We start from the raw sequence: 54,320 nt of genomic DNA on the forward strand, positions 1-54,320 counted from the left end.
CCGTTGACGTTGGCGAGGACCGGGTACGATGCCGGGCTGCTGCGATCTCGAGCGAGGTGGGCGCGGTACCGCGCAGCGGCACCTCGAGGGAGAAGTCCTTCTGCTGACCGGGCTCGAGCTCGTCGGCGATGTCGGTGAACTTGGGCTGCACGGCCTCGGCCGCCGCCGGCTCCCGCAGCGCCTTGCGCAGGTCGTCCTCGGTGCCGAGCGAGTCGCCGCGCTCCAGGCGCAGCACGATGTCGGAGACCTTGCGGTCACCGACGTTGACGATCTTGCCGGTGATCTTGACCGCGGCCGGGGAGTCGCTGGTCACGAACCGGGGCGTGAGCTGGGCGATGTCGAGCCGCAGGAACTGCGGCTGCTGCTGGCCCGGCTGGGCGGAGAGTGTTCTGGTCGCCCACACCTGGGTGGCGGGAGCGGGCATGAACGGCAGCGCGTCGACCTCGTTCGGCTGCGACTGCTCGACAGCGCCCGCGGGCGGCGTCGCGGTCACCATGAACGCGACGGCCGCGGCTGTGCAGACGAGCTTCCTCATGCTCACGCCGACTCAGCCCCGTTCCGGCAGCGGTCGGCGAGCAGTTCGGCGGCTCGGCGGACCAGACGGCGCTCATCGGCATACGCGAGTCGCTCGTCCAGCTCGCCGAGTGGCACCCACGCCACCTCGGTGACCTCCACGTCTTCGTCGGAAAGCTCTCCCCCCAGCGCTTCGAGGAGGAAGTGGTGAACCGTCTTGTGCACCCGGCGGTCGTCAGCGACGAACCAGTAGTCGATCGACCCCAACGGGCGCAGCACCCTGCTATGAATACCGGTCTCCTCGGCGACCTCGCGCACCGCGGTCTGTTCCGCGGTCTCGCCTGCCTCGATGTGACCCTTCGGCAAAGACCACAGCAACCGGCCTCGCCGGTCAAGTCTGCCGATCACCGCGGCCCGTTGCTCTGCGTCGAGCACCAGGCCACCCGCCGACGTCTCGTCGACTGTCTTCAGCCTCCTGCCCCGGCGCCTCTTGCGGCGCCCCGGCTTGGAACCTCCGGAACGTGCGGGCGACGGGGGCATACGGCCGATCGTACTTACGAACGTTAAGTACGCTGGTTTCTCGTGTCTCGATCGCTCCAGCAGAATGCGGTGGTGGAAGAGCCCGCCATCACACCAGTCGTCGCTGAGCTCGCCGCTCGGTTCGCAGCCGGGGGCAAGCGCCTCTACCTCGTAGGCGGGAGCGTGCGAGACGCCGTGCTGGGGCGTCCGACGAACGACTTCGACTTCACCACGGACGCGCGACCTGGAGAGATCCAGAAGCTGCTGAGCGGCTGGGCCGACGCCCAGTGGGACACCGGCATCGCGTTCGGCACGGTCGGTGCCTCGAAGCAGGGCGAGATCATCGAGATCACGACCTTCCGCGCGGACGCCTACGACGGCGTCACCCGCAACCCCGAGGTGACCTTCGGCGACACCATCGACGGCGACCTGGTCCGCCGTGACTTCACGGTCAACGCCATGGCGTTCGACGTCGCCGCCCGTGAGTTCGTGGACCCGACCGGTGGCCTTCAAGCGGCCCGCGACGGGGTGCTGGACACACCGGCGACCCCGCAGGAGTCGTTCGGCGACGACCCGTTGCGGATGTTGCGCGCCGCCCGGTTCGTCTCCCAGCTCGGCTTCACCGCGGCGCCGCGGGTGGTCGAGGCGATGCGGTCGATGGCAGGCGAGCTCACCCGCATCACGCCGGAGCGCGTGCAGGTGGAGCTCTCGAAGCTCCTGTGCGGCGCGCACCCGCGCCGCGGCATCGAGCTCATGGTCGAGACCGGCCTGGCGGACGTCGTGTTGCCAGAGCTCACGGCCATGAAGCTGGAGATCGACGAACATCATCAGCACAAGGACGTCTTCGACCACTCGCTGGTTGTGCTCGAACAGGCAATTGATCTTGAAGATGTTGATCAATCACCCGATCTGGTGTTGAGGATCGCCGCGCTCCTGCACGACATCGGCAAACCGGCCACCCGCAGGTTCGAGCCTGGTGGCGGCGTCTCGTTCCACCACCACGAGGTGGTCGGCGCGAAGATGGTCCGCAAGCGCTTGCGAGCGTTGCGGTACTCGAAGGAGATCACCGAGGACGTCGCGAAGCTCGTCTACCTGCACCTTCGCTTCCACGGCTACGGCAGCGGCGAGTGGACCGACTCGGCAGTGCGCCGGTACGTGACGGACGCGGGCGACCTGCTGACGCGGCTGCACAAGCTCGTCCGTGCCGACTGCACGACACGGAACAAGCGCAAGGCGAACCTGCTGAAGCGGACCTACGACTCTCTCGAGGAACGCATCGCGCGCATCGCGGCCGAGGAAGACCTCGCGCGCGTGCGGCCGGACCTCGACGGCAACGAGATCATGAAGCTGCTCGGGCTGCCGCCGGGCCCGCAGGTCGGTGCCGCGTGGAAGTTCCTCAAGGAGCTCCGGCTCGACAAGGGACCGCTGGATCGCGACGAGGCCGAGGCGGCGTTGCTCGACTGGGCGCGCGAACAGGGGATCACGCCGCCCGCTCCGTAACGCATCGTGAGCGAATGAAATCCCCGCGTTAGCGATCTGTCAGCGCGGGGATGCACCATGGAGGTGCGCTAGGGGAGCGCATGGGGGTGGTGCAGATGTTCTCTTGGGGACTTTCCGCAGGTCCGCAGGTATATGACCTGGACGTGCTGACCAACGACCAACGAGCCGTGCTGAGGTGTCTGGCGCGCGGTCACGCCGACCACGAGATCGCGCGCGTGCTCGGCATCGAGCAGCAGAGGGTGGCCGACGAGGTCGCCGACATCCTGCGGCGCCTGGATCTACCCGATCGGGTGGCTGCTGTCGTTTTCGCGCACGAGGCCGGGATGCTGCACCTGCCGTTTCCGCGCTAGCAGGAGCAGGTAGGCGCCCAGACCGATCAGGTAGAGGCTCGCGGCGGTGATGATGAGGCCGGGCGAACGCCCGTCCAGGGGGATCACCATCGCCGTGATGGACACCGCGGTGACCTGTGTGACGTTGAAGAGGGTGTCGTACAGGGCGAACACCCGGCCGCGCACTTCGTCGCCGACGTCGTGCTGCACCGCGGTGTCCACGCAGAGCTTGACGATCTGACCGGCGAAGATGATCACAAAGCTGGCCGCGAGAATCGTCGGCAGCGTCATCGGCAACCCGAGCCCGATCTGCGCGGCGGCCGTGAGCAGCAGTGCACCGATGATCGTGGTCTTGACGCCGAACCTGTCGACGATCCGGTCGGTGAGGATGCCGGCGAGCAGAATGCCGGCGCCGCCCGCGACGGCGACCTCACCCAGTCCGCCGATGCCCGCCTTGAGGATGCCGACGTCTTCCAGGCTGTAGCGCATCAGCAGCAGCGTGACCATCAGGCTCACGCCGAACGCGGCCCTGTGCGCGAGCAGCGCGGCGAGCGCGGCCGTGACGCTCGGGGTGTGCCAGGTGGCCTTTGCCCCGTCCACGAGACCGCGGGCCACCGCCGTGATGGCGTTGTGCGGCTCGTCGACCTCGTCCGGCCCGAGCACGCCGGCCTTGAACCTGCTGGCGATGAACGCGCTGGCCAGCATGCCGACGACGGCGATGCTCGTGGTCCACCCCGACCCGCCGTCCCCGGCGCCGAGGATCGTGCGGAACCCGATCGCGCACGCCGCACCGAACACGGCCGTGATCGCGCCCGCCGTCGTGGCCAGGGCGTTCGCCTCGACGAGGTGGTCCTCGTCGACGACGTGCGGGAGGGAGGCGGAGAGTCCGGAGCCGACGAACCGGCCGATGCCCATGACGACGAGAGCGAAGATGTAGAGCGGAAGCCCGCTCAGCCCTGCCACGACGGCAAATGCGGTGAGCAGAACGAATGCGGCCCGCGTGACGTTCGCCACGACGATGACCTTCTTGCGGTCCCATCGATCGAGCAGTGCGCCCGTGAACGGCCCGACGATCGAGTACGGCAACAGCAGCACCGCGAACCCGGCCGCGATGGCCGCCGGATCGGCCTGTCGTTCGGGGTTGAAGAGCACAGCGCCGGCGAGCCCGGCCTGGAAGAGTCCGTCACCCCACTGCGAGGCGAGCCGGGTGGCGAGGAGCCTGCGGTATTCGGGGATGCCGAGGAACCGGCGTGATCCCCAGTGGTGCTTCTCCACCGCAAGCGTTGTCACCGTTGCACTCTATGCGCGCTGCCGTGAAAACCACGAAAGCCGGACCTCTCGGTCCGGCTCCCCTGGATCGGATGCCAGGTCGCCTCACGGCGCGGTGCACTACGCGGCTCCAGCCGTACGGTATTCCGCGAAGGCGGTTGTCTGTTGAGCCCGGGGGACACAAAGACATCCGACACCTGAGTCTAACGGGGCGCGGCCCTGAGTTGTTCCAGCGATCACGGATGATTTCATGGTGACGTGCGTCCCGATGCCGAGGTCGAGCCAGGCTCCCTGTTGGTTGCCGCTCCGAGCCTGAACGACCCGAACTTCACGCGCACCGTCGTCTACATCATCGATCAACGTCCAGAGGGGACCCTCGGCGTCGTCCTGAACCGCCCCTCCGAGGTGGCCGTGCACGACGTGCTGCCGCCGTGGGGACCGCACGTCACAAAGCCGCAGTGCATCTACATCGGCGGCCCGGTCGAGCAGAAGACGGCGCTGTGCCTGGCCGCGCTGAAGGCGGGCACCGATCCGTCCGAGGCGGAGGGTCTGGTCGGCGTGCAGGGCCCGGTGGCGTTGATCGACCTGGACGCCGAACCGGACGACCTGATGCCGCTGGTGCGCGGCCTGCGGGTGTTCGCGGGCTATGCGGGATGGGGCGAGGGACAGCTCGCGGCCGAGATCGATCGCGGCGACTGGATCGTCGTGACCGGACTGGCCGATGACGTGCTGGTGGGCGCGAACGTCGACCTGTGGGGGCGGGTGCTGCGCCGGCAGGGCATGCCGCTGGCGCTGCTGTCGACCTACCCGACGGACGTCCGCAACAACTGATTCACGTGAAACTTCGGGTTACAGCCCGGCGAGCGGGGAGCAACCGCCACCGCCGCACGCGCAGCCACCGCAGCCCTTCGGCTTGACCGGCTCCAGCAGCGCCTCGGCCGCGCGGTGCGCCACGAGCCCACCGGCGGCGGCGATCGCGAGCGAGCCGACCAGTCCGATGATCCCAGCGGTGACGGCCAGGTCGGCCATGACGAACGACATCGCGCCCGACACGATCGCCACGACACCGGCCGCGACGTTCGGCACGCCGGCGACGCGGTTGGCCAGCGCGAACGTCTCTTCGTCACGCAGTGCCGCCGCCGTGCGCACGCCGACGAAGCGGTTGCGCCGCAGCTTGCCCTGCAGACCCAGCAGACCGACCGCGCCGAGAGCGACGCCGAGCACACCCAGGACGACCGACAGCACGATGTTCACTCCATGAGGGTAAGGCGGATCCGCAGTTCACCTTGCGGTCACCCCGGTCAGGTGTGCTGTGCGCCATGCTCAGGCGACTCCTGCTCGTCCCAGTGCTGCTCGGTCTGTGCGTGACTCCCGCGCAGGCGCACAACCCCGAAGTCCGGTTCCTCTCCGAGCACGTCCTGCCGAAAGGCCTGGTAGTGGGCGGTACGACGGTCGGTGGCATCTCCGGCCTCGACCACGACCGCCGCACCGGCAAATGGATCCTGATCAGCGACGACCGCGTGGCGCCCCGGTTCTACGAGGGCAAGCTCTCGCGCAAGGGCGTCGAGTTCACGGACGTCCACTCTCTCGTCGGCCCCAACGGTCCGTACCAGCCCGGCACGGTCGACCCGGAGGACGTCCGCGTCGACAAGTGGACCGGTGACCTGCTGTGGAGCCAGGAGGGCGACCGCACTCCGACCACGCTCATCGATCCGTCGGTGCAGTTCAGCCGCAAGGACGGCTCGTTCAAGCGCGGTCTTCCCACGCCGGAAGACCTGAAGATGAAGCCGGAGTCCGGTCCGCGGCAGAACCAGGCGCTGGAAGGTCTCACGTTCGCGCTCGGTGGCACCCTCGTCGTCACCGCTGTCGAAGGCCCGCTGCTGCAGGACGGCCCGCCGGCCGACGAGAACACGGGCGCGGTCAGCAGGGTGATCGTCCAGACGAGGTCCGGCCAGGTCGTCGCCCAGTACCGCTACCAGCAGGAACCGCTGTTCGCGGCGGGCGGGTCGACCGGCGTCACGGCGATTCTGGAGAAGTCTCCCGGCGTCTACCTGGTGCTCGAACGGTCCTTCCACTCGTCGTTCGGCAACAAGGTCCGGCTGTTCGAGGCCAGGCCGCACGGCACGACGTTGAAGAAGCGCCTGCTCGCCGACATCGGCACGTTCCCGGTGAGCAAGGTCGACAACCTGGAAGGCATGGCCTGGGGCCCGGACGGCACGTTGTGGCTGGTCTCGGACGACAACTTCAGCGCGAGCCAGGTCACCCAGTTCATCGCGCTTGCGATGCGCTGATACCGTTGACGACATGAGCACGGCCCGCCTGCTCCTTAGTTAGCCGCGACGACTGATCGGAAGACGGTCGGCGCGGCAGCCCTCCATGCCCATCTGGGCTGGGGGGTTTCGTCATGTCAGGGGCAGGATCGATGGAGAGGGACTCATCAAGATGAGCACGGACGCGGCGGAGATCCCCGCCTACCGCTACACCGCCGAGCTGGCGAACCAGATCGAGGCGCGGTGGCAGCAGTACTGGGAGAACCACGGCACCTACCACGCGCCGAACCCCGTCGGCGCGCTCAAGGGTGACGTCCCTGACGACAAGCTGTTCGTGCAGGACATGTTCCCGTACCCGAGCGGTGCCGGCCTGCACGTCGGGCACCCGCTGGGCTTCATCGGCACGGACGTGTTCGCGCGCTACCACCGCATGAACGGCCGCAACGTCCTGCACACCATGGGCTTCGACGCGTTCGGCCTGCCCGCCGAGCAGTACGCGGTGCAGACCGGCCAGCACCCGCGCAAGACCACCGAAGACAACATCAACACGTACCTGCGCCAGATCCGCAGGCTGGGGCTGGGCCACGACGAGCGTCGCCGCATCTCGACGATCGACCCCGAGTACTACAAGTGGACCCAGTGGATCTTCCTGCAGATCTTCAACTCCTGGTACGACCCGGACGCCCGCAAGGCCCGTCCGATCGCCGAGTTGATCTCACAGTTCGAGTCTGGCGAGCGCGACATCGCAGACGGTCGCAAGTGGTCTGAGCTGTCTTTTGCCGACCAGCAAAGGATCTTGGGCGATTTCCGGCTGGCCTACTTGTCGGAGGCGCCCGTCAACTGGTGTCCCGGACTGGGTACTGTGCTGGCGAACGAAGAGGTCACCGCGGACGGTCGCAGTGAGCGTGGCAACTTCCCGGTGTTCAGGAAAAACCTGCGCCAGTGGATGATGCGCATCACCGCGTACTCGGACCGGCTGATCGACGACTTGGACCGGCTGGACTGGCCGGACAAGGTCAAGGCCATGCAGCGCAACTGGATCGGGCGCTCGCACGGCGCCCGAGTCCGATTCGCGGTGGGAGACGAGAACATTGAGGTCTTCACGACCCGGCCGGACACGTTGTTCGGCGCGACCTACATGGTCCTGGCACCGGAACACGAGCTGGTGGACCAGATTGCGACGCCCGATCGCGTGGCAGACATCGCCGCGTACCGGCGCGCCGCGTCCCTGAAGTCCGAACTGGACCGTCAGGAGAACAAGGAGAAGACCGGCGTCTTCACCGGCGCGTACGCGACGAACCCGGTGAACGGCCAGCAGATCCCCGTCTACATCGCCGACTACGTGCTGATGGGCTACGGCACCGGCGCGATCATGGCCGTGCCCGGCCAGGACCAGCGGGACTGGGACTTCGCGAAGAAGTTCGACCTGCCGATCATCCGCACGGTCCAGCCTTCGGAAGGCTTCGAGGGCGAGGCGTTCACCGGTGAGGGCCCGGCGATCAACTCCGGGTTCCTGGACGGAATGCTGATCGACGACGCCAAGAAGACGATCATCGGCTGGCTGGAGGAGAACGGCCACGGCCACGGCACGGTCCAGTTCAAGCTGCGCGACTGGCTGTTCAGCCGCCAGCGCTACTGGGGCGAGCCGTTCCCGATCGTCTACGACGAGAACGGCACCCCGATCGCGGTGCCCGAGTCGATGCTGCCGATCGAACTGCCCGAGGTCGACGACTACTCACCGCGCACGTTCGACCCGGACGACGCGGACACCGAGCCGTCGCCGCCGCTGTCGCGCGCGTCCGAGTGGATGACCGTCGAGCTGGACCTGGGCGATGGCCTGAAGACGTACCGCCGCGACACGAACACCATGCCGAACTGGGCGGGTTCGTGCTGGTACCAGCTGCGTTACGTCGACCCGGTCGAGACCGAGCGGTTCGTCAACCCGGAGAACGAGAAGTACTGGCTGGGCCCGCGCACGGCCGAGCACGGCCCGACCGACCCCGGCGGCGTCGACCTGTACATCGGCGGTGTCGAACATGCAGTTCTGCACCTGCTGTACTCGCGCTTCTGGCAGAAGGTCCTGTTCGACCTGGGCCACCTGACCGGCGACGAGCCGTACCGCCGCCTGTTCAACCAGGGCTACATCCAGGCGTACGCGTACGTCGACCCGCGCGGCGTGTACGTGCCGGCGGACGAGGTCGTCGAAGAGGACGGCAAGTACTTCTACAACGGCGAAGAAGTCCGTCGTGAGTACGGAAAGATGGGCAAGAGCCTGAAGAACGTCGTCACGCCGGACCAGATGTGCGAGACGTACGGCGCCGACACCTTCCGGTTCTACGAGATGTCCATGGGCCCGATGGACGTGTCGCGTCCGTGGGCGACCAAGGACGTCGTCGGCGCGCAACGGTTCCTGCAGCGCCTGTGGCGCAACCTGGTGGACGAGACCGACGGCTCGCTGCGAGTCACGTCAGAGGAGCCTTCGCCCGAGGCGCTGCGGTTGCTGCACAAGACCATCGCCGGCGTCCACGACGACTACGCGAACCTGCGCTACAACACGGCGGGCGCGAAGCTGATCGAGCTGAACAACTTCGTGACCAAGCACTACGCCGCCGGCACGCCCCGCGCGCTGGCCGAGCCCATGGTGCTGATGCTGGCTCCGCAGGCCCCGCACGTGGCCGAGGAGCTGTGGGCGAAGCTGGGCAACGACGGCACGCTGGCGCACGGCCCGTTCCCCAAGGCCGACGAGCATTACCTGGTCGAGGACACCATCGAGTACCCGATCCAGGTCAACGGCAAGGTCCGCTCGCGCGTCGTCGTCGCGGCGTCCGCGTCGCAGGACGAGATCAAGGCCGCGGCGCTGGCCGAGGAGAAGATCGCCGAGCTGGTCGCCGGTGGCGAGCCGCGCAAGGTGATCGTCGTTCCCGGCCGCCTGGTGAACGTCGTCCTGTAGTCACCGCTCGACGAGGGGGCGCTGCGCTTCGGTGCGGCGCCCCTAGTCGTCCGCGAACCCGATCTCCGAAAGCATGTGGTCGAGCATGCTGTCGAACATCGGCTCCGGGTTGCTCACCGCGAACGGGAACCGCCCGAACACCTCCAGCGCCACGTGCCCGTACAGCCGAACCCACGACTGCACCACGTGGTAGATCTTCCCGAGATTGAGGACGTCGTCCTCGATCGTGACGCCGTGCACCGACACCGCGTCGATCAGGACCTGTTGGAACCTGGCCAGGTCCTCGTGCAGCACCTCGGGCACCTCGTCGTCCGCGTGCTTGACGACCAGGTTCGAGGCGATCAGCCGTCCGGCCAGCTGCAGGAACACCGACCCGAACTGGTCGGTGTCCAGTGGGTCGCGCGGCGAGGCGAAGACCAGCGCGAACTCCTGCGGGTGGGCCAGCGCCCAGCGGCGGAAGCTGCGGCACACCGCCCTGACCTGGCATCCGACGTGCCCTGACGTGTCCGCGGCGAGGTCGGCGTAGAGCACAGCGGCCATGTCCGCGCAGATGTCGTCGCAGAGCTGTCGCAATAGCGCGTCGTGCGAGTCGTAGTAGCGGTACAAGGCGGGTGCGGTGATGCCCAGCTCGCGTGCGATCGCACGCAGGGTCACTGCGTCGCGGCCGCGTTCCACCAAAAGGGCGCGGGCCGCCTGCCGAATCTCACGCTCGGTTTCTGCGCGGAGTCGTTCTCGGCGAGTGGCCTCGGTCATATGTCACTCCATCGGGTTGTAGACCCCGTCCACGGCCCCGTACGGTTTTAGTGAACGGTGTTTACAAGAGTTCACGGGATTAACAGCACGGTAACCCAGGAGGCCGTCGTCGATGTTCGCGAAGTGGGGATCAATCGCATATCGCCGCCGGTGGGTGGTCTTGGTCGCGACCGTACTGCTCGCCGTTCTCGGCGGTGTGTGGGGCATGGGCGTGTTCGACAAGCTCAGCCAGGGTGGCTACGAGGCTCCTTCCAGCGAAGCGGCGCGGGCCGACAAAGTAGCCGAGGAGGCGTTCGGGCGGCAGAACGGTGACGTGATCGTCATTTACCGCGGCGATTTCGCGAACCCGCTCGAGCTCAAGAAGGTCGCCGACCACATCAGCGGCTTTCCCAAGGACGACGTGCTGCGGGTCAACGGGCCGGTTCCGTCCGACGACAAGCAGCAGGCTCTGGTCGCGATCACGCTGACGAGCGGTGACTCGAACGAGCAGATCAAGTTGTTCGAGGACATCGAGAAGCAGCTCCCCGTCGAGGGCTTCACCCAACAGGTCGGTGGGCTCGTGCCCACCCAGAAGGCCATCAACGACATGTCGCAGGCGGACCTGACGCGCGCCGAGATGTTCTCGTTGCCGCTGGTCCTGTTGCTGCTTGTGATCATCTTCGGCGGACTGGTCGCAGCGTCGCTCCCGGTCGTCGTCGGTGGTCTCTCGATCATGGGTGCGCTCGGCGTGCTGCATGGCGTCGCGATCTTCACCGAGGTCAACTCGTTCGCCGTCAACGTCGCGTCGCTGCTCGGCCTGGGCATGGCGATCGACTACGGACTGTTCATGGTCGGCCGGTTCCGCGAGGAGCTCGCCACGGGTCGCACGACCGAGCAGGCTGTCGGCCGCACGGTCGCGAGCGCCGGCCGCACCGTCATGTTCAGCGCGACGCTGCTGGTCATCGCGCTGGCCGGTCTGCTGCTCTTCCCCCACGGCTTCCTGAAGTCCCTCGCGTACGGCGGCATGGCGTCGGTCGCGATTGCGGCGCTGGTGTCGTTGACGCTGCTGCCCGCGTTGCTCGGCGCGCTCGGCCACCGGGTCGACAAGCTCGCCATGCCGTGGCGCAAGAAGGAGCCGAGCGAGCGCGGCTGGCGCCGGCTCAGCGGCAAGGTCATGAAGCGGCCGCTGCTGTTCGCCCTCCCGCTGATCGCCGTGCTGGTCGCCCTCGGCACGCCCTTCCTGAACGTCCAGTTCGGGCAGGTCACCGAGAAGGTGCTGCCGGAGGGCAACGCCGTGCGCGTGGCCACCGAGAACATCAACCAGAACTTCTCCGCGCTCTCCAACACCGGTTTCAAGATCGTCGTCAAGGGTGGTGACCAGGCCGCTGTCCAGGACTACCTGGGCAAGGTCAAGGACGTCACCGGCGTCGGCGAGGTCCAGCCGATGGGCTCGGACAAGGGTGTCACGGCCGCGGCCGCCGGTCTGGAGCACGACGCGCTCAGCGACGAGTCGAAGCAGGCGCTCAAGGACGTCCGCGCGCTCACGCCTCCGCCGAACTCCGAAGTCCTCGTCGGCGGCAACACCGCCATCGTCAGCGACTCGCTGGACGCCATCGCGGACGGTCTGCCGTTGATGATCGCTCTGCTGGTCGGTGCCACGCTGATCCTGATGTTCCTGGCCTTCGGCTCGGTCGTGCTGCCGATCAAGGCCGTGCTGATGAGCGCGCTGTCGCTGTCGGCGACGTTCGGTGTGCTGGTGTGGGTGTTCCAGGAGGGCCACTTCGCCGACCTGCTCGGCGTCACGCCGGGGCCGCTCGAGTCCGGCATCGTCGTGCTGATGGCGGCCATCGTGTTCGGTCTGTCGACGGACTACGAGGTGTTCCTGCTCTCGCGGATGGTCGAGGCTCGCAGTCATGGCGCGACCACCGAGGAGGCGGTGACCACCGGCCTGGCCAAGACCGGCAGGGTGATCACCTCGGCCGCGCTGCTGCTGATCGTGGTGACGGGTGCCTTCGCGTTCTCGCAGGTCGCGATGATGCGGTTCGTCGGCGTCGGCATGATCCTCGCGCTGGCGCTCGACGCCACGGTCGTCCGCATGCTGCTCGTCCCGGCCGTGCTCAAGTTGCTCGGCAACGCCGCGTGGTGGTCACCTGGCCCGCTCAAGCGGATCCAGGAGCGCCTCGCGCTTCACGACGAGCCGGTGGACGACTGGGACGACGACCTCGACGACGAGCTCCGCAAGCCCGTCGCGGTCGGCTGACCGGGAGGGAAGGCGATCATGGCCGCGTCGAACTGGCGCGGCCTCGCCTCCTCCAGCTCGCCCGACCTCATCAGGTAGGTGGCGAGCACCGCGTTCGAACTGTCCAGCACCGTCGTCGTCGTGCCGGTCGCGAGGAAGACCCTCGGGTCACCCGGCGCGATGGCGACGCTCGGTGCGTTGATGGGCAAGCGTTCGCGCAACGTCATTGTCGCCGCGTCGACGACTGCGACCGAACTCTCCTTCGGCAGCGTCACGTAGACGGTGGCGCCGTCCGGCGTGACGGCGATGCTGCCCGCTCCCCTGCCGACGCTCATCGTGCCGACGACCTGGTTCGTGGTCGTGTCGATCACCGACAGCGTGCCGGGAGTCTTCTCGCCGAGGCGCATGCTGCTCACGTAGAGGCGCTGGCCGTCCGGTGAGATCGCCAGGTGCTGCGGCAGACCGCCGACCTGCACCGTCGAGGTCTGGAACGCCGTCGCCGTGTCGATCAGACCGACCGTGCCGTCCTGGGCGTTGGCCACGTAGAGGATCTTGTTGTCCGGGTGGACGGCGAGGCCCTGCGGCTGGCCGGGCACCCTGACCGCGGCGACCAGGCGGAAGTTCTCCGGGTCCACCACCGCCACGCTGCCGCTGGCCGAGACGTAGAGGCGCTGGCCGTCCGGGCGCATCGCCGCGTGCGAGAGCTGGACCTGGGTGAAGAGCCTGTCGATGACCGCGCCGGTGTTCGGGTCGACCTCGGTGATCACGCCGGTCCAGCCGTTGACCACGTAGACACGCCGCCCGTCCGGCGACACGGCGACACCCGTCGCGCGACCCGCCGTGTCTGCGTGCGCGAGCACCGTGCCGTTCGTGGTGTCGACAACCTGGACGAGACCTGTCTGTCCCACCACGTACGCGCGCGGGGCCACCGATGCGGAAGAGGTGGTCGTGTAGTCGTGCCGTTGCTCGACACCCATCGCCGCGATGACCGCTGAGAGCGTTAGAACCGCGGCCACGAGGCGTGGCTTTGCCATACGCCCGATGGGACCACTTCTGGGTGCTTTCGATCTACTTCCGTCACCCTTCAGAGGGAAATCTTTGCCCGGTCGTAGTACATCAGTGGGATGGAGGTGCGGCTGGTTTGGATTCATATGAATCCGGGGTCTTGGCACTTGCCACCAATTTGGCGTAACGGGTGCCAGCGGTCAGCAAGACCAGACCGGCGCCGAGGAACGCCAGCACACGGGCGACGCCGTCGAGCGCGGCCAGGTCGAACGTCACCAGCTTCACGACCGCGGCACCGACCAGGATCAGCCCGGAGATCCGCAGCGCCTTGTTGTTGATTCCCTTGACCAGCAAGAACAACGCGGCGATCGTCCACGACACGGTGACCACCGAGTGTCCGAAGAGGAATCCGCTCTCGTCCGGCGACACGAGCAACGCCGCGCACAGCACCGCACCCGCCGCGCCGTAGAGCAGCACGAGTCCGGCGAGAATCCACGGGAACGGGTGCTTCGCCGGCTCGCGCAGCACCTGCATCTTCAGCGCGGCCCACGGCGCGGTGGCCGCGAAGACACCCAACACGAGAGCCGTGACCAGGCCCGCCGCGTAATCGCCAGAGCCGACGACGATGTACCGCGGCTCCTCCAGCAGCCACGTGAGCGGCACGGCCTGACCGATCGTCATCAGGAACCCGACGGCGCCGAACACGATCGACCCGACCAGAGCGCTCTTCTTGTTGAGCCGTGCCGCGAGGAACGCCAGCAGCACCGCCTCTGCCAGCACGATCGCGGTGCGCACGTTGCCGTCGAGCGCGATCACCGTGGTCTGGAACAACGCGAGCATGCCCGTCGCACCGGCTGCCGTCGTGAACGCCTTCGGCAGGTCGGGGACCATCCAGATCGCCAGCAGCACCGCGGCCACCGCACCGGCGAGCGCGGACGCGGCAGGCTTCTCCAGCAGCGTGGTCGCGAACATCGCCGCCAGCGGTGAGCCCGCGACCAGTGCGATCGCGACGATGTCGTCCGGCCGCTTCCTGATCGTCAGCAGTGCGACCGCGATGCCGACGACGGTCGTGGCCGCGGCGACCCCGACCACGGTCCACTCGTAGTCGCGCGGGATCGCGTTGGCGGTCGTGAGCAGTGAGGCGAAGATCGGCGGGAAGCCGCCGGCGATCGCGAGACCCGGCCAGTTGCGCTGGATCTGGACCGGCGTGCTGGCCATCTTCAGCACCAGCAGGAACCCGACCAGCAGGACGGTGAAGCCCTCGGTCAACACTGGCGAGCAGATGGCGCACGCTGCGACAACGCCGACCGCGAGCGTTTGCGAGTCCCACCGCAGCGCGAGCACGACACCGGTCGCCGCGACCCCGAGACCGACGACAAGCCCGACGCCAGGAGGCAGGTACTCGTAGAGGCTGGTCGCGGCGATGACGTCGAGGTAGAGACCCGCGAAACCGGTGGCGGCCAGTGCGAACGCCCCCGTGCGCCGGCCGGGTTGCGGTGCAGCCAGATGCCGATGCCGACCAGCGCGCCGCTGAAGACCGCGCCGCCGATGACGCGCGGCATCGGGCCGAGCCAGCCGCGCTGGATGGCGAGGATCAGCAGCAGCACGAAGCCGAGCACGGTGATCGCGCCACCGACCCAGGCCAGCAGCTTCGAACCGGCGCCGTCCTTGCCGAGCTTCTCGAACAGGGTCTCGCGCGGTTGCGGCGCCGGCGCCGGCCACGGCTGCGGTGCCTGCGGCCACTGCTGCTGGTGCTGCTGCGGTGGCGGTTGGGGGAACGGCTGCTGAGGGGCCTGCTGCGACCAGGGGTTGGGTGCCGGGACCGGCACCGAGACCGGCGCGTGAGGAGCCGGCGGCGGCACGACGACCTCGGCCGTCGCCACGGAGGCCGACTGCTGCTCCCGCATCTCCGAGCTGATCGTGACCAGCCGTTGCCCGATGGCCGCGAGCTCCAGCGCGAGGCGCTGGTCGTACCCGAGGCGGTCCTGTCCGTTCATGACATCAGGGTGAGGCAGGACACGCCCGGTGACATCCGTACACCTACTCAGTCGGCTTGACTACATAGGCGTGTAATCGATTAACTTCTGCCCCGTGACGACCATGAAGGACGTCGCGCAGCACGCCGGCGTCTCCACGGCCACCGTGTCGCGCGTGCTCAACGGCCATGCCGCGCCGACTCCCGAGACCCGCGAGCGGGTGCTCGCCGCGATCGACGAGCTCGGCTACCGGCCCAACGCCCTGGCGCGATCCCTCAGGACCACCAGCACTCAGACCCTCGGTCTGGTCATCAGCGATCTGCTGAACCCGTTCTTCGCCGAGATCGCCAGAGCGGTCGAGGACGAAGCCCGGTCACACGGCTACTGCGTCGTGATCGGGAACGCCGACGAGAGCGCCGAGCAGGAGGCGACGTACGTGCGCACCCTGCTCGACCGCCGGGTGGACGGCCTCCTGCTGTGCCCCGCGACCGACGACCCGAGCCTGGTTCGCGAAGTGAGCGCAGGCGGCGTTCCGCTCGTCCTGCTCGACCGGACGGTCAGGGGCGCCACATGCCCCGTCGTCCGCGCCGACGGCAGCGAGGCATTGACCGACGCTCGCCCGGCGGCTCGTCGGCGCCGGCCACACCCGCATCGGCGTGATCGCGGGCCCGCCGGACACCTCCACCGGGAGAGAACGCAGCGACGTGTTCACCGCGGCCCTCGGCGACCGCGCGCAGGTCGTGCACGGCGACTTCCGGCAGGAGAGCGGCAGTCAGGCCGCCGCCAAGCTGATCGACGACGGCGCCACCGCGCTGGTCGCGATGGACAACCTGATGGGCCTCGGGGCGCTGGGCGAGATCAAGGCACGTGGCCTGCAGATTCCGCACGACATCGCGCTCGCGGTGTTCGACGACCAGCCGTGGTTCCCGCTGCTCGACCCGCCGATCACCGTCATCGCGCAGCCGACCGTGGAGATGGGGCGTGCGGCCGCGCGCAGCCTGCTGGCCCTCATCAACGGTCAGCAGCCCGAGGACGTGCAGCTGGCCGCGAAGCTCGTTCTTCGTGGCTCGTGCGGGGAGGCCGAGCTGTGAGTGCCCTCATCACCGCTCGTGGGATCACCAAGCACTTCGGCGCCACCAAGGCGTTGGACGGTGTCGACCTCGACATCAACGCGGGCGAGGTCCACGTCCTGCTCGGCGAGAACGGCGCGGGCAAGTCCACATTGGTCAAGGTCCTCGCGGGCATCCACAGCCACGACGCGGGCACGATCGAGGGCAAGGCGAGCCTCGCCGTCATCCACCAGGAACTTGCGCTCGTCCCCGAGCTGAGCGTCGCGGAGAACCTGTTCCTGAACCGGTTGCCGCGCAGGTACGGCTTCGTCGACCGCGCCGCGATGCGCCGCCGTGCCCCGAAGCTGCTCGAACGGGTCGGTCTCCACGTCGACCCGAACGCCAAGGTCAAGGACCTCGGCATCGCCCAGCAGCAGATGATCGAGATCGCTCGCGCGCTCGACAAGAACGCGGGCGTGCTGATCCTCGACGAGCCGACCGCTGTCCTCACCGACACCGAGACAAACCGGCTGCTGCAGATCATGGCTCAGCTGCGCAAGAACGGCGTCGGCCTGGTCTTCATCACCCACCACCTGGACGAGATCCAGCGCATCGCCGACCGCATCACGGTCCTGCGCGACGGGCGGAGCGTCGGCGTCCTCGGGCCTGGCGTCACGACCCAGCACATGATCGAGCTGATGGTCGGCCGCTCGATCGAGGAGCAGTACCCGCGTGACCGGAAACGCCGCGGCAAGCCGTTGCTCCAGATCCGCAACCTCACTCGGCGCGGTGTGTTCCGCGACATCAGCATCGACGTGCGCGCAGGCGAGGTGGTCGGCATCGCCGGTCTGGTCGGCGCTGGCCGCACCGAGCTCGCACGGGCGGCGTTCGGTGTGGACGGCTACGACCACGGCACGGTCGAGGTCGACGGGAAACCGTTGCCTCGCAACAACGTCCAGGCCGCCATCAGGGCAGGGCTCGGCCTGGTCCCCGAAGACCGCAAGGGCCAGGGCCTGGTGCTGACCGCGACCGTCGGGGAGAACCTCGAACTGGTGACGCTGCAGAACCGCGACCGGAAGCGCCTGCACGACATCGCGGGCAAGCTCCGGATCAAGGGCCGCGTCGAGCAGCCGGTGAAGGAGCTGTCCGGCGGCAACCAGCAGAAGGTCGTCATCGGCAAGTGGCTGCTGGCCGACCCGAAGGTGCTGATCCTCGACGAGCCCACGCGCGGCGTCGACGTCGGCGCCAAGGTCGAGATCTACGAGCTCATCAACCGCATGACCGCGCAGGGCAGGGCCGTGCTGCTCGTGTCCAGCGACCTGCCCGAGGTGATCGGGATGAGCGACCGCGTCGTCGTGATGGCGCACGGCCGTGTGGCCGGTGAGCTGCCCAAGGGCGCGACCCAAGACCAGGTGATGGCACTCGCCGTGCAGGAGATCTCCGCATGACCACGATCAGCATCCGCAAGTACGCGAGTGAGAACGGAGCGCTGGCAGGGCTTCTCGTTCTCGCCCTGGTGCTCGCGCTCGCGAACCCGGCGTTCCTCACCGCGCAGAACCTGCTCAACGTCGGCGTGCAGGCCGCGGTCATCGCGATCATGGCGTCGGCATGACGTTCGTGATCATCACCGGTGGCATCGACCTGTCGGTGGGCAGCATCGCCGCGCTGGCCGCCATGGTCGGTGCGCTGACCGCCGGGCCGGTCGGCCTCGTCGTCGGTGCCGTTTGCGGTCTCGTCAACGGCGCGTTGGTCAGCTACGGCAAGCTGCCTGCGTTCATCGCGACGCTCGCCATGCTGAGCGTCGCCCGCGGTCTCACGCTGGTGATCTCGGAAGGTCAGCCGCACGAGACCGACGCCGCCGTCACGTTCCTCGGCTCGAACCTCGCGCCGATGGTTCCGTTGCCGCTGCTGCTGATGCTGGCGTTCTTCGGCATCACCGGCCTGATCCTCACCCGCACCAACCTCGGCCGCCGCATGTACGCGATCGGCGGCAACGAGGAGGCGGCGAAGCTCAGCGGCATCGACGTCCGGAAGCAGAAGCTCTGGATTTATGCGCTAAGTGGCCTGTTCGCCGCCGCCGCGGGCCTCGTGCTCGCGGGACGGCTCGGGTCAGCCGGTCCGCAGGCAGCGGCCGGCTACGAGCTCGACGCCATCGCCGCGGTCGTCATCGGCGGTGCGTCGTTGTCCGGTGGCGTTGGCCGCGCCACCGGGACGTTGGTCGGCGCACTTGTGCTCGCCGTCCTGCGCAACGGCCTCAACCTGCTGCAAGTGCCGCCGTTCTGGCAGCAGGTCGTCATCGGCGCGGTGATCGCTCTTGCCGCGTTGCTCGACTCACTTCGCCGTCGCTGAGAAAACCCGCAACAGGTAAAGGAAGACACCAATGAAGGTGACCCGACGGATCGCGCTGACGCTCGGTGCTGCAGCTTTGCTGGCGACCGGGTGCAGCGGAACTGGGGCGTCCGGAGGAAGCGGCCTCACCATCGGCCTCGCGGTGTCCACTTTGAACAACCCGTTCTTCGTGGAGCTGCAGCAGGGCGCGCAGGCGATGGCGGACCAGCTCGGCGCCAAGCTGACCGTGGTCGACGCGCAGAACGACGCGACGAACCAGGTCAACCAGGTGCAGGCGCTGGTGACCCAGGGCGTCAAGGCGATCATCCTGAACCCGGTCGACTCCAAGCAGTCCGCGCCCGCGGCGAAGGCCGCCGAGATGGCGAACATCCCGCTGATCTCGGTCGACCGCTCGGTCGAGGGCAAGGTCGCCGCCGAGGTCGCCTCGAACAACGTGTCGGGCGGCAGCCTCGCGGCCATCGAGCTGGGCCGTGCCACGTCCGGTGACGTCGCGCACCTCAAGGGCATCTCCGGCGCGTCGGCGTCCCGTGACCGCGGCCAGGGCTTCGAGCAGGGCCTGAACAGCGGCAACATCAAGGTCGTCGCCACCGCCGTCGCGGACTTCGACCGCGCCAAGGCCCTCAACGAGACCACGAACCTGCTGCAGGGCCGCCCGAACATCAAGGGCATCTTCGCCGAGAACGACGAGATGGCGCTCGGTGCGATCAAGGCCCTCGGCGCGCGTGCGGGCAAGGACGTCATGGTCGTCGGCTTCGACGGCACGCCGGACGGCCTGAAGGCGATCCAGGACGGCACGCTCGTCGCCACCATCGCGCAGCAGCCGAAGCTGCTCGGCTCGAAGGCCGTCGAGCAGGCGGTCAAGGCGTCGAAGGGCGAGGCCGTTCAGCAGGTCGTGGACGTCGAGGTCAAGGTCATCACGAAGCAGAACGTGGCAGAGTTCATCAAGTGACGAAGACTCTGCTTGTCCTCGGGTCCGCCAACGCCGACCTCGTGGTCGAGGTCGGCAGGCGGCCCGCCGGCGGTGAGACGGTGCTCGGCGGTGACACCGTCGTGCTGCCCGGTGGCAAGGGCGCGAACACCGCCGTTGCCGCCGCTCGCGTCGGTGCTTCCGTTGCACTCGTTGGTGCTGTTGGAAGTGACGGGTACGGCTCGCTGCTGCGGGAGTCGCTGGAGTCGTCCGGTGTCGACACGTCGCTGGTGAAGACTTCCGCGCGGCCGACCGGGATCGCGTACATCACCGTGACGCCGGACGGCGAGAACTCCATCGTCGTTTCCCCTGGCGCCAACGCGGACGTGTCACCGTCCGATGTGGACGCCATCTCGTTCGACGGCGCCGACGTGCTGACGTGCTCGCTGGAAGTGCCGCTGGAGACGGTGATCCACGCGATCGACGTCGCTTCGAAGGCGGGTGTCCGGCCGGTGCTGAACCTGTCACCGGTCGCCGACCTGCCCGCGGCGACTTTGAAGCAGCTCAACGTGCTCATCGTGAACGAGCACGAAGCCGCGCAGCTCGTCGGTTCTGACTGGCGTGATCTGCTCAAGCTCGGCCCGGCCTCGGCGATCGTCACCTTGGGTTCGCGTGGCGCGGCTGTCGTGGCACAGGCCGGTGTCGTCGAGGTGCCGTCGATCGAGGTCGACGAGGTCGTCGACACGACAGGTGCCGGTGACGCGTTCGCCGGTGCGTTGGCTGCGCGGCTGACCGAGGGCGACAACATCGTCAAGGCAGCCAGGTACGCCGTGAAGGTCGCCGCCCTGTCCGTCACGAAGGCGGGCGCGCAGCCGTCCTACCCGACCGCAGCCGAGGTCAGCTCGCCAGCGGTGGGGTGACCTGCACCGGTTCGGTCGAGCCGGTGAAGTCGAAGACGGCGAGCTCCTCCTGGTTGCCCAGCTTGGCTTCCAGCCTGCGGAGCTTGCCGTCCTGGTCGAGCCAATAGCGCAGGCGGGCGTCCGCAGCGTCCTTCTGCTTCGGGCCTTCGACCACGTCGACAGTCGTGTCGCCGATCTTGTCCTAACGCAGCCAGCGCGCCGAACTCTGCAGCAGCAGCTGGGAGTTCTCCGGCCGGTCCGAGCCGAGGTTCACCAGCAGCCGGAGCGCGCCGTCCAGCTCGGAGCCCCGTTCCTGCAGGTCGCGGACCTGCCAGTCGGCCGGCGGCACCGGATCGACTGGCGTGGTGGACGGCGTCGTCGCGAACGCGATCCTGCCGAGGTTCCACTGCACCATGCCCTGGGAGAACTGGTCGTCGCGGCCGTCGGTGCGCATGCCCGCGTAGCCGAGGTGGTTCACGAAGTCGACGCGGCCGTTGAGCTGGAGCTTCCCGCCGGGTGACGGCACGGACGCGGTGAACGCGCTGACTCCGGTCGTGTAGTTCGAGAACCGGACCAGCGCAAGGCGTTCCGCCTCGGGGATCGACAGCGGCCGCGGGTCTGGCGTCGAGCTGCAGGCGGTCAGCAGCAACAACAGTGCGATCGCGGGCTTCTTCACGACCGCACCGCCGCGCGGTCCAGGAACAGGTCCTCGGTCGGCACCGCGTACTTGTCGACGTTCGGGGCCTTGTCCGGCAGCGGGTCGTCCGGCATCTCCGGCTGGGCCGGCGGTGCGGCGACCTGGCTGAACGGAATTCCGCGCGGTGCGGCGGGTTTCGGCAGCGGCTCGCCGATGCCGTCGTAGCAACGGCCGTCGAAGCAGTTGTTCCTGCCCGGCGCGCGTTTGGTGGCCACGTACAGCACGTCCTGGCCGTTGCGGGTGATCACGTTGCCTTCGAAGCGGTTGTCCAGCGGTGGCAGGTCTTCGCTCGACCCGAGTGCGACACCGCTGCCGGGGTTGCCGGTGATCAGGTTGCGGGACAGCAGGTTCTTCGTGCCGCCTGCGATGCCCACGCCGAGCCCGAACGCGCCGTCGGCCTGCGCGGGCGAGAGGGCCTCGGAGTTGTCGGAGACGAGGTTGCCGACGAACGTGGCGTCCTCCTGCGGCAGGAACGCCTCCTGGTGGTCGGAGTTCGAGGTCATGCCGACGCGGTTGCCGCTGAACCTGTTGCCCAGCACGTACATCTGGCCGGACGCGTTCGTGCCCTCGTAGCCGACGGCGTTGCGCTCGGCGACGTTGCCGCGCACGACGATGTCGCACGGCTTGCACTGGCCGACGTAGAACCCGGAGTCCGCGCTGCCGCTCGCGTAGCTCTGCTCGATCACGCCGTGCTGGGCGTCGAACGCGTAGATGCCGTACAGCGCGTTGTTGCTGGCCGTCACGTACGAGATGCGGAACCCCTGCAGTGGAGGGAACTTCTGCGTGTCGAGCTTGGTGTAGCCGTTGCTGCCGCGGCCCATTCCGCCGTTCTCGGACAGCCCGGTGACGAGCACGCCGTTCAGCGTGTGGTTGCGGACCGTCAGGTTCTGGACCGACACGTCCGGTGCGGTGACCACGATCCCGTTGGCACGCTTGACCTCGCCATCAATGATCACGCTGCCGCGCTGGGCGCCCCTGATCGTGAGGCCCTTGGTCCTGACCTGCACCGTCTCCTTGTAGACGCCGGGCGAGACGACGATCGTCGCGCCTTCTGCCGCCTCGTCCACGGCAGCCTGAATGGTGCTCAGCTGCGCCGGGACGTTGATCTCGGGACCGAGCTTCGGTTGCGCCGCCGACGAGCATCCGGCGACCAGGACCACTGCTGCGAAGGCGTACGGAGCGTGCACAGCCGGTCACCGTACTGCTCCGTTCGGACTACTGTCACACTGCCCCTGTGGTCCTCATCTCACGACGCCGTCTGCTGTACGGCGCTGCTGCCATTGGGCTACTCGGCGGCTGTGGTGATCCGGAACGACAGTCCGGCGTCACCACGCCACAGCAGCTGCACGCGGACATCTCCGTGTGGGACGCGTCCTCGGTGCCCTCTGTGCAGGTCAGCTCCTCGGTGACGGTCACGTACGGGCACGGGATCGACGGTCTGCCGGAGTTCCCCGGTGACGCGGTCCAGCCGCAGGACCTGGGCGGGAAGCTGTTCCTGCAGATCTGCGGCGATGATGCCGACGCGGTCCGCGACGCGGCTGCCCGGCTGCGGCCCGATGGCCGGTTGCGGTGGCGTGAGCAGGGGTTCTGCAACTCTGATCGCACGAACGTGCTGGGCTTCAAGGACGGCATCGTCGTGCCGAAGACGCCGGACGAGTTCGAGCAGGAGGTCTGGCTGCCGGACGGGTCGACCATCGCGGTCGTGCGCCGGATGAAGCTCGACGTGGCCGGGTTCGCCTCGCTGCCCCTCTCCGATCAGGAGCGGGTGTTCGGGCGGCGCAAGCACGGCGCGGTGCCGTTGTCCGGCGGTGACGAGGTCGATTTGTCGGCAAAGACCCCCGATGGCGAGTACGTGATCCCGGCCGATGCGCACGTCCGGCGGGCGCATCCGATGACGGCGGGCGCGGGCCTGATGCTGCGCCGCTCGTACAACTACGCCGAGGGCCTGCTCTTCATCTCGTATCAGTGCGAACTGAAGACGTTTGTGAACACGATGTATCGGATGGCCGATGGAGATGCCCTGTTGCGTTACGCCACGACGACCAGCTCCGCAGCTTTCCGCGTTCCGCCTCTCGATTAGTCACACTGAGCTGTCGTCGGTTCCCGGTGGAAGGGTATGGTCTAGACCATGTCGAGCACGCGGCTGAGCGGTGTCGGTGTCAGCAGCGGCCGGGCTTCCGGCCCCGTGGTGAGGGTCGCGGAGGCCCTGCCTGAACCTCCGCTGGGCCCGCGACCTGCGGACACAGCCGTTGAGGCTGCCCGTGTCCGCCCTGCGACGGAGATCGTGGCGCAGCGCCTGATGGAGCGCGCGAAGACCGTCGAGGGCGAGGCCCGCGCCGTTCTGGAGACCACGGCGGCGATGGCAGGCGACCCTTCTTTGATCAAGTCCGCCGAGAAGCTCGTCGTCGACGAGTCGTTGCCCGCCGCCCGCGCGGTGCACCAGGCCGCCCAGAAGTTCGTCACGGCGCTGCAGGCCGCCGGTGGCTACATGGCCGAACGCGCCCGCGACGTCCAGGACGTCCGCGACCGGGTGGTCGCCGAGCTCCTGGGCCTTCCCTCTCCCGGCGTTCCGGACCTGACCTCGCCGTCTGTGCTGGTGGCGCGTGATCTCGCCCCCGCAGACACGGCAGGCCTGAACCCGTCGAAGGTCCTCGCCCTCGTCACCGAGGAGGGCGGTCCGACCTCGCACACGGCGATCCTCGCGCGGTCGCTGGGCATCCCGGCCGTCGTCGCGTGCCGCGGCGTACTGGCGTTGAACGCTGCTGCTCTGGAGGTCGACGGCGACACCGGCCAGGTCCGTGAGTCCGACGGCAAGGTCCGTGCGGCCGGCACCGGCAAGAAGGCCACGTGGAACGGCGTGGGCGTGCTGAAGGACGGCCACCGCGTCAAGGTCCTCGGCAACGTCGGCTCCCCCGCGGACGCCGCGGCGGCTGCGGCTGCCGGCGCCGAGGGGGTAGGTCTCTTCCGGACGGAGTTCTGCTTCCTCGACGCCGCGGAGGAACCGACCGTTGCTGAGCAGACTGCTGCTTATGAGGCTGTGCTGGCGCCGTTCAAGGGCAAGCCGGTTGTGGTGCGCACCCTCGACGCGGGTGCGGACAAGCCGCTGGCGTTTCTGAGCCCGGACCCCGAGCCCAACCCGGCACTGGGCGTCCGCGGCCTGCGCGTCGCCTTCGACCGCCCCGAGGTGCTCGACCGCCAGCTCCAGGCCATCGCCGCCGCGGCTGTTGCTTCTGGCGCCGAGGTCTCCGTCATGGCCCCGATGGTCGCCACTGCCGCCGAGGCCTCGTGGTTCGTGGCCCGCGCCCGCCAGGCAGGCATCGCACGCGCCGGCGTGATGGTCGAGGTTCCGTCGGCTGCCTTGTCGGCCCGCGAGATCCTTCAGGTCGTCGACTTCATCTCCATCGGCACCAACGACCTGGCCCAGTACGTCTTCGCCGCCGACCGTCAGCTCGGTGGCGTGGCCGCGCTGAACGACCCGTGGCAGCCCGCGTTGTTGCGCCTGATCTCCATGGTCGGAGAGGCGGCCACCGCTTCCGGCAAGCCCATCGGTGTCTGCGGTGAGGCCGCGGCCGACCCGCTGCTCGCGTGCGTGTTGATCGGCATGGGCGTGACGTCGCTGTCGATGAACCACACGGCTCTCGCCGATGTCGGGGCGAAGCTCGCGACGTCCAGCATGGACATCTGCCAGCTCGCCGCTCGTGGTGCGCTGGCGGCGTCCGATCCGGCGACGGCCAAGCTCGCCGCACGCGCACCGCACTAACCTCGACCAGGTGCAGAGTCACACCAAGCGCCGCCTGTCTCCGGAGGAACTCGACGCCTTGGTCGGATGTCGGCTGGAAGCGGAGTTGACCGACGGCTGGTTCAACACGGCCTACCGCGTCGTGCTCGACGACGGCCGGGCCGCCGTCGTCAAACTCGCGCCACCGGCCGACGTCCAGGTCCTGCGTTACGAGCGCGGCATCATGGCGACGGAGGCCATGGTCTACCGGCGGATCGCGGCGCTACCGGACGTTCCGGCGCCCGAGCTCCTCCGCGCAGGCCCGGAGTTCCTCGCGATCTCCCTGCTGGAGGGCACTCCGTGGGACAAGGCCATTGACCTGCCCGAGGACACCCAACGGGCGTTGCGCCGCGAACTCGGCGCGGTCACCGCACGTCTGCACACCCTGACCTCGGAGGAGTTCGGCTATCCGGCTGCGGAGTCGGCGCTGTCCGCACCGGACTGGAAGACGGCCTTCATCGCCATGGTCGACGCGCTCCTCGACGACGCCGAACGGTGGCATTCCGACCTGAGTGCGACGCCCGCCGAGATCCGCGGCCTGGTCCTCAAGGGCGGTGACGCTCTCGACGAGGTCACCACACCTGCCCTGATCCACTTCGATCTGTGGCCGGGCAACATCTTCATCGACGGCTCGCGCATCGTCGGACTCATCGACCACGAGCGGGCGTTCTGGGGTGACCCGGCCGCCGAACTGGTCTCACTGGCGTTCGGCGGCGACACCGGCCCCGACAGTGATCTCGTCCGCGGGTACGTCGAGGCGGGCGGTGTCCTCGACTTCACGCCCGCGTTCCGGCACCGCCTGGCCCTGTACCAGCTCTACCTGAGCCTGTTGCTCATCATCGAGTGCGGCCCGCGCGGCTACGACGACGCGAACCACCTCGCGTTCTGCCGTGACTTCCACGCCGACGCCCTCGCCCGGCTACGGGAACTCGGGTAGATCCTTCACCGCACCGAGGAACGCCGACCACGCCTTGGCCGACACCGGCAGGTGCGTGGCCGGCGCCTTGCTGTCCCGGACGCCGACGCCACGACCGATCTCGACGCAGTCGCTCGAGTCTTCGCTGTAGGAGCTCTTGCGCCAGGCCGACATGCGGAACGCCTCCTCAGATCAGGATGCTGGTGATCAGCGCATTCGATTCTTCCGGATCCAAGGCTTGATCGTCGAGCAGCTTCAGCACGGAGGAGTAGACCGCGAGCGATCTCGTGTCTTCGAGAAAGAGACCGGAGGTCTTGCCCTCCAGGAAGATGACCGGGTCGAACTTCTCGTAGCCGAGCTGAAGGAACGATCCGGATGTACCCGCGTGCGCGCCGATGGCGGTGGGCACGACTCGCAGGGTGATGTAGGAACGCTGTGCCATCGTCAAAAGGTGGATGTACTGATCCTTCATCACCTCCGGCCCACCTACCGGTAGGCGCAGAGCCTGTTCGTGGATGTAGAACACGAACGTGCGGCTCCAGTGGAAAAGCTTGCGGCGTTCGAGCTTCGCAGCGATGACTTTCTCGTAGTCGATCGACTTGCGGGCCGCTCCGTCAATGACGGCACGCATGTAGTCAGTGGTCTGGAGATGGCCCGGGATGAGATTCGCGGACCAAACAGTGATCTCGTTGGCGAGACGCTCCTGGTTGAGGAGAAGGGGAACCTGGTCCGGCGGCCCGTCCTCGGGAATCTTCAGATAGCCGCTTTCGCGCGTCTCGCGGTACAGGGCGAGCAGGTGCTGGACCTCTGGTGGCTTGACGCGGCAGAAGCCGAGCAGCAGCGTCAGTTCGGCATCGGTGACGCCGCCCTTGCCTCGCACCAGGTCGGAGAGCTTGGCTTCGTCCCAGCCGAGTTCCTCGGCAAGCTTGCGGTGGGTCAGCTTGGTCTGCTCGATGGCTTTGCGGAGGCCTTCGCCGAACTCGCGTCCCACCACACTGGACTTTCGTCGTGGCATGGCAAAGAAGCTAGAAGTCCGATTCCCCTTCGCTCCATCGTTTCCGCCCGAATCTCCCTGAAGGAAGTAGTTTTTGGAGCCGGTACAAGTCCTACCTTTGTGCCACTAAGTGCAGCTCATCAAGCACGATGCGAATCAACGGATGGTCTTCTGAGCCTCGGCGCACAGCCGCCACCACTCGTCGCAACGGCGCCACACCGGTCACCGGAATGCCAGGCACCGCGTTCCGGGGCGCCAACGCCACCCCTGCACCCGCTGCGACCAAGGCCTCGATCGCGCGGAAGTCGTCAGACGTGTGCCGGATCCGTGGCGTGAACCCGGCCTGAGCGCACGCCATCTCCACGACGTCCCGCAGCGGGTTGCCGGGCAGCGTCACCACCCAGTCCTCGTCCGCCAGCGCGGCCAGCTCGACCGGCCCGCCGCTCAGCGCGTGTCCTGGCGGCAGCACGACGTCAAAAGGCTCGGTGTAGAGCGGGAATCGCGTGAAGCGGTCCGTGGTCCGGTGTTCCTCGGTGATCGCCACGTCGATCTCGCCGTCCAGCAACAACCGCACGCTCTCGTGCCCCTCGGCGTCGCGCACGGACAGCTCGATCGACCGCTCCTTCAACGCCGCCAGTGCGGGAGCCACGACCTGTGTGATCGCCGACGCGAACGCCGCCACCGCCACCCGGCCCGCCGAACCGGAGGCGAGAGCGTCCAAAGTGGCCTGTGCGCGCTCCAGTTCCGCCGCAACGACATGGGCGTGTGCGACGAGCAGTTCACCGGCAGGGGTCAGCGAGACCCGGCGGCCCTTGCGCAGCAGCAACGGATGTCCTGCCTCGGACTCCAGAGCAACTAGCTGCTGCGACACCGCTGACGGCGTGAGGTGCAGCGCGGCGGCCGCGGCCGTCACCGTGCCGTGGTCGGCGAGCGCGCGTAGCACCCGGAGTCGTCGTGGGTCGATCACCGCTCAATGATGGGGGATTCCACTTCGCCGTTCACGGCGACATCGGGCGGCAGGATCGGATCGATGGTCGTCTTCTCCAGAAGGAGGTACTCCTCCTCCGAGATGGACATGTTCGCGGACAGGCCGTGCTGCGGTGTCGTGAGGACGTCCCGTTTGACGATCGGCATGCCGGTCTCCGGGTTGATCACCAGCTGGGTCTCGACGCCCGAGAACTGGAACGTCGACGGCGCGGAGATCGCCACGCCGATGCCAGAGCGGCCGTTGCGCAGGTTCACCTGGCCGAGGAACCGCACCCCGTCGAGTTGCTCGAGCAGGTCGAACAGCGCCTGCCGTCGTTCCCAGCTCCCGTTCGAGAGCATCATCCCCATCGCGAGCATCGCGGTCTGGTAGGTGTCCTTCCCGGCGATGGTCTCCAGCACTTTCTTCAGTTCCACCGGGTCTGCGGGCAGTGTGTCGATCGAGTCGAAACGCACCTTGCTGTGGGCGGACATCTGGAACCCGGCGATGTTGGTCTTCTGCACCGCAGGCTTCATCGGGCCAATGCGCACCGAGTAGTTTCCACCGACTTGAGGCGCCGTCGTCGGCTTGCCCGCTGCGGTCCACTTGTTGTCGTCGTCCAGCGAAAAGGGCGCCACGTCGCCGTCCTTCTGCACGACGCTGATCTGGCTGTCGGCGGCCACCCACTGGTCGGTCGTGGAGTTGAACCGCACGACGTAAGGGTTCGCCGGTTCGCCGACGACCATCAGCGACCAGTGCTGTGTCAGCACGCGCCACCACTGCGGAGGCGCGGCGGGGCGCACGGGCTGGCTGGGCGAGGGCAGCGCGATGACCGCGACCACGATCACCGCAGCCACGACCAGCAAGGGCGCGAATCGCCTGAGGAACTGCGACCTGGCGGGCCGTAGCCGTGGCGTCGAGAGGATGCGCGCCAGGTCGCGTTCCATCCGGTCGTGGTCGACCTCGGGCGTGGGTGGCTTGGCCTGAGCCAGGTCCTTCAAGAGGTCTTCCATGACTCCCTCGCACGGTCGAAGTTCGGTGTCGAGAGAGCGGCGCGCAACCGTCGTCGAGCGCGGTGCAGTCGCACGAAGAACGTCGCCGTGGTGCAGCCGAGCACCTGTGCGGCCTCGACCGGCGTCAGCCCGTGCCACGCGACCAGCGTGAGCACTTCCTGATCGGCTTCCGACAGACTCGCCAGCGCCGCTCGCAACTCCACCACCTGCGCGAAGTCGTCTGTGGCCGGCACGTCGGCGAGCTCGTCGTGCCACACCTGCCGACGGGCCGTGCGCACGAGATTGCGCGTGATGCCGAGCAGCCAGGGCAGGGCGTTCGACGGCATCTGGTCGAGCTTGCGCCAGGCGATCGTGAAGGTCTCGCTGGTGATGTCCTCCGCTCGTTGCGCACCGGCGTGGCTCGCGGCATAGGCGAGCACGCGCGGGTAGCACTCCCGGTAGACAGCCGAGAAGTCCTCCACGATCGCCCCCTCCCTCTTCACGAGGTAGTGCGCCGACCGTGCCGATTCTTACTGTGGCGTGATGCGGGTCACATCTTGGCGCGAGCGGCGACGAACGCGTCGACCGCCCGGTTCACGTCCTCCGTGGTGTGCGCGGCCGACATCTGTGTGCGGATCCGCGCCTTGCCGTGCGGCACCACCGGGTACGAGAAGCCGATCACGTAGATGCCCTGCTCCAGCAGCAGATCGGCCAGCCTGGCCGCCTCGGCCGCGTCGCCGATCATCACCGGGATGATCGGGTGCTCGCCGGGCAGCAGGTCGAAGCCCTCCTCCGTCATGCGCCGGCGGAACAGCTCGGTGTTCTCCCTGAGCTGGGTCAGCAGCTCGGAGGAGCTCGACAGCATGTCCAGCGTGGCGATCGCGGCGGCGGTGATCGACGGCGCGAGGGAGTTCGAGAACAGGTACGGCCGGGACCGCTGACGTAGCAGCTCGACGATCTCCGCGCGACCGGACGTGTAACCGCCGGACGCACCGCCCAGCGCCTTACCGAGCGTGCCGGTCACGATGTCGACGCGGTCCTGCACGCCGAAGAGCTCGGGCGTGCCGCGTCCGGTCGAGCCGGTGAAGCCGACCGCGTGCGAGTCGTCGACCATGACCAGCGCGTTGTAGCGCTCGGCCAGGTTGCAGATCTCGTCCAGCGGCGCGAGGTAGCCGTCCATCGAGAACACGCCGTCGGTCGCGATGAGCCGGTAGCGCGCGTCTGCGGAGTCCTTGAGCTGGCGCTCGAGGTCGTCCATGTCGCGGTTCTTGTAGCGGTAGCGCCGGGCCTTCGACAGGCGCACGCCGTCGATGATCGACGCGTGGTTCAGCTCGTCGGAGATGATCGCGTCCTCTGCGCCGAGCAGCGTCTCGAACAGGCCGCCGTTCGCGTCGAAGCACGAGCTGTAGAGGATCGTGTCCTCGGTGCCGAGGAACTCGCTCAGCTTGCGTTCGAGTTCCTTGTGCGGCTCCTGGGTGCCGCAGATGAACCGCACGGAGGCCATGCCGAAGCCCCACTGGTCGAGGGCGTTCTTGGCGGCCTCGATCAGGCGCGGGTGGTCGGCGAGCCCCAGGTAGTTGTTGGCGCAGAAGTTCAGCACCTCGTCGCCCTGGCCGACCCGGACGGCGGCGTTCTGCGGGGTGCCGATCACGCGTTCGGCCTTGTAGAGCCCGGCCTCCCTGATCTCCTCGATCGTCTTGCGGAGATCGTTCTTGAGCTCGCCGTACATCAGGCTCCCGTCCAGTCGAGGATGACCTTGCCGCACTTGCCTTCGCGCGCGGTGGCGAACGCCTCCGCGTGCTGCGTGTGGTCGTACCGGTGCGTGATCACCGGTGCGAGGTCGAGGCCGCGCTGCAGCAGCACGGTCATCGAGTACCAGGTCTCGAACATCTCGCGGCCGTAGATCCCCTTGATGTGCAGCATCTTCAGCACGACGCTGCTCCAGTCGACGGGGAACTCCTCCGCGGGCAGTCCCAGCATCGCGATGCGACCGCCGTGCGCCATGTTCGTGATCATGTCCCGCAGCGCGACCGGCTTGCCGGACATCTCCATGCCGACGTCGAAGCCCTCGGCCATGCCGAGCTCTTCCTGCGCCTGGGCGATCGTCTTCTCGGCGACGTTGACGGCGAGGTCGACGCCGACCTTGCGCGCCAGGTCCAGCCGGTGCTCAGAGATGTCGGTGATCACGACGTTGCGCGCGCCCGCGTGCTTCGCGACGGCGGCGGCCATGATCCCGATCGGCCCGGCACCCGTGATGATCACGTCCTCGCCGATGACCGGGAAGCTCAGCGCGGTGTGCACGGCGTTGCCGAACGGGTCGAAGATCGCGGCCACGTCGAGGTCGACGGGTGCGCGGTGCACCCACGCGTTCTGCTCGGGCAGCACGACGTACTGCGCGAACGCGCCGTTGGAGTGCACGCCGAGACCACGCGTGTTGGCGCACAGGTGGCGGCGCCCCGCCTTGCAGTTGCGGCACGTCCCGCACACGAGGTGGCCCTCGCCGCTGACCAGGTCGCCGGTTTTGACGCCGGTCACCGAGCCGCCGACCTCGACGACCTCGCCGACGAACTCGTGGCCCAGTACCAGCGGCGCCTTGATGTTCTGCGCGGCCCAGTCGTCCCACGAGTCGATGTGCAGATCGGTGCCGCAGATGCCGGTGCGCAGCACTTTCACCACGACGTCGGTCGGACCCGGCGTGGGGTCGGGGACGTCGGTCAGTTCGAGGCCAGGCCCAGCGGCGACCTTGACGAGAGCCTTCATGCGGGAAGTGTCACCCCACCCGCTTGTGCAGTCCATCGGGACTTTCTGAAGTCCTTGTGCAGTTCAGCTGTATTGGTGAACGTACCGCGATCAGCGCTTCCGCTTGATCACCACAGATCCGCCGCGCACCGCGCCCTTGAGCTGGAAGTGCGGGCGGCCGACCGCGTTGTGGACCTTGTCCTTCAGCTCGCCTGCGGTGATCTCCACGGCGTCGATGTTGACCGACGAACCAGGGGGCAGCAGGAGTTTCACCGAACCCAGCGACACGTCGAGATCGATGTCGACGACCGGCGGCACGTCGGCGGCGGTGAAGTCGAGGTTGGTCGAGCCGAGCGTGTTGCGGATGACCAGCTCGCGCGGCACGACCCAGTTGCCCTTGCGGACGGTGGTGCCCATCGTGTTCTTCAGCTCGGTGCGCGCGTGGGCCAGCTCGTTGTTGATCATGCCCGGCAGGTCGACCAGCACGCCGTTCAGATCAGACCTGGTCACGGCGGCCAACGCGGTGTCAGTGCGGGCGGTGAACTCGTCGAGCGTGATCATGCCGCGGCCGACCGCCTTGTTCAGCAGGCTGACGACGTGCTCACGTTCCGCGTCGGACACGCGTAACTCTCTGGGGTCTGTCATTTCCCTGCCTCCGGTTCGCTGTCGAGACCGTGCTCGATGGCATAACGCGCTAGCTCCACCCGGTTGTGCAGTTGCAGTTTGCGCAATGTCGATTGGACGTGGTTCTCGACCGTGCGGTGGGAGATCACCAGGCGGTTCGCGATCTGGCGTGCGGTCAGGCCCTTCGCCACCAGCCGCAGCACCTCGGTCTCCCGATCGGTGAGCTGAGGCTTCTCGTCCGAGTCGTCGGGCGCGGCGGCCATCCGCCGGTACTCGCCCAGGACCAGACCCGCGAGGCCCGCGGTGAACACGGCGTCACCGGCCGCGGTCCTGGACACGGCCTCGACCAGCTCGTCCGCGGACGCCGACTTCACCAGGTAGCCCGACGCGCCCGCCTTCACGGCCTGCAGCACGTCGTCGTGCTCGCCGGACGCGGACAGCACCAGCACGCGCGTCTCGGGCAGCTCGCCGGTGATCATCAGGGTGGCGTCGACACCGGAGAGCTCGCCCAGGTTGAGGTCCATCAGCACCACGTTGGGGCGCACGGCCTTCGCGATGCGCACGGCAGAGGCGGCATCACCGGCCGTCGCCACGATCTCGAAGCCGCGCTCCGCCAAGTCACGTGCGACGCCCTCGCGCCACATCGGATGGTCGTCCACGACCATCACCGAGACCGTCATCTTGCCGCCCCCTTCCTGAACACCCGAACCTCCCATTCCGTGCCCTCCCCCGGCCCGGTCTGGAGCTCCAGCGTGCCGCCCAGCGATTCCACCCGGCCTTTGATCGACTTCTCGATGCCCATCCTGCCTTCCGCGGCAGCGGACTCCATCCGTCCTTCCGGGATGCCGGGACCATCGTCCCGGACACTCAACACGATTTCTTCCCCGAGGTCTTCGAGCAGCACCCAGGCCCGCGCGTCCTCGCCGGCGTGCTTGTCCACGTTGGACAGTGCTTCGCGGACGAGCGACGTGAGCTCGCCCGCGGCCGGTGCGGCGAGCATGACCTGGGTGGCCGGTGTGGACACCTGGATCCTCGGCGTGGCGAGGAGCTGCAGGCCGGGTCGCAGGTCGATCTCTCCATCCACAGTGGAGTCGGTGGGTGCGGCGGCCACGAGGTTCCGCAGCGCGACCTCCTGCTCGCCTGCGAGCTTCGCCAGTTCCGCTGCCTCGCCGCCGACCTCCATGCCGCGCTTGCGCACGCGGGCGAGGACCTGCAGCACGCTGTCGTGGATCGAGCGCGCGAGCCGTTCGCGTTCCGCCGTCGCCGCTTCCGTGCGCAACGCCTGGGCGAGCCGCACCGCCGAACGCCGTGCGGTGGCCGAGGCCATGCCGACGACCATGCCGGCGCCGGCGAGCAGCACCACGTCGCGCAGCAGGTCGAGGCTCGGCACGCCCTTCGACAGGTAGGTGAAGAGGCCGACGGCCATCCCGCCCGCGAAGCCCGCGAACGACCCGCCGAGCGCGCCGAGCGCGACCGCGGGCACGCAGGCCCAGATCGTGGTGATCAGCGGAACGTTCAGGGTCAGCAGCTGGTGGTCCGACATGATCAGGGGCGACAACGACATGAGCCCGCAGGTCAGGGCCAGGTCGACCAGCACGATCGGCCAGCGCCTGCCCCACGTCGTGCTGTAGGCGCGGCTGGTGAAGACGGACCACAGCGCCATCACCCCGAGCGTGGTCCACGCGAGCCACGGCCGGATGTAACCGGATTGGTTCGCGATCACGTTCGCCGCCGCGAACAGGAATGTGACTATGCGTAGCGCAATCGTCCCGCGCCACAGCGGCGTGGCGGGGTCGTCGATCACCTTCGTCACACGTTCGGCAGGCAATTTGCGCACGCTGTGCTCCTTTCGGACACCATCCTGCCGCGTGAACGTGTGCTGGCTAACCCCCAGGTGGCCGTCTTCTGCCGAACGGAGGAATGTGCGACGCTCTCCGGGTTCGGGGCAGCGCTCCCGGTTGGGGGGAGGGCAATACAGGTGCGGGACTGGCCGGTGTGGAGTTTGCGGAGGCCCGCGCTCTGTTACTGGTTGATCATCGACCTCGCCGCACTGGCCACCGTCACCTACGTGATCGTCTCCACGGCCACCCCGTCACCGTCCGAAATCGGCAGGTTCGCCGCCATCGCGGGCACCGCGGGCGCCGTGATCATCGGCAGCTCCATCTACAGCCACCGCCTCGGCGAGACCGAGCGCAACCCGTGGGCAGCCCACCTGTCCTATCTGACGGCCGGCATCCTCGCCCTGCCCCCGAACCTGATGGTCCTGCTGCTCTTCGGCCCGGCGCTGCACTGCCTGCTGGCGCAACGCCCCGAGACGTACCGCTGGATCTACACGCTCAGCGCCACGACGCTCGCCGTCTTCGCCACCCGTTACCTGCTCGGCTGGTCGAACCCGCACGCCAGTTTGCTGATCATGGTGCTCGGCGCGGCCGTCCTGCTGATTCTCCGGGCAGCCCTGATCGCGTTCGGCTTGAAGCTGCGCAACCCGTCCGCGACCTTCGAGGAGAACGTCGGCGAACCCATCGACGTCGTCCTGGGCATCGTCGCGGTGTCGATCGGCGGCCTCATGGGCTGCGTGGCGGAGTCCAACGCCATCCATGCCCTGATCGCCGGCCCGCCCCTGGCCCTGCTGGAACGAGCCGCCCAGCTCCCGCAGTGGCGCCGCTCGGCCCAGCGTGACGCCAAGACCGGTCTCGCCAACGCCGTGCATTGGGACAGCCGCGCCCGCTACGAACTGACCAAGGGCTCCGGCCGCACTCGTCCCATGGCCGTGATGCTCCTCGACCTCGACCACTTCAAGAAGGTCAACGACGAGGTCGGCCACCTCGCGGGCGACGCCGCTCTGGCCGCCATTTCCCTGCTGCTGCGCGGAACCGTTCGTCGTGGCGATCTCGTCGGCCGGTTCGGTGGCGAGGAGTTCGTCGTGCTGCTCCCCGAGGCCACGCCTGACGAAGCCGAGTCGGTCGCGGAACGCGTGCGCAAGGCCGTGGCCGCACTTCGGGTGCCGACGATGGCGACCGATGGGAAGCCGCACGAGCTGCGCGGGCTGACCGTGTCGATCGGCGTGGCCACCACGACCCGGTTCGGCTACGAGCTGCCGGATCTGTTGGTGGCGGCGGATGCGGCGTTGCTGGCGGCCAAGGCGTACGGCCGCAACCTCGTGTCGATGGCCTAGAGGTCCTTGACCCGCTCGCTCGTGTCGTCCTTCGGCGCAGTGTCCTGTGGATTCAGCACGTCCACCTTCTCCGGGTTCTGCTCCGCGTCCGCGTCCGACAGCAGCGACCGGATCCCGGAGTTCAGCACCGCCAGCAACGGCACCGCGAGCAACGCCCCGGCGATCCCGCCCGTGACCAACCCGCCCGCGATCGCCAGAACCACCGCCAGCGGGTGCAGCTTGACTGCCCGTCCCAGCAGCAGCGGCTGCAGCACGTGCGACTCCAGCTGCATCACGCCGATGAGCACAGCGAGCACGACCAGTGCCGCGATCGGCCCGTTGGTCACCAACGCGATCAACACCGCCACGGCACCCGTGAACACCGCACCGATGATCGGGATGAACGCACCGAGGAACACCAACGCCGACAACGGCACCACCAGCGGCACGCCGATGATCGCGAGTCCGATGCCGACACCCACGGCGTCCACGATCGCGACAACGGCCGTTGCGCGCACATAAGAAACGAGAGAGCCGAACCCGCGACGACCGGCCACGTCGACACGCTGGCGCACGTCGCGAGGCACCGCACGGATCACGAACCGCCAGATGCCGTCGCCGTCGTGCAAGAAGAAGATGAGCGTGAACAGAGCCAGCAGCAGCCCGGTCAGCGCCTCGCCGACAGTCGCGGCGGTGGTCAGCGCACCGGAGGTGATCTCGGCCTGGTTCTCCTTGATCGTCTTCACGATCTCGTTGAGGTAGTTCTGCAGCTGCGCGTCGGACAGGTGCGCGGGCCCGTCCTTCAGCCACTGCTGGATCGTGTCGAGCGATGCCCCCACCTGTGTCTGCAGTTCGGGAAGACCCCGGGAGAACTCGCTGATCACGAACGTCAGCACGCCGCCGAGCACACCGATGCCGATGATCATCATCACAGTCGTCGCCACGCCGCGCGGGACCCGCCACTCGACGAGCTTCGTGACGCCGGGCGACAGCAACGCGGCGAGCAGCAGCGCGATTGCGACGGGGATCACGATCGAGGCGAGAAAGCCGAACACGTACGCGACCACGTACAACGCGGCCACCACAACGACGAACCGCCAGCTCAGCGCGGCACTTACCCGTAGCAGCAGCGGAACGCGACTGCTGATCTCCGATTCCGGTGCGCTCACGTGCCTCACGTTAACTGTTCAGCCCCTGGTAAAGCCGGAAGCTGATAGGGATGATCCGATTCGTCAGGGGAGGGCGATAGTGATCAAGCCGGAAGACTTGACCGATCTCGAACGCCAGGTCGCCGGGGCCTATGCGGGCGGCACCGAGATCGATCTGACCGGACAGAGCGTCCGCGGTGAAGTGCTCACCGGATTGCTCACCGGCATGTACCGCGTTCCGCGCAAGGGTTTGCCCGCGCTGCGGCTGCGAAACGCCAGAGTCACCGGCAAGTTCGAGCTGGAGGGCACCCGCGTCACGCGGGTCATCGACCTCACCCACTGCAGGTTCGAGGAGTCGCTCGACCTCCGCATGGCCCGCCTCATCGGACTGAGACTCCGCGGCACCCGCGTCCCGGGACTCCAGGGCCGCAACCTCCGTGTGTTCAGCGACCTGGTCCTCGAAGCCGGCTTCACCTGCACCGGCACCGTCGACCTCACCGACGCCGCCGTCGACGGCACGCTCCGGCTGGCAGGCGCGGTCTTGAGGAGCGACACGAACCACGCGCTCCTCGGCGCCCGCCTGCGGGTGAGCGGATCCATCCAGGCCATCGCGATGCGGGCCCAGGGAGAGGTGCGCCTGCGAGGCGCGGCGATCGGCGGCAGCGTCCACCTCGGCGGTGCGCGGCTGATCAACACCGGGCAGGACGCGCTGGAGGCGTCCGGCATCGTCGTCGCGGGCAACGTCTTCTGCAACGCCGATGGCGGCCGCTTCACGGCGGAGGGCCGGGTGCTGTTCGACGGTGCGCGCGTCGGCGGGAACCTCGAGTTCACCGGCGCCCGCCTGCACTCCACCCACCACGTCGACAGTCAGGTGCTGGTCCTGCCGCACGGGTCGGCGGACGAGGCGGCGACGCTGGTGGCCGACCGCATCCGGGTCGAGGGCAACGTCGAGCTGGACGACGGCTTCACCAGCACCGGCACGGTCCGGCTGCCGAACGCGAGCATCGGCGGATACCTGCGGTTGTCCGGCGCGGTGATCGGGCCGCGCGACGTCGCGGAGGAGCTCGCCGGCGACATCACCAACCGCATCCCCGTCGCCCTGCACGCGGACGGCATGCAGGTCCGCGGCGACGTCGAGGCCCGTAGCGCGGTCAACGGCGCGGGCACCCGGTCGTTGCCGCTGCAGACCTACGGCCAGGTACGGCTGTCGAACGCGAACATCATGGGCAGCGCCAGCATGTCCGGGGTGTCGCTGCACGGGCCGGGCATCGACGTGCTGTTCGCCGACCGCCTGGAGATCGGCGGGACCCTCTTCCTCCGCGACCTGAAGGCCAAGGGCTCGATCCGGCTGCAGAACGCGAACATCGGCTCCACCCTCGACATGTCCGGCGCCGAACTCACCCTTCCGCGACTCCGGGCGAACGGCACGCAGAAGCCGTCACTCGACGCGCGCGCCATCACGATCGGCAAGGACCTCCTGTGCAGCCGCGGGTTCACCGCGGTCGGCGGTGTGCGGATCCGGCTGGGCGAGGTCGGCAAGATGGCGACGTTCAGCGACTCGCACCTCGGCTCGACCTCCGCGGACATCGCGCTCAACGCGTACGGCCTCACCGTGCACCAGTTCCGCCTGCACATCCCCGAGGGCCAGCAGCCCAAGGGCAAGGTCGTGCTGAGCAGGCTGAAGGCGGTGTCGGTCACCGACGGCCCCGGCCTGTGGGACGCGGAAGGCGGCGTCGCCGTCGACGACTTCGAGTTCGCCGGCATCACCGCTGATCCCGATGTTCCGGTCGAAACCCGGCTGCGGTGGCTGCTCAAGGTGCAGCCGGACTTCGCGCCCGGACCGTACGAGCAGCTCGCCGCCGTCTACCAACAGGGCGGTGAGGAGGAGCTCGCGCAGAAGGTCCAGCTGGAGAAGCAACGCCGCCGCTACTCCGAGCTCGGCAGGGCCGGCCGGGTCTGGGGCGCCGTGCAGCGGTGGACGGTCGGCTACGGCTACCGGCCGTGGCTCGCGATCTGCTGGCTCGGCGTGTTCTGGCTGGGCGGCGCGTTGTGGTTCAACTGGCACCCGATGATCAAGCTCAACAAGGACGAGGACCCGGTGTGGAACGCCTGGCTCCTCTCCCTCGACCTGCTGCTGCCCATCGTCGACTTCGGTCACGACGGGAAATGGCAGTTCACCGGCGCATCGCAGTGGATCTCCGGTCTGCTCGTCGCCGTGGGGTGGGTGCTCGCGTCGACCGCCGCGGCCGGTGCGGCTCGGGTGCTCAAGCGCGTTTGATCTTGAGCATGGCGACGTGCGGTGATCACAGCGTGTGAGATTGACTTGCACGCTGTGTCCGTCACACGATGTAGTTAACCGGGCGCTGTGAGCGTGCGTTCTGGGTGGTGCGACTGGCACTGTTCACCACGTCGACTTGATCACGTTGATCGTCGGCGAATCCCTTGAGCGCCACCGAGTAGCGAGGTTACCTGCGTTGTTCTCCGCTGATCTGCGAGCGAAGACGGGAGCGAACGGCATCCGCCGGTTCGCCACCCGAGCGCTGCTCGCTGTTGGCGGAGCGATCGCGGGTACGGCCGTTGCCTGGGTGCTGACCACGTCATCGGCGGACGCCGCTGAAGACGTGCAGCAGTTCGACGTCGTCACCAAGATCGTCTCTGTTGACGAGAAGCTGCCGGCCGTCGTCCCCGCTGCCACGGCAGTGCACAAGATCGACGACACGTTGCGCGCCGAGCAGCAGAAGGCTCGCGCCGCTCTGCCGGACGTGCAGGTCTCCAAGGCGGTCGAGCAGATCGCCGAGCGGATCCTGCCGCAGATCACCAGGACCGGTCAGTCCTCAGCCCCCGCCACGGCGCGGTCGATGGACGTGACGTTCCCGGAGATCCCGGCTCCCCCCGCCGATGCCGGACAGTCGCCGGCCCCGGTGGTCTCGCAGTTCACCGGCCCGTCCGGTGCTTCGTGGACGGACCTGTTGCAGCACAACGACTTCGTCGTGCCGTCCGAACAGCGTCCGTCCCTGCCCAGCAACCCGTTCCCGAAGCTGCCCGTCCCGGCCCCCGCGCCGGTGCAGTGCACTTCGTGCTCCGACGGTTCTGGTTCTGCGAACGGCAGCAAGACCGCTGCCTTCGCTGCGTCCGGCAACGCCAACGGCACCTCGGTGACGCGCGCTCTCGCGCCGTCCACCGACGAGGTGACCGTGACGCCGGGCAAGCAGCCCGGTATCAACCCCGACTGATTTCAGCGCGCGGTCCGCGGCAGCCACCTCCCCGGCTGTCCGGAAGTCGACCGTCGCGCTTTTTCTTGCGCTCCTTCCGGTCGATCACCGCGTGCGACTCCCCCGGTGATGACGCGCCCTCCCCTGCGCGTCCCGGCCCCACCCCTAGAGCCCCCGTCGCTGAGACGGGACATTTGGAAGGAGACCCAATGCAGACCTGGGCGAAGCGCGGAATTCAGTCCGCGTTTGTCACTGGTGGTTTGCTGATGCTCGGTACGGGCATCGCTTCTGCCCAGGAGAACGTCAACCCCGACGCAGCACCGTCGCCCGTTGACGCGGGTGTTTCGGTTCCGGTGAAGGTGGACCAGAACAATCTGGGTACCCCCGCCAAGAACCTGAACGTCCCCAAGATCGACCGCACGATCAGCACGGACCGCGTCACCAGCGCGGTGCCCGTCCGCACGGCCGCACCGGTCGCGCACCCGCTGATCAGGCAGGCCGCCGACCGCGTGCAGGGCACCGCCGCGCAGGGCCTGTTCCGCGGCAACACGGTTCAGGCGCACGTCGATGTGCCGGTCCACGTCTGCGGTAACGCGATCGCGGTCCTCGGCAACGCCGAGGCGGCCGGCGACTGCTCGCAGGCAACCCACCGCGACGGCACCATCGTCACCGACGGCGAAGGCCAGGCGCTCGCCGGCAACGTCGTTGCCGTCAACCACGTGCTCCCGGTCCAGCTGACCGGCAACGCGATCGCGGCGGGTGGCAACGCCGCCACGAACACGACGGCCGAGCAGGTCTCGACGACCGGCGGCCCCATCACCACCAACGGTGACAAGGGCGCTGTCTCCGGCAACGTCGTGGCCGAGCAGGGCGCGACGCCGGTTCAGATCACCGGCAACGGTGTGGGTGCGGTCGGCATCGCCGAGGCGACGTCCACCGCCGACACGTTCGCCTCCTCCGAGGGCGACGTCAACACCAGCGGCCGCAACAGCTCGATCTCCGGCAACGCCGTGCCGATCCCGCTGTCTCCGCTGTTCGAGGTGAACGGCAACGCGGTCGCCGGTGCGGCCAACGCCACCACCGACTCGGTCCAGACCGGTGCGGCTTACGCCGGTGGCGACACCAACACCGACGGCGACCCGGCCACGCTGGCCGGCAACGTCGTCGAGCCCGCCCTCGCCGGCCCGATCACGGTCGACGACAACTCGGCCGCCGCGGGTGGCAACTCGTCCGCGACGAGCGACACGACCAACGACTCGAACGCCGGTGGCACGAAGCACACCAACGGCACGGGTTCCACGGGGTCCGGCAACGTCGCGGGCGCGCCCATCTCGGCTCCCCGTCGCCGCTGGCGGCAACGGTGCGGCGGTCGTCGGCAACGCGCTCACCGACCACGCGAACGACGCGACGTCGAACGCCGGTGGCGAGACCTACACGCTGGGCGACAAGTCCGTCCTGTCCGGCAACATCGCCGACGTTCCCCCGGCCACGGCCGTGGACCTGTGCGGCAACGGTGCCTCCGCCGGCGGCCAGGCTGCCGGCACCTGCGAGAACGACGTCAAGTCGACGACCGCGGGTTACCAGGGCACGGTCGGCAACGACTCGGTCGGCTCCGGCAACGTGGCGCAGACCCCGGTCGCCGTTCCGGTCGAGGCCTACGGTGTGGCCGCCACGCTCGTCGGTAGCGCCACCGGCTCGGCGGACGAGACCAAGGACATCCGTTCCAGCGGTCAGCCGAACTCGATCGACGACCGCGGCACGGTCTCGAGCAACGTCGTGACCACGCCCACCGCCGCTGCGGCACAGGTCTTCGGGACCACCGCGGGCCTCGTGGGCAACACCGCGTCCGACTCGTCGAACGACACCTCCGTCGTCGCGGGCAGCGACCCGAAGGCGTACGGCAAGAAGAGCTCGGTTTCCGGCAACATCGTCCAGGTTCCGACCTCGATGCCGGCTCAGGTCTTCGGCAACGGCGTCACCGCGGTCGGCAACAACACGTCCACGGGCGACAACGCCACCGACATGAAGGCGGGCGGCGACGCTCTCACCACCGGTGAGGACGGCTCGATCGCCGGCAACGTCGTCTCGACCCCGGTCTCGTCCGGCACGCAGGTCGCCGGCTGGCCGTCGGCGGCGGCAGCAACGTCGACGCCGCTGCCACCAACGACCTCGACTCGGTCGCCGGTGGCGATGGCACCAGCAACGGTGACGGTGGCTCGGTCTCCGGCCAACCTGATCGGTGCGCAGGCCGCTCCGTTCGTGCCGGTGCCCGGCAACTCGGTCTCGGCAGCAGGCATCACCAACTCCGACACGCTGACCGACACCAACGTCGTGGCGGGTGGCAACGACACCTCCTCGGCTGAGGACGCGTCGGTCTCCGGCAACCTGATCAACGTCCCCGCCACCGCCGTTGCCGGCGTGTACGCGGACGCGATCGCGGCTGCGGGCCAGGCGAACACCGTCACCGAGAAGGTGTCGCACACCCAGGCCGGCGGCGACGGGCAGACGGACGGCAGCGGCCCGCTGACCGCCCGCGACATGTCCGTCCCGGTCGAGGCTGCCGCCAAGGTCGCGCGCATCCCCGTGGAGGTCGTCGGCCAGGCGACCACGCAGGGCACGAGCGACGACACCCAGCTCACCGGCGAAGACAGTGGCACCCTGCGTGCCACGCAGCTCAAGGGCATCCAGCTCCCCAAGGGCGTGGACAGCCTGATGAAGGCCGACGAGGTTCCGGCGTTCCACGGCATCGACAGCATCAACGGCATCGACAAGCTGCCGCTGAACACGCTGCCCAACCCGGCCGACCTGGCCGCGATGACCGGCCAGCTGCCCGCCCCGGCGCTGCCCGGTGTGGCGCAGGAGCGCTCCAACGTGCCGCTGAACGGTGGCACGGCCGGCATCACGCCGAACGTCCAGGGCCTGCCCCTGGGCCAGGTGCTGGAGGCCGCGAAGGGCCTGATCCCGGCGGGCGCCACCGAGCGTTCGCTGCCGGCCGTTCCGTCCCTCCCGATCACCGCCCCGGCCCTGCCGGTGCAGCTGCCCGCCCTGCCGACCGAGCGCTCGCTGCCCGCGCTGCCGCTCGACGGCCCGGCCTCCGTCTCGGGTCTGAACCTGAACCCGACCCAGGGCCTGGCTCCGCAGGCCGAGGAGCGCGCGCTCCCGATGAACGCTCCGGCGCTCGCCCTGATCGACCCGGTCAACGTGTTCGAGCGCGTGACCGGCTCGCTGTAACACCCCGCAAGTTGTAACACCCTCCTCCGGTAAGAAGCTGAGCCCCGGCGACACGACGGTGTCGCCGGGGCTCAGTGCTGTCTTGCGTCAGCGGCTTTCTGCCGTCGAGATCACGTCTTCCGGAGCCGTGTCGCCGTCGCTCGTCACCCAGTGGATCTGCGGGCTCTCCCCGACCAGCTGCCTGATCAGCGACGAGATCGGCGAGCCGTCGCCGAAGTCGTGCTCGGCCAGCACAGCCAGAACCGTGTCGCGGTACCGGGCGACGGTGAAGTCCGGACGCAGACCCGCGCGCAGCACCTTGGCCGCGTTCAGCACAGAGTCCGGGTCTCTGATCAGGACCAGCGTCACGAGCGTGCCGCGCGTGCGCGCACGGATCAGCGACTGCTCCAGGCGGTCGAGCAGCAGCGCGTGTCCGGGCAGGCCCGTGAGCGGGTCGTGCAGCACGAATCGTGTCTAGCCGAGGTCAGGCCGGTTGACCAGCATTGCCGCGCCGAAGAGCCCCCGCAGGGGTGAGGTGCAGGGCCAAGAGGGTGAGCCAGGTGAAGCCGATGATGATGGTCAGGCGTTGGAAGAGGCCGCCGAACTCCACCAGGCCCGGCGTTTGTGCGAACGCAGCGTTGGTCAGGACGAACATGACCGTGAACGCCACGCCCGACGCGATCGAGTACCACGGGCGGAAGCGGCGGGCCAGAACGAAGCAGGCGATGGGCCAGCCCACGAACGTCGGTATGGCGAACAGGTCGTGCACCAGACCGTGCCAGGTGTACTCGGACACGGTCGGGCTTCCTGGCGGATAGCCGCTGACCGGGTCGGTCGTGAAGATGCCGGAACCCACCAGGCCCAGGCCCACCATGCCGATGAACAGCGAACCCCAGAAACCCAAGCGAGTGCCGACGGCGAACGCCACCACGAGCGCGCCCGCCACGATGAAGTTCGCGGACTGGACCCAGCTCGCCAGCTGCAGCGAGCTGACCGGGTGGCGCAGGGGCGAGTAGCCGGCGACGACAGTGCCGTTGATCAGGAACGTCAGGACGAAGAGCGGCCCCGCGATCACGCCGCAGAGCGCCAGCCGGTTCATGACAGACGTCCGCGCACGGCATCGGTGTCGACGCCGAGGTGGGCCAGCAGGTCGGCGGCCGGGTCCGGGCGGTTGTTGGCGAGCAGGGCAAGGACGAACTGTTCGGCGGTCGGGTGGACCGCCTTGGCGCGCGGGGCCGGCTTGACCGCTCGGAGCAGGGTGGCGCGAGCCGCAGTGGTCAGGGGCGGGCGCTTCGTCGCGGCAGGCACGACGGTCGCCGCGAACTCGCCGGTGTTGATGCCGATCGCAGCGAGAGCGGCGCGGCGAGGGCGTCGAGGCCTGCGTCTGGCGCGGGCAGGTCGGACGCCCAGCACTGTGACGGCGGCCGGTTCGTGCAGCAGGCCGAGGAGCAGGTGTTCGGTGGAGAGGCGGCGGTCGCCTCGGCGTTGGGCCTCCGCCTGCGCGGCCATGATCACGCGGGCGCGGACCTGCCTGGCGAGGTGCTTCATGGTGTCCCCCTGTACTTGGCGTGCACCGACTGGCGGGACATTCCCAGCGCGTCGCCGATCTGCTCCCACGACCAGCCCTGCTCTCTGGCGCGGGCCACGGAAGTCGCCTCGACCTGTTCGGCGAGGCGTCGCAGCGCCCCGACGGCACGCAGGCCGACGGCGGGGTCGACCGAGTTGATCTGACGTGTGAGTTCGTCCACGCTTGTCAGGCTAGGCTGACAAGCGCTCGTCGTCAACGTGGACTGACGTCAGTCAAGTGCGTAAACATCACCTTCAGAGGCAGTGAAGATCTCGCCGGAGAACGACTCGCCAGCTGCGGTCACGGCGGCGAGGCGGTCGTTGCCCGGCCAGAAGTGGGTGAGCATCAGGCGACGAGCGCCCGCCTGTTCGGCCCACGAACCGGCGGCGGCAGACGTCATCAACAGATCAGAGGTGTCGCCGGGCCGGTCGGTGGCCTCGACGATGAACAGGTCGGCGTCACGCCCCAGCGAAGCCAGGGCAGGCGAAGGTCCGGTGTCGCCGGTGTAGGCGAGCACGCGTGAAGCCTCCAGACGAACGCCCGCGTTCGGTACGAAATGCGGCAGGTCGACGCCGGTCAGTTTGAAGGGCCCGGCTTCCCACGCGCCCGGCAGCTCGAAGACGTCGAAGACCTCGAGCAGGGACACCTCGGGTTCGAGGCCCTGCAACCGGTCCAGCACGCCCGGCGGGCAGTACAACGGCAGGCGTCCACGTCGGCCGTAGTGGTACATGCGGAACAAGCCGTGCAGGTCAGCGCAGTGATCGGGGTGCTCGTGGGTGATCGCGACGGCGTCCGGGCCCGACGGCCACAGCTCCAGAAGCCGCGGCAACGTGCCGTAACCCAGGTCGAGGACGAGCCGGTAGCCGGACTCCTCCACCGCGAAGCCGCTGCACGCGCGGCCCGGTTCCGGATAGGCGCCGCAGCTGCCGAGAACCGTCAGCTCCATGGCTTGCTCAGCAGAATTCCCCGCGGTCCGAAGCCAGCCGCGGAGTAGAAGGCAACAGCGTCCTCGTTCGCCGCGAAGATGTTGGCGTAGATGATCGAGACGCCACGGCTGGCGGCCACTCGTTGGGCCGCCGCGACCAAAGCCGCGCCGACACCCCGGCCGCGATGTTCGTCCAGGACCACCGTGTGGACGTCGGCCGCCCGGCGGGGCACCAGGATCTGGTGGTCGGGAGGCTCCGGCAGGAGGACCACCTCCGCCATGCCCACGACCTCGCCGTCCAGCTCGGCGACCGAGATCAGCGCGTGCCCCACGACATCCTCGAAGTGCCGCCGCACGACCGACACGTCGGGAACGCGGAACAGGTCCGGCGCGAGCTGGACGTGCCGTTCGGCGTTGGCCAGGCGCAGACGGACGAGGGCGGGAACATCCCCGCGCTCGGCCGGCCTGATCAGCGCATCGCCTTCAACATGTCGATCTTGCATGACCAGTGGATTCTCCATCGTCTCGCGGAGGTGCCCGCCGATTCTGCGGCAAGGCGATCAGATCGGTCAGGCGTTCGGAGCCGGGACGGCCTTCTCCGCGGCGCGGCTGGTCTGTTCCCAGCCGGCCCAGGTGTCCATGCGTCGCCGGGAGATGTCGAAGGCGAGGTCGTAGACCATGCTTCCGAGCAGGAGCCGCAGTGGAGGATCGTCGCTAGCGACCAAGGTCATCACCGCTTCGGCGGCCAGACGAGGTTCGCTGTCGATCGACCCTTCCGCCCACTGCTTTTCCAGCTCCGCGCGAAGCGGGTCGTAGGCAGGATTCGGGCTGGTAGCCCTGCTGCTGGTGTAGAGGTCGGTCCAGTAACCACCCGGCTGAACGATGGTGACCTTGACACCGAACTGCGCGGCCTCGGCGGCGAGCGCCTCGCTCATGCCCTCCAGCGCGAACTTGCTGGCGCTGTAGAGCCCGGTGCTGGTGAACCCGCTGAGTGCGCCGATGCTGGAGATCTGCAGGATGTGCCCGCTGCCGTTGGCCCGCAGCCGCGGCATGACAGCCTGACTGACCCACAGCGCGCCGAAGAAGTTGACCTCCATCTGGGCGCGTGCCTCGGCTTCGCTGAACTCCTCCACCATGCCGGCGAACAGCGCCCCGGCGTTGTTGACAACGACGTCGAGCCGGCCGAAGTGCCCCACCGCCTGGTCGACGACGTCGAACACCGCCGAACGATCGGTGACGTCCAGACGCAGTGCCAGCAGACGCCCCGGATGCTGGGCGGCGAGGTCGTCGGAGCGGCGAGACGTCGCGGGCCGCGCCGACGACCTGGTCACCGGCGGCGAGCGCCGCCTCGGTGAAAGCGCGGCCGAGGCCACGGCTGGCTCCGGTGATGAACCAGACGCGGGATGCAGCTGAGGTTTCCATGCGTTCCTTCCGGTGGCGAGACGAACCGTACCGTCTCGTTGTGGCGATAGCTTGCCTTGAACGAGCCCGTCCTGTCAAGACGGACCGTCTCGTCTCGTTGTGGCAGTAGCTTGGCTCGAAGGTGCCCCGCCTGTCAAGACGGACCGTCTCGTCTCATCTTTGCTAGATTGCTCCCGTGTCCACCAAGGTCGCCCCGGATCCCAGCCGCCGCAGCGAGACCGCGCGCCGAGCCATCCTCGCCGCCGCGATCGACCTGGTCGGGGAGGTTGGGTACACGAAGCTCAGCATCGAAGGGATTGCCCACGCCGCCGGAGTTGGCAAGCAGACGATCTACCGATGGTGGTCGTCGAAGGGCTCGCTGCTCTTCGACGCGTTCCTCACGCTCGCAGGCGAGGGCGAGGCCGCGGCACTACCCGACACCGGTGACCTGGCGGCCGACCTGAAGCTGGTCCTTCGGGCCACGGTCGACGAACTCGACGACCCGCGCTACGACCAGGCCATGCGTGCCATGCACGTCGAGATCGTCAACGACCCGATTCTGGCCGCCGACTACGTGTTGCGCCTGGACAGGCCGATGCGGGAGCTGAAGAAGGAACGCCTACGCGCCGCTCAGCGCGCAGGGCAACTGGCTGAGGACGTCGAACTCGAGGTGGCCATCGACATGCTGTTCGGGCCGATCCTCAATCGGTGGCTCCAACGCACCGGCCCGCTCACTCACGAATACGTGGACCAGGTCGTGGACACGGCACTGCGCGGCCTCCAGCCACGCCCGTAGGAACTCGCCACGCGTGACAGGTTGATGTCCGTCATCAGGCGAGTCGGGCCATCCGTCCGCGTGATTGGCCGCCGTCGCGTGCGTCGAGGTTGTCGAGTTGCAGCTAGACCCGTGATCGGCGAGTTCCGCCGCCTCATGGGTGTTCCTCCTGCCGCGTTCCGCCTGGGTGAGCGGCCCACTCCCACCTCGTGCCATGTGCCGGCGGACACGGTCGCCCTCACCTGACACCGGTGTCCGATGAGACCGTTCGGCGACAACCCAGCATCGCGACTCCGCGAAACCCGGGCAGGCTCGCCGTCTCATCCGGCTGGTACGAGTGATGCGCGTCCGACCTGTTCCAGGAGGAACACCTGGTCGGCCTGACCGGAACAGGTGGCCTGTGACAGCTCGGCTCCGGCATCGACGTCGGCCGGACCGCCGAGCAGGCCCACGCACTTGCCGCTGTGCACCGGCCGCAGAACGAAACCGTTCGGCACGGGGGCGGACACCGGCTGGAACAAGAACCGTTGATCGGCCGCCGAGGTGCAGTCCCTGGGGGCCAGCAGCATGCCGTCGTCGAGCAACGCCTCGTCCACTGACAGGCAGCCCCAGCCCTGCTCCGGATGGCGCCATTTGATCAGGTACACGCCGTGGCCGACGGCTTCGATATACGTGTCCGGCACCAGTTCCTTGCACGGTCGCTGAACGGCCAGCGGACGGTCGGTGCGCTTGTTGCGCTCGCGTCCCTCCCCCACGCAGAGGTCGCGGTCGGCGGTATGGCCTGGGCGGAGCAGATACCAGCCGTCGGAGGGTAACGCCGGCGGACCGGAGGAGCTGTCGAGCAGGACCGTGACGATCACAGCGATCGCCACCACGGTCACCGCCGTCGCAGCGGCGAGCCACCGCTTCGATCGTCCCGACGGTCGTGGTGCGGACGCTTCGGCACCCTGTGCCGTCACTGCCGGTCGCACGGCCGGATCCGCCGGCTCCATGTCGAGGTACGGGCCCACGGCCAGACGTTCCCGGGTGCTCAGCCACTCCGCCAGATGCTGCCCGTCGCCGCACGCGCGCACGAACACCGCCAGCAGCTCCGGCCTGGGAAGCGCGTCACGGCGCAACATGTCGGCGACGGTGCTACGGGGCAGGACGGCGCCGCATTTGGCGGCCTCTTCCTCCAATTGACGCAGTGTCCGCCCCGAATTCTTTTTGAGCAATCGGAGGAGGGCGGAGAACTCCGCGACATCCCGGGCTGATTCCGGCTGGACACGGTTACGAGTCACCATCCCATCGTGGCGGATCACCCGCCCCCAGGACGTCGGCTGGTCAGGTGACATTGTCCGACTGCCCGGACAGATGCCACCTGACCAGGCAAGAGATGGCGCAGCCGTCCGGGACGCGTCGAATCGCTTGGCGCACGTCCACCGTCTTGCCAAGCTGGCATCGCGTCACCGGAATTGCTGCAATTCGGAATTCTTCCCGCCGTGCATCAACCGGCGAAATGTTCGACCGGTCCGATCGTGTGTGTGTTCCGTTCGCCGAAGTCGAGGTGGACGGCGTAACCAAAAGGAAGGACTATCACATGGCATCGAGGAAACTCGTGGCATTGCGTAGATCTGCGGCCGTGGCTGGCGTCATCGCCGCCGGGCTCGTCGCCCTGACACCGTCCGCCGCGATGGCCGGCCCGGCCACGGAGGGCCAACCGGGCACGTCGGCTGCCTGCCGTTCGCACGGCCACTCGGCGAAGGACCCGTTCAACGACGGCTACCCGTCCAAGTCCAGCGTTCCGGTCCGTGCGGAAGGCCCCTATGCGGGCTGCACGATCGACGGCTACATCGACAGCAGCACGCGGCTGCACTACCACTGCTACGTCCGCAACGACTCCGGCAACACCTGGACCTGGGTGCGTGTCGTGGGCCAGGACATCGCCGGCTGGGTCTGGGACAGCAACCTCAAGTACAACGGCTCCGCCGTGCGTTGCTGACAGCCGGCGTGGTGTCTCCGCCATCGCGGAGACACCACGCCGGACACGAACGGCCCAGGGGTTGAACGAATGATCAATCCTGATTTCGAAGGCACCAGTGCCATTTCAGTGCCAGATCTTTGGGAAGTGTCATCGAGTTTGGGACCCTGCAAGCCGCTACTAAGCCTGGGCCAGGTCCGTGAAGCGGCTGTAGTGCAGCTGGTGCGCCACGGTGATGGTGGCGGTCGGGCCGGCACGGTGCTTGGCGACGATCAGGTCGGCCTCGCCGGCGCGCGGGTCGTCGCGTTCCCAGGCGTCCGGGCGGTTGATCAGGATGACCATGTCGGCGTCCTGCTCCAGCGAGCCGGACTCACGGAGGTCCGACAGCATCGGGCGCTTGTCGGTTCGCTGTTCCGGACCACGGTTCAGCTGGGAGATCGCGATGACCGGGACCTCGAGCTCCTTGGCGATCAGCTTCAGCGATCGTGAGAACTCCGAGACTTCCTGCTGACGTGACTCGGACTTCTTGCCCGACGACATCAGCTGGAGGTAGTCGACGACCATCAGCTTCAGGTCGTGGCGCTGTTTGAGGCGGCGGGCCTTGGCGCGGATCTCCATCATCGTGAGGTTCGGGCTGTCGTCGACGAACAGCGGCGCCTCGCTGATCTCGCTCATCCTGCGGGCCAGGCGGGTCCAGTCGTCGTCGCTCATCTTGCCGCCGCGCATGTCGCCGAGGCGGATGCGCGCCTCGGCGGAGAGCATGCGCATCACGATCTCGGTGCGACTCATTTCCAGGCTGAAGATGGCGCTGGTCAGGCCGTGCTTCACCGAGCACGAGCGGGCGAAGTCGAGGCCCAGCGTCGAGTTGTGGGTCGGGATCATCGTCCCGCCCGCGAGGTACAGGTGGTCGTGGTTGTCGACCTCCACGCACCGCACCGGCACGGACGCGACCGGGCGCACCGCCACGATCTCCACCTGGTCGTGCCGGCCCAGGCCGGCGATCAGCTCGTCGACGTCACGACGCAGGCGCGCGAACCGGCCGTCGATCTGCAACGCCGCCAGCAGCTCCTCGCGCTGCTTGCGCGAGGCACGCAGGTACGCGGCGGGGATGTGCGGGTCGTCGGCCACGTCCAGGTCCTTGGCCACGCGCAGCTCGTCGTCGGTCAGCTCCAGATCGCCCAGTCCGGACAGGAACAGACCCAGCGCACGTGGCGCCAGCGGCAACGAGACGGTGGGCAGCTCCCACCCGGCGGACATGCGCACGAACATGCGGCACACGCCGACGCGCTCGAACAGCTGCGCCGTCGTGCGGATCGCCCAGAAGCCGCCGGTCTCGCTGCACGACTCCGTCAGCCACTGGTGCTCGGCGTCGGCCACGATCACCGTGCCGTCGGAGAACTCCACCTCGAAGCACGGGCGGCCGGTCATCACCTCGGTCGCGGCGACCACGCGCGTCGGGCGGCCGTCGGCGCCGATCAGGAAGTCGCCCACCGCGACGGAACCCATCGTGGTCCAGCCGGACGGCGTGGGCAGCGGAGTGTCGAGCGCCAGCGCCTTGCCGACGCCGGGACGTGCGGCGACGATGATCATCTGGCCGCCGTGCAGGCCGTTCGTCAGCTCGTCGAGGTCCGCGAAGCCCGTCGGGATGCCCTGCGAGATGCCGCCGCGGGACGCGATCGCGTCGATCTCGTCCATCGTCGGCTGGAGCAGGTCCTCCAGCGCCACGTAGTCCTCTGTCGTGCGGCGGTCGGTGACCTCGTAGATCGCGGCCTGCGCGCGGTCGACCACCTCGTCGACGTCCGCGCCCTCGGCACCGTTGTAGCCGAGCTGGACGATGCGCGTGCCCGCCTCGACGAGGCGGCGCAGCACCGCCTTCTCGGCCACGATCTCGGCGTAGTAGCCGGCGTTCGCTGCCGTCGGCACCGTCGCGATCAACGTGTGCAGGTACGGGGCGCCACCCACGCGCAGCAGCTCGCCACGCCGCTCGAGCTCGGCCGAGATGGTGATCGGGTCTGCGGGCTCGCCGCGGCCGTACAGGTCGAGGATGCAGTCGTAGATCGCCTGGTGCGCGGGGCGGTAGAAGTCGTTCGGCGCGAGCGCCTCGATGACGTCGGCGATGGCGTCCTTGGACAGCAGCATTCCGCCGAGAACGGACTGCTCGGCGGCGAGGTCCTGGGGCGGCTGACGCTCGAATGAGGGCTCCGCCATGCCCCGGTCGTCCACCAGCGCCACTGCCAAATCACCCCTGTGAAGAGTCGAGAGCCGGTGCCATGTCCCCTAGTTGTACAGCGCGACACCGACAATTCCGGGCGGCCACGCTGTGCGATGACGATCGCCCGAGTCGCGACGCTAGAGGGACCCGTCCGGAGCAAGCAAACCAGCGTGTGGATTGTCCTGTGGACAACTGGGGGACAACCTGTGGATGGTTGCTCACAGGGGCGGAGGCGCTGGGGACAACCTGTTGACAACCGGTGGAGTGACAGAAGTAACTGCAGCTCAGGGGCTGTGCACAAGTTGTGGAAAAAGTTGTGCGCCACACCGTCGGCGTGTCGCGAAAAACGCCCGCTTCGGCGTGTCGTGAGCCCGCTGTACGCACGGTTTATCCACAGGACGTGGACGGGGCGGCACTGGTCCGAACGAGCGAAAGCGCCACCCACCCGGAGCATCCCGGGTAGGCGGCGCTTCAGCAAACTGAACGAGCCGAACTCACTCGGCAGCGGTCAGATCTGCGGGGTCTGCGGGGTCGCCCCCGCAACAGACACCGGAGTAGGGCCAAGGCGAAGCCGCGTAAGCGGCGAGCAGCCTTGGCCCTACCCTACGGAGCAGGGCTGGTTACTCGGCGGAGCTGGTAACAACCACCGGCAGGGTCAGGGTGACCTCGGGGTGGAGGCGAACCGTGACCGAGTGCTTGCCGGTCGTCTTGATGTGACCCGGCAGTTCGATGGCGCGCTTGTCCAGCACGGGACCACCGGCGGACTTGACGGCAGCCGCCACGTCCGAAGCGGTGACCGAGCCGAACAGCTTGGTGCTGCCCGCCGCGGCCTTCGCCTTCAGCGTCACGGAGAGACCCTCGAGAGCGGTCTTGATCTCCTTGGCGTGGTCCAGGTCGCGCACGCGCCGGGTGTCCTGCGCGCGGGTGATGACCTGGATCTGCTTCTGCGCACCGCGGGTCGCGACGATCGCGAGACCGCGCGGGAGCAGGTAGTTGCGGCCGTAGCCGTCCTTGACCTCGACGATGTCGCCGGGCGCGCCAAGGCCGGAAACGTCAGCGGTGAGGATGAGCTTCATCGCGAATGTCCCCTTTCTCAGCGAGCGGTCGAGGTGTAGGGCAGCAGGGCCATCTCACGGGCGTTCTTCACGGCAACAGCGACGTCGCGCTGGTGCTGCGAGCAGTTGCCGGTGACACGGCGGGCACGGATCTTGCCGCGGTCGGAGATGAACTTCCGAAGCAGCGTCGTGTCCTTGTAGTCGATCAGGCTCGCGCTCTTGTCCTTGCAGAAGGCGCAAACCTTCTTCTTGGGCTTGCGCACAGGCGGCTTGGCCATGTGTCTCTAACTCCTGGAATACGCAGTGATCAGGTTCTGGATGACCGGTGCAGCGGTCTAGAAGGGGGGCTCGTCGGCGAAACCACCCGAGCCGGCCGGCGGGGCGGAACCCCACGGGTCGTCTGCGGGCGCAGCGCCGCCACCGCCGCGAGACTGCTGGCCGCCGCCGCCGAAGCCGCCGCCACCGCCGTCTCCACGGCTGACCTTGTTGACCTTCGCGGTCGCGTAGCGCAGCGAGGGGCCGATCTCGTCGACCTCCAGCTCCACGACAGTGCGCTTCTCGCCTTCCTTCGTCTCGAAGGAACGCTGGCGCAGCCGTCCGGAGACGAGCACTCGCGAACCGCGGGTGAGCGACTCGGCCACGTTCTCGGCGACCTGCCGCCACACGTTGCACCGCAGGAACAGAGCTTCGCCGTCCTTCCACTCGCCGGACTGGCGGTCGAAGGTGCGGGGCGTGGAGGCGACCGTGAAGGACGCCACCGCGGCACCGCTCTGGGTGAAGCGGAGTTCTGGGTCGGCAGTCAGGTTCCCGACCACCGTGATCGTCGTCTCACCAGCCATGTCTTGGGAGCTCCCCTAATCGAGGTTCGTCAGGCCTTGGCGGCCGACTTGGCGGGCTCGCGGCGCAGGACCTTCGTCCTGAGCACCGTCTCCTGCAGACCGAGCTGGCGGTCCAGTTCCTTCACCGCGTCGGGCGTCGAGGTCAGGTCGAGCACCGCGTAGATACCCTCGGTGTTCTTGTTGATCTCGAAGCTCAGCCGGCGCTTGCCCCAAACTTCAACCTTCTCGACGTTGCCGCCCGACGTCTTGATGACGTTGAGGAACGTGTCGAGAGACGGCGCGATCGTGCGCTCGTCGAGACTGGGGTCGAGGATGACCATCACTTCGTAATGACGCATGAGGACCACTCACCTCCTGTGGACTCGCGGCCACGGGCTTTCCGTGGCAGGAGGGTCGTCGCGTCAGCAACTGAAGAAGGTTAACAGAGCGCGTCCGGCGACTACGCAGGGGTGCGGCGCAGGACCCAGGTCCGCACCAGCGCGCCCGTCACCAGGGCCAGCATCAGCACCGCGACCAGCACCGGAGCACCGACACCACCGGGGCCGGACATCCTCGGCAGCGCGTGCGCGCGGCCGGCGGCCTGCACCGAGTCGCCGTCGTAGCCGTTGCCGTTGGACGCGCGCGGCACTGCGAGCCGTACCGGACGGCCGGG

The 54,320-nt window shown here is 68.3% G+C and carries 54 protein-coding genes and 5 pseudogenes; 23 read left to right on the forward strand and 36 right to left on the reverse strand.

Annotated elements, in window-relative coordinates:
- Together FXN61_RS13460 and FXN61_RS13465 are read right to left on the reverse strand one after the other, a co-directional pair.
- Nucleotides 1-541: pseudogene (locus FXN61_RS13460) on the reverse strand (DUF6049 family protein); the annotation flags it as partial.
- Complete coding sequence (locus tag FXN61_RS13465; protein ID WP_167973800.1) at nucleotides 538-1,053, reverse strand: NUDIX hydrolase; 516 nt, start codon at nucleotides 1,051-1,053, stop codon at nucleotides 538-540. The pseudogene FXN61_RS13460 and the gene FXN61_RS13465, both read right to left, overlap by 4 nt.
- A 42-nt stretch (nucleotides 1,054-1,095) precedes the next feature.
- On the opposite strand from FXN61_RS13465, the gene FXN61_RS13470 reads away from it, so the two are divergent.
- Both FXN61_RS13470 and FXN61_RS13475 read left to right on the forward strand, forming a co-directional pair.
- Entirely contained in the window at nucleotides 1,096-2,532 is a 1,437-nt protein-coding gene (locus FXN61_RS13470; protein ID WP_167973802.1) for a CCA tRNA nucleotidyltransferase, read from the forward strand.
- 95 nt (nucleotides 2,533-2,627) lie between these two features.
- Entirely contained in the window at nucleotides 2,628-2,882 is a 255-nt protein-coding gene (locus FXN61_RS13475; protein ID WP_167973804.1) for a LuxR C-terminal-related transcriptional regulator, read from the forward strand.
- Here FXN61_RS13475 and FXN61_RS13480 read toward each other — a convergent pair.
- Nucleotides 2,811-4,151: an MFS transporter gene (locus FXN61_RS13480; RefSeq protein WP_312877698.1), complete on the reverse strand. Its 1,341-nt coding sequence runs from the start codon at nucleotides 4,149-4,151 to the stop codon at nucleotides 2,811-2,813. The genes FXN61_RS13475 and FXN61_RS13480 overlap by 72 nt on opposite strands.
- Before the next feature lie 237 nt (nucleotides 4,152-4,388).
- On the opposite strand from FXN61_RS13480, the gene FXN61_RS13485 reads away from it, so the two are divergent.
- A complete protein-coding gene (locus tag FXN61_RS13485) occupies nucleotides 4,389-4,961 on the forward strand; it encodes a YqgE/AlgH family protein (protein ID WP_167973806.1) in 573 nt (190 codons plus the stop codon).
- A gap of 18 nt (nucleotides 4,962-4,979) precedes the next feature.
- Here the strand turns inward: FXN61_RS13485 and FXN61_RS13490 are convergent, their stop codons facing one another.
- A complete protein-coding gene (locus FXN61_RS13490) occupies nucleotides 4,980-5,384 on the reverse strand; it encodes an SdpI family protein (protein WP_312877699.1) in 405 nt (134 codons plus the stop codon).
- 65 nt (nucleotides 5,385-5,449) lie between these two features.
- On the opposite strand from FXN61_RS13490, the gene FXN61_RS13495 reads away from it, so the two are divergent.
- Entirely contained in the window at nucleotides 5,450-6,421 is a 972-nt protein-coding gene (locus FXN61_RS13495) for an esterase-like activity of phytase family protein (RefSeq protein ID WP_188135010.1), read from the forward strand.
- Nucleotides 6,422-6,572: 151 nt separating this feature from the next.
- Nucleotides 6,573-9,350: a leucine--tRNA ligase gene (gene leuS / locus FXN61_RS13500; RefSeq protein WP_167973810.1), complete on the forward strand. Its 2,778-nt coding sequence runs from the start codon at nucleotides 6,573-6,575 to the stop codon at nucleotides 9,348-9,350.
- A gap of 42 nt (nucleotides 9,351-9,392) precedes the next feature.
- On the opposite strand, the gene FXN61_RS13505 is transcribed toward leuS, so the two are convergent.
- Nucleotides 9,393-10,103 (reverse strand): TetR/AcrR family transcriptional regulator, encoded by a 711-nt coding sequence (locus FXN61_RS13505; RefSeq protein WP_167973812.1) that lies wholly within the window; start codon nucleotides 10,101-10,103, stop codon nucleotides 9,393-9,395.
- 154 nt (nucleotides 10,104-10,257) lie between these two features.
- On the opposite strand from FXN61_RS13505, the gene FXN61_RS13510 reads away from it, so the two are divergent.
- Nucleotides 10,258-12,342 (forward strand): MMPL family transporter, encoded by a 2,085-nt coding sequence (locus FXN61_RS13510; RefSeq protein ID WP_312877707.1) that lies wholly within the window; start codon nucleotides 10,258-10,260, stop codon nucleotides 12,340-12,342.
- Here the strand turns inward: FXN61_RS13510 and FXN61_RS13515 are convergent.
- The 3 genes and pseudogenes from FXN61_RS13515 to FXN61_RS56295 all read right to left on the reverse strand — a co-directional run.
- Complete coding sequence (locus FXN61_RS13515; protein ID WP_167973816.1) at nucleotides 12,270-13,355, reverse strand: beta-propeller fold lactonase family protein; 1,086 nt, start codon at nucleotides 13,353-13,355, stop codon at nucleotides 12,270-12,272. The genes FXN61_RS13510 and FXN61_RS13515 overlap by 73 nt on opposite strands.
- An 82-nt stretch (nucleotides 13,356-13,437) precedes the next feature.
- Nucleotides 13,438-14,007, reverse strand: a complete 570-nt coding sequence (locus tag FXN61_RS56290) for a DUF2339 domain-containing protein (RefSeq protein WP_512698745.1) — start codon at nucleotides 14,005-14,007, stop codon at nucleotides 13,438-13,440.
- A gap of 105 nt (nucleotides 14,008-14,112) precedes the next feature.
- A pseudogene (locus FXN61_RS56295) lies at nucleotides 14,113-15,323 on the reverse strand (DUF2339 domain-containing protein); the annotation flags it as partial.
- Between the two features lie 103 nt (nucleotides 15,324-15,426).
- On the opposite strand from FXN61_RS56295, the pseudogene FXN61_RS56300 reads away from it, so the two are divergent.
- The 7 genes and pseudogenes from FXN61_RS56300 to FXN61_RS13545 all read left to right on the forward strand — a co-directional run.
- Nucleotides 15,427-15,846: pseudogene (locus FXN61_RS56300) on the forward strand (LacI family DNA-binding transcriptional regulator); the annotation flags it as partial.
- Between the two features lie 112 nt (nucleotides 15,847-15,958).
- Nucleotides 15,959-16,393 carry a substrate-binding domain-containing protein gene (locus FXN61_RS54250; RefSeq protein ID WP_312877700.1) on the forward strand — a complete coding sequence of 145 codons (435 nt, stop codon included), beginning with the start codon at nucleotides 15,959-15,961 and terminating at the stop codon, nucleotides 16,391-16,393.
- 65 nt (nucleotides 16,394-16,458) lie between these two features.
- Nucleotides 16,459-17,799: pseudogene (locus FXN61_RS52000) on the forward strand (sugar ABC transporter ATP-binding protein); the annotation flags it as partial.
- The gene (locus FXN61_RS55280) at nucleotides 17,796-17,963 is read left to right on the forward strand and encodes a hypothetical protein (protein WP_246291427.1); all 168 of its coding nucleotides are present in this window, start codon (nucleotides 17,796-17,798) and stop codon (nucleotides 17,961-17,963) included. The pseudogene FXN61_RS52000 and the gene FXN61_RS55280, both read left to right, overlap by 4 nt.
- On the forward strand, nucleotides 17,960-18,700 hold the full coding sequence (locus FXN61_RS13535; RefSeq protein WP_246291429.1) for an ABC transporter permease: 741 nt from the start codon (nucleotides 17,960-17,962) through the stop codon (nucleotides 18,698-18,700). Before FXN61_RS55280 ends, FXN61_RS13535 begins: the two co-directional genes overlap by 4 nt.
- A gap of 31 nt (nucleotides 18,701-18,731) precedes the next feature.
- Nucleotides 18,732-19,649, forward strand: coding sequence for a substrate-binding domain-containing protein (locus FXN61_RS13540; RefSeq protein WP_167973819.1), 918 nt, complete (start codon nucleotides 18,732-18,734; stop codon nucleotides 19,647-19,649).
- Complete coding sequence (locus FXN61_RS13545; protein ID WP_167973820.1) at nucleotides 19,646-20,527, forward strand: ribokinase; 882 nt, start codon at nucleotides 19,646-19,648, stop codon at nucleotides 20,525-20,527. Before FXN61_RS13540 ends, FXN61_RS13545 begins: the two co-directional genes overlap by 4 nt.
- Here the strand turns inward: FXN61_RS13545 and FXN61_RS13550 are convergent.
- From FXN61_RS13550 to FXN61_RS13560, 3 genes are read right to left on the reverse strand one after another with little or no spacing between them, the layout of a single operon-like run.
- Complete coding sequence (locus FXN61_RS13550) at nucleotides 20,505-20,681, reverse strand: hypothetical protein (RefSeq protein WP_167973821.1); 177 nt, start codon at nucleotides 20,679-20,681, stop codon at nucleotides 20,505-20,507. The genes FXN61_RS13545 and FXN61_RS13550 overlap by 23 nt on opposite strands.
- A gap of 27 nt (nucleotides 20,682-20,708) precedes the next feature.
- Nucleotides 20,709-21,182, reverse strand: coding sequence for a hypothetical protein (locus tag FXN61_RS13555; protein ID WP_167973822.1), 474 nt, complete (start codon nucleotides 21,180-21,182; stop codon nucleotides 20,709-20,711).
- Nucleotides 21,179-22,390 carry a right-handed parallel beta-helix repeat-containing protein gene (locus tag FXN61_RS13560; RefSeq protein ID WP_167973823.1) on the reverse strand — a complete coding sequence of 404 codons (1,212 nt, stop codon included), beginning with the start codon at nucleotides 22,388-22,390 and terminating at the stop codon, nucleotides 21,179-21,181. The genes FXN61_RS13555 and FXN61_RS13560 overlap by 4 nt, the downstream gene beginning before the upstream one ends.
- 47 nt (nucleotides 22,391-22,437) lie before the next feature.
- Between FXN61_RS13560 and FXN61_RS13565 the strand changes: the two genes are divergently transcribed.
- Genes FXN61_RS13565 through FXN61_RS13575 form a run of 3 tightly spaced genes read left to right on the forward strand, consistent with a single transcriptional unit; the run spans nucleotide 22,438 to nucleotide 25,918 of the window.
- On the forward strand, nucleotides 22,438-23,283 hold the full coding sequence (locus FXN61_RS13565) for a Dyp-type peroxidase (RefSeq protein WP_167973824.1): 846 nt from the start codon (nucleotides 22,438-22,440) through the stop codon (nucleotides 23,281-23,283).
- Between the two features lie 48 nt (nucleotides 23,284-23,331).
- The gene (gene ptsP / locus FXN61_RS13570) at nucleotides 23,332-24,963 is read left to right on the forward strand and encodes a phosphoenolpyruvate--protein phosphotransferase (protein ID WP_167973825.1); all 1,632 of its coding nucleotides are present in this window, start codon (nucleotides 23,332-23,334) and stop codon (nucleotides 24,961-24,963) included.
- Between the two features lie 10 nt (nucleotides 24,964-24,973).
- Nucleotides 24,974-25,918, forward strand: a complete 945-nt coding sequence (locus FXN61_RS13575) for a phosphotransferase family protein (protein WP_167973826.1) — start codon at nucleotides 24,974-24,976, stop codon at nucleotides 25,916-25,918.
- On the opposite strand, the gene FXN61_RS13580 is transcribed toward FXN61_RS13575, so the two are convergent.
- From FXN61_RS13580 to macS, 10 genes are all read right to left on the reverse strand, one after another.
- Nucleotides 25,901-26,071, reverse strand: a complete 171-nt coding sequence (locus FXN61_RS13580) for a DUF397 domain-containing protein (RefSeq protein ID WP_167973827.1) — start codon at nucleotides 26,069-26,071, stop codon at nucleotides 25,901-25,903. The two genes, FXN61_RS13575 and FXN61_RS13580, sit on opposite strands and share 18 nt — an antisense overlap.
- Before the next feature lie 13 nt (nucleotides 26,072-26,084).
- A complete protein-coding gene (locus FXN61_RS13585) occupies nucleotides 26,085-26,912 on the reverse strand; it encodes a helix-turn-helix domain-containing protein (RefSeq protein WP_167973828.1) in 828 nt (275 codons plus the stop codon).
- A 91-nt stretch (nucleotides 26,913-27,003) separates the two neighbouring features.
- Nucleotides 27,004-27,858, reverse strand: a complete 855-nt coding sequence (locus FXN61_RS13590; protein ID WP_167973829.1) for a LysR family transcriptional regulator — start codon at nucleotides 27,856-27,858, stop codon at nucleotides 27,004-27,006.
- A complete protein-coding gene (locus tag FXN61_RS13595) occupies nucleotides 27,855-28,868 on the reverse strand; it encodes a hypothetical protein (RefSeq protein ID WP_167973830.1) in 1,014 nt (337 codons plus the stop codon). Before FXN61_RS13595 ends, FXN61_RS13590 begins: the two co-directional genes overlap by 4 nt.
- Nucleotides 28,853-29,350: an RNA polymerase sigma factor gene (locus FXN61_RS13600; protein ID WP_223165420.1), complete on the reverse strand. Its 498-nt coding sequence runs from the start codon at nucleotides 29,348-29,350 to the stop codon at nucleotides 28,853-28,855. Before FXN61_RS13600 ends, FXN61_RS13595 begins: the two co-directional genes overlap by 16 nt.
- A 47-nt stretch (nucleotides 29,351-29,397) precedes the next feature.
- Complete coding sequence (locus tag FXN61_RS13605) at nucleotides 29,398-30,576, reverse strand: glycine C-acetyltransferase (protein WP_167973831.1); 1,179 nt, start codon at nucleotides 30,574-30,576, stop codon at nucleotides 29,398-29,400.
- Entirely contained in the window at nucleotides 30,576-31,607 is a 1,032-nt protein-coding gene (tdh, locus tag FXN61_RS13610; protein WP_167973832.1) for an L-threonine 3-dehydrogenase, read from the reverse strand. Before tdh ends, FXN61_RS13605 begins: the two co-directional genes overlap by 1 nt.
- A 90-nt stretch (nucleotides 31,608-31,697) precedes the next feature.
- Entirely contained in the window at nucleotides 31,698-32,231 is a 534-nt protein-coding gene (locus FXN61_RS13615; RefSeq protein ID WP_167973833.1) for a DUF1707 SHOCT-like domain-containing protein, read from the reverse strand.
- Nucleotides 32,228-32,890, reverse strand: a complete 663-nt coding sequence (locus tag FXN61_RS13620; protein WP_167973834.1) for a response regulator — start codon at nucleotides 32,888-32,890, stop codon at nucleotides 32,228-32,230. The genes FXN61_RS13615 and FXN61_RS13620 overlap by 4 nt, the downstream gene beginning before the upstream one ends.
- Complete coding sequence (macS, locus tag FXN61_RS13625) at nucleotides 32,887-34,047, reverse strand: MacS family sensor histidine kinase (RefSeq protein ID WP_312877702.1); 1,161 nt, start codon at nucleotides 34,045-34,047, stop codon at nucleotides 32,887-32,889. Before macS ends, FXN61_RS13620 begins: the two co-directional genes overlap by 4 nt.
- Before the next feature lie 141 nt (nucleotides 34,048-34,188).
- Here macS and FXN61_RS13630 point away from each other — a divergent pair, with 141 nt between their 5' ends.
- On the forward strand, nucleotides 34,189-35,385 hold the full coding sequence (locus tag FXN61_RS13630; RefSeq protein WP_167973835.1) for a GGDEF domain-containing protein: 1,197 nt from the start codon (nucleotides 34,189-34,191) through the stop codon (nucleotides 35,383-35,385).
- Here FXN61_RS13630 and FXN61_RS13635 read toward each other — a convergent pair.
- Complete coding sequence (locus FXN61_RS13635) at nucleotides 35,382-36,533, reverse strand: AI-2E family transporter (RefSeq protein WP_167973836.1); 1,152 nt, start codon at nucleotides 36,531-36,533, stop codon at nucleotides 35,382-35,384. The genes FXN61_RS13630 and FXN61_RS13635 overlap by 4 nt on opposite strands.
- A 79-nt stretch (nucleotides 36,534-36,612) precedes the next feature.
- On the opposite strand from FXN61_RS13635, the gene FXN61_RS13640 reads away from it, so the two are divergent.
- From FXN61_RS13640 to FXN61_RS13650, 4 genes are all read left to right on the forward strand, one after another.
- Nucleotides 36,613-38,790 (forward strand): translocation/assembly module TamB domain-containing protein, encoded by a 2,178-nt coding sequence (locus FXN61_RS13640; RefSeq protein ID WP_312877704.1) that lies wholly within the window; start codon nucleotides 36,613-36,615, stop codon nucleotides 38,788-38,790.
- A 196-nt stretch (nucleotides 38,791-38,986) separates the two neighbouring features.
- Nucleotides 38,987-39,745, forward strand: a complete 759-nt coding sequence (locus tag FXN61_RS13645; RefSeq protein ID WP_167973837.1) for a hypothetical protein — start codon at nucleotides 38,987-38,989, stop codon at nucleotides 39,743-39,745.
- Nucleotides 39,746-39,933: 188 nt separating this feature from the next.
- Nucleotides 39,934-41,409: a chaplin family protein gene (locus tag FXN61_RS55285; RefSeq protein ID WP_312877705.1), complete on the forward strand. Its 1,476-nt coding sequence runs from the start codon at nucleotides 39,934-39,936 to the stop codon at nucleotides 41,407-41,409.
- Entirely contained in the window at nucleotides 41,345-42,955 is a 1,611-nt protein-coding gene (locus FXN61_RS13650) for a hypothetical protein (RefSeq protein WP_312877709.1), read from the forward strand. The genes FXN61_RS55285 and FXN61_RS13650 overlap by 65 nt, the downstream gene beginning before the upstream one ends.
- Nucleotides 42,956-43,042: 87 nt before the next feature.
- Here FXN61_RS13650 and FXN61_RS13655 read toward each other — a convergent pair whose 3' ends face one another.
- The 7 genes from FXN61_RS13655 to FXN61_RS13685 form a co-directional block, all read right to left on the reverse strand.
- The gene (locus tag FXN61_RS13655) at nucleotides 43,043-43,399 is read right to left on the reverse strand and encodes a nucleotidyl cyclase domain-containing protein (protein WP_167973839.1); all 357 of its coding nucleotides are present in this window, start codon (nucleotides 43,397-43,399) and stop codon (nucleotides 43,043-43,045) included.
- A gap of 19 nt (nucleotides 43,400-43,418) precedes the next feature.
- Complete coding sequence (locus FXN61_RS13660) at nucleotides 43,419-44,033, reverse strand: DUF998 domain-containing protein (RefSeq protein WP_167973841.1); 615 nt, start codon at nucleotides 44,031-44,033, stop codon at nucleotides 43,419-43,421.
- The gene (locus tag FXN61_RS13665; RefSeq protein ID WP_167973843.1) at nucleotides 44,030-44,482 is read right to left on the reverse strand and encodes a Clp protease N-terminal domain-containing protein; all 453 of its coding nucleotides are present in this window, start codon (nucleotides 44,480-44,482) and stop codon (nucleotides 44,030-44,032) included. The genes FXN61_RS13660 and FXN61_RS13665 overlap by 4 nt, the downstream gene beginning before the upstream one ends.
- Nucleotides 44,479-44,691 carry a helix-turn-helix domain-containing protein gene (locus FXN61_RS13670; protein ID WP_188135019.1) on the reverse strand — a complete coding sequence of 71 codons (213 nt, stop codon included), beginning with the start codon at nucleotides 44,689-44,691 and terminating at the stop codon, nucleotides 44,479-44,481. The genes FXN61_RS13665 and FXN61_RS13670 overlap by 4 nt, the downstream gene beginning before the upstream one ends.
- A gap of 39 nt (nucleotides 44,692-44,730) precedes the next feature.
- On the reverse strand, nucleotides 44,731-45,447 hold the full coding sequence (locus tag FXN61_RS13675; RefSeq protein WP_167973847.1) for an MBL fold metallo-hydrolase: 717 nt from the start codon (nucleotides 45,445-45,447) through the stop codon (nucleotides 44,731-44,733).
- Nucleotides 45,438-45,929, reverse strand: a complete 492-nt coding sequence (locus FXN61_RS13680; RefSeq protein ID WP_167973849.1) for a GNAT family N-acetyltransferase — start codon at nucleotides 45,927-45,929, stop codon at nucleotides 45,438-45,440. Before FXN61_RS13680 ends, FXN61_RS13675 begins: the two co-directional genes overlap by 10 nt.
- A 66-nt stretch (nucleotides 45,930-45,995) precedes the next feature.
- A complete protein-coding gene (locus tag FXN61_RS13685; protein WP_312877706.1) occupies nucleotides 45,996-46,757 on the reverse strand; it encodes an SDR family NAD(P)-dependent oxidoreductase in 762 nt (253 codons plus the stop codon).
- Nucleotides 46,758-47,023: 266 nt separating this feature from the next.
- Here FXN61_RS13685 and FXN61_RS13690 point away from each other — a divergent pair, with 266 nt between their 5' ends.
- The gene (locus FXN61_RS13690; RefSeq protein WP_167973851.1) at nucleotides 47,024-47,623 is read left to right on the forward strand and encodes a TetR/AcrR family transcriptional regulator; all 600 of its coding nucleotides are present in this window, start codon (nucleotides 47,024-47,026) and stop codon (nucleotides 47,621-47,623) included.
- Nucleotides 47,624-47,922: 299 nt separating this feature from the next.
- On the opposite strand, the gene FXN61_RS13695 is transcribed toward FXN61_RS13690, so the two are convergent.
- Nucleotides 47,923-48,723, reverse strand: coding sequence for an RICIN domain-containing protein (locus FXN61_RS13695; protein WP_167973853.1), 801 nt, complete (start codon nucleotides 48,721-48,723; stop codon nucleotides 47,923-47,925).
- Nucleotides 48,724-49,223: 500 nt separating this feature from the next.
- Between FXN61_RS13695 and FXN61_RS13700 the strand changes: the two genes are divergently transcribed.
- Nucleotides 49,224-49,583, forward strand: coding sequence for an SH3 domain-containing protein (locus FXN61_RS13700; protein ID WP_167973855.1), 360 nt, complete (start codon nucleotides 49,224-49,226; stop codon nucleotides 49,581-49,583).
- 159 nt (nucleotides 49,584-49,742) lie between these two features.
- Here the strand turns inward: FXN61_RS13700 and dnaB are convergent, their stop codons facing one another.
- The 6 genes and pseudogenes from dnaB to FXN61_RS13730 form a co-directional block, all read right to left on the reverse strand.
- Entirely contained in the window at nucleotides 49,743-51,770 is a 2,028-nt protein-coding gene (dnaB, locus tag FXN61_RS13705; protein ID WP_188135021.1) for a replicative DNA helicase, read from the reverse strand.
- A 624-nt stretch (nucleotides 51,771-52,394) separates the two neighbouring features.
- The gene (rplI, locus tag FXN61_RS13710; RefSeq protein ID WP_167973859.1) at nucleotides 52,395-52,850 is read right to left on the reverse strand and encodes a 50S ribosomal protein L9; all 456 of its coding nucleotides are present in this window, start codon (nucleotides 52,848-52,850) and stop codon (nucleotides 52,395-52,397) included.
- Nucleotides 52,851-52,867: 17 nt separating this feature from the next.
- A complete protein-coding gene (gene rpsR, locus FXN61_RS13715) occupies nucleotides 52,868-53,107 on the reverse strand; it encodes a 30S ribosomal protein S18 (protein ID WP_030480165.1) in 240 nt (79 codons plus the stop codon).
- A gap of 57 nt (nucleotides 53,108-53,164) precedes the next feature.
- On the reverse strand, nucleotides 53,165-53,668 hold the full coding sequence (locus tag FXN61_RS13720) for a single-stranded DNA-binding protein (RefSeq protein ID WP_167973861.1): 504 nt from the start codon (nucleotides 53,666-53,668) through the stop codon (nucleotides 53,165-53,167).
- A 29-nt stretch (nucleotides 53,669-53,697) separates the two neighbouring features.
- Nucleotides 53,698-54,006, reverse strand: coding sequence for a 30S ribosomal protein S6 (gene rpsF, locus FXN61_RS13725; protein WP_086666963.1), 309 nt, complete (start codon nucleotides 54,004-54,006; stop codon nucleotides 53,698-53,700).
- Between the two features lie 101 nt (nucleotides 54,007-54,107).
- Nucleotides 54,108-54,320: pseudogene (locus tag FXN61_RS13730) on the reverse strand (hypothetical protein); the annotation flags it as partial.

Source organism: Lentzea indica, assembly GCF_012184385.1.
Taxonomy (GTDB): domain Bacteria; phylum Actinomycetota; class Actinomycetes; order Mycobacteriales; family Pseudonocardiaceae; genus Lentzea; species Lentzea indica.

Excerpts from the sequence above, each read along its gene's own strand:
- FXN61_RS13695 (WP_167973853.1), bottom strand. The coding sequence starts at position 48,723 with ATGTTGCGCCGTGACGCGCTTCCCAGGCCGGAGCTGCTGGCGGTGTTC.
- FXN61_RS13605 (WP_167973831.1), bottom strand. The coding sequence starts at position 30,576 with ATGTACGGCGAGCTCAAGAACGATCTCCGCAAGACGATCGAGGAGATC.
- FXN61_RS13675 (WP_167973847.1), bottom strand. The coding sequence starts at position 45,447 with ATGGAGCTGACGGTTCTCGGCAGCTGCGGCGCCTATCCGGAACCGGGC.
- FXN61_RS13515 (WP_167973816.1), bottom strand. The coding sequence starts at position 13,355 with ATGGCAAAGCCACGCCTCGTGGCCGCGGTTCTAACGCTCTCAGCGGTC.
- FXN61_RS13595 (WP_167973830.1), bottom strand. The coding sequence starts at position 28,868 with ATGGAAGACCTCTTGAAGGACCTGGCTCAGGCCAAGCCACCCACGCCC.
- ptsP (WP_167973825.1), top strand. The coding sequence starts at position 23,332 with ATGTCGAGCACGCGGCTGAGCGGTGTCGGTGTCAGCAGCGGCCGGGCT.
- FXN61_RS13585 (WP_167973828.1), bottom strand. The coding sequence starts at position 26,912 with ATGCCACGACGAAAGTCCAGTGTGGTGGGACGCGAGTTCGGCGAAGGC.
- FXN61_RS13540 (WP_167973819.1), top strand. The coding sequence starts at position 18,732 with ATGAAGGTGACCCGACGGATCGCGCTGACGCTCGGTGCTGCAGCTTTG.
- dnaB (WP_188135021.1), bottom strand. The coding sequence starts at position 51,770 with ATGGCGGAGCCCTCATTCGAGCGTCAGCCGCCCCAGGACCTCGCCGCC.
- FXN61_RS13720 (WP_167973861.1), bottom strand. The coding sequence starts at position 53,668 with ATGGCTGGTGAGACGACGATCACGGTGGTCGGGAACCTGACTGCCGAC.
- FXN61_RS55285 (WP_312877705.1), top strand. The coding sequence starts at position 39,934 with ATGCAGACCTGGGCGAAGCGCGGAATTCAGTCCGCGTTTGTCACTGGT.
- FXN61_RS55280 (WP_246291427.1), top strand. The coding sequence starts at position 17,796 with ATGACCACGATCAGCATCCGCAAGTACGCGAGTGAGAACGGAGCGCTG.
- FXN61_RS13680 (WP_167973849.1), bottom strand. The coding sequence starts at position 45,929 with ATGCAAGATCGACATGTTGAAGGCGATGCGCTGATCAGGCCGGCCGAG.
- FXN61_RS13495 (WP_188135010.1), top strand. The coding sequence starts at position 5,450 with ATGCTCAGGCGACTCCTGCTCGTCCCAGTGCTGCTCGGTCTGTGCGTG.
- leuS (WP_167973810.1), top strand. The coding sequence starts at position 6,573 with ATGAGCACGGACGCGGCGGAGATCCCCGCCTACCGCTACACCGCCGAG.
- FXN61_RS13620 (WP_167973834.1), bottom strand. The coding sequence starts at position 32,890 with ATGACGGTCTCGGTGATGGTCGTGGACGACCATCCGATGTGGCGCGAG.
- FXN61_RS13475 (WP_167973804.1), top strand. The coding sequence starts at position 2,628 with ATGTTCTCTTGGGGACTTTCCGCAGGTCCGCAGGTATATGACCTGGAC.
- rpsF (WP_086666963.1), bottom strand. The coding sequence starts at position 54,006 with ATGCGTCATTACGAAGTGATGGTCATCCTCGACCCCAGTCTCGACGAG.
- rplI (WP_167973859.1), bottom strand. The coding sequence starts at position 52,850 with ATGAAGCTCATCCTCACCGCTGACGTTTCCGGCCTTGGCGCGCCCGGC.
- FXN61_RS13505 (WP_167973812.1), bottom strand. The coding sequence starts at position 10,103 with ATGACCGAGGCCACTCGCCGAGAACGACTCCGCGCAGAAACCGAGCGT.
- FXN61_RS13465 (WP_167973800.1), bottom strand. The coding sequence starts at position 1,053 with ATGCCCCCGTCGCCCGCACGTTCCGGAGGTTCCAAGCCGGGGCGCCGC.
- FXN61_RS13535 (WP_246291429.1), top strand. The coding sequence starts at position 17,960 with ATGACGTTCGTGATCATCACCGGTGGCATCGACCTGTCGGTGGGCAGC.
- FXN61_RS13665 (WP_167973843.1), bottom strand. The coding sequence starts at position 44,482 with ATGAAGCACCTCGCCAGGCAGGTCCGCGCCCGCGTGATCATGGCCGCG.
- FXN61_RS56290 (WP_512698745.1), bottom strand. The coding sequence starts at position 14,007 with ATGACGATCGGTCAGGCCGTGCCGCTCACGTGGCTGCTGGAGGAGCCG.
- tdh (WP_167973832.1), bottom strand. The coding sequence starts at position 31,607 with ATGAAGGCTCTCGTCAAGGTCGCCGCTGGGCCTGGCCTCGAACTGACC.
- rpsR (WP_030480165.1), bottom strand. The coding sequence starts at position 53,107 with ATGGCCAAGCCGCCTGTGCGCAAGCCCAAGAAGAAGGTTTGCGCCTTC.
- FXN61_RS13580 (WP_167973827.1), bottom strand. The coding sequence starts at position 26,071 with ATGTCGGCCTGGCGCAAGAGCTCCTACAGCGAAGACTCGAGCGACTGC.
- FXN61_RS13615 (WP_167973833.1), bottom strand. The coding sequence starts at position 32,231 with ATGACAGACCCCAGAGAGTTACGCGTGTCCGACGCGGAACGTGAGCAC.
- FXN61_RS13660 (WP_167973841.1), bottom strand. The coding sequence starts at position 44,033 with ATGAACCGGCTGGCGCTCTGCGGCGTGATCGCGGGGCCGCTCTTCGTC.